Origin of the sequence: Paraburkholderia phytofirmans (assembly GCF_046028095.1) — a bacterium.
Lineage (GTDB): Bacteria > Pseudomonadota > Gammaproteobacteria > Burkholderiales > Burkholderiaceae > Paraburkholderia > Paraburkholderia phytofirmans_A.
Map to the genome: position 1 here is coordinate 57,112 of NZ_JAQQDJ010000009.1, position 57,671 is coordinate 114,782.

Annotated in this window: 52 protein-coding genes and 2 pseudogenes (2 of these 54 only partly in view); 15 read left to right on the forward strand and 39 right to left on the reverse strand. The window is 59.8% G+C overall.

Going from position 1 to position 57,671, the window contains the following annotated elements; genetic code table 11:
• Both PQR54_RS24060 and PQR54_RS24065 read left to right on the forward strand, forming a co-directional pair.
• Positions 1 to 71: the 3' portion of an enoyl-CoA hydratase/isomerase family protein gene (locus PQR54_RS24060; RefSeq protein ID WP_408250041.1), read on the forward strand. The gene continues 667 nt to the left of window position 1, outside the view; only the last 71 of its 738 coding nucleotides appear in the window; the start codon falls outside the window, past its left edge; the stop codon is at positions 69 to 71.
• A 158-nt stretch (positions 72 to 229) separates the two neighbouring features.
• On the forward strand, positions 230 to 1,252 hold the full coding sequence (locus PQR54_RS24065; RefSeq protein ID WP_408250043.1) for a zinc-dependent alcohol dehydrogenase family protein: 1,023 nt from the start codon (positions 230 to 232) through the stop codon (positions 1,250 to 1,252).
• Between the two features lie 89 nt (positions 1,253 to 1,341).
• Here PQR54_RS24065 and PQR54_RS24070 read toward each other — a convergent pair whose 3' ends face one another.
• From PQR54_RS24070 to PQR54_RS24100, 7 genes are all read right to left on the reverse strand, one after another.
• Positions 1,342 to 2,859 (reverse strand): MmgE/PrpD family protein, encoded by a 1,518-nt coding sequence (locus PQR54_RS24070; RefSeq protein WP_408250045.1) that lies wholly within the window; start codon positions 2,857 to 2,859, stop codon positions 1,342 to 1,344.
• A complete protein-coding gene (locus tag PQR54_RS24075) occupies positions 2,766 to 3,557 on the reverse strand; it encodes an alpha/beta fold hydrolase (RefSeq protein WP_408250047.1) in 792 nt (263 codons plus the stop codon). Before PQR54_RS24075 ends, PQR54_RS24070 begins: the two co-directional genes overlap by 94 nt.
• Positions 3,558 to 3,667: 110 nt before the next feature.
• Positions 3,668 to 4,447 carry an SDR family oxidoreductase gene (locus PQR54_RS24080; RefSeq protein ID WP_408250049.1) on the reverse strand — a complete coding sequence of 260 codons (780 nt, stop codon included), beginning with the start codon at positions 4,445 to 4,447 and terminating at the stop codon, positions 3,668 to 3,670.
• 3 nt (positions 4,448 to 4,450) lie between these two features.
• Complete coding sequence (locus PQR54_RS24085; RefSeq protein ID WP_408250051.1) at positions 4,451 to 5,518, reverse strand: acyl-CoA dehydrogenase family protein; 1,068 nt, start codon at positions 5,516 to 5,518, stop codon at positions 4,451 to 4,453.
• Complete coding sequence (locus PQR54_RS24090; RefSeq protein WP_408250052.1) at positions 5,515 to 6,672, reverse strand: acyl-CoA dehydrogenase family protein; 1,158 nt, start codon at positions 6,670 to 6,672, stop codon at positions 5,515 to 5,517. The genes PQR54_RS24085 and PQR54_RS24090 overlap by 4 nt, the downstream gene beginning before the upstream one ends.
• A gap of 11 nt (positions 6,673 to 6,683) precedes the next feature.
• Complete coding sequence (locus PQR54_RS24095) at positions 6,684 to 7,697, reverse strand: acyl-CoA dehydrogenase family protein (RefSeq protein WP_408250054.1); 1,014 nt, start codon at positions 7,695 to 7,697, stop codon at positions 6,684 to 6,686.
• 2 nt (positions 7,698 to 7,699) lie between these two features.
• On the reverse strand, positions 7,700 to 8,845 hold the full coding sequence (locus tag PQR54_RS24100; protein ID WP_408250056.1) for an acyl-CoA dehydrogenase family protein: 1,146 nt from the start codon (positions 8,843 to 8,845) through the stop codon (positions 7,700 to 7,702).
• Between the two features lie 184 nt (positions 8,846 to 9,029).
• Between PQR54_RS24100 and PQR54_RS24105 the strand changes: the two genes are divergently transcribed.
• Positions 9,030 to 9,782, forward strand: coding sequence for a 2-oxo acid dehydrogenase subunit E2 (locus PQR54_RS24105; RefSeq protein WP_408250058.1), 753 nt, complete (start codon positions 9,030 to 9,032; stop codon positions 9,780 to 9,782).
• A gap of 102 nt (positions 9,783 to 9,884) precedes the next feature.
• Here PQR54_RS24105 and PQR54_RS24110 read toward each other — a convergent pair whose 3' ends face one another.
• The 11 genes from PQR54_RS24110 to PQR54_RS24160 all read right to left on the reverse strand — a co-directional run bounded on the left by PQR54_RS24110 (position 9,885) and on the right by PQR54_RS24160 (position 21,072).
• The gene (locus PQR54_RS24110) at positions 9,885 to 11,192 is read right to left on the reverse strand and encodes an MFS transporter (protein ID WP_408250060.1); all 1,308 of its coding nucleotides are present in this window, start codon (positions 11,190 to 11,192) and stop codon (positions 9,885 to 9,887) included.
• A gap of 82 nt (positions 11,193 to 11,274) precedes the next feature.
• Positions 11,275 to 12,240: a LysR family transcriptional regulator gene (locus tag PQR54_RS24115; protein WP_408250062.1), complete on the reverse strand. Its 966-nt coding sequence runs from the start codon at positions 12,238 to 12,240 to the stop codon at positions 11,275 to 11,277.
• Between the two features lie 151 nt (positions 12,241 to 12,391).
• On the reverse strand, positions 12,392 to 13,807 hold the full coding sequence (locus PQR54_RS24120; RefSeq protein ID WP_408250064.1) for a M20 family metallopeptidase: 1,416 nt from the start codon (positions 13,805 to 13,807) through the stop codon (positions 12,392 to 12,394).
• A gap of 44 nt (positions 13,808 to 13,851) precedes the next feature.
• A complete protein-coding gene (locus tag PQR54_RS24125) occupies positions 13,852 to 15,057 on the reverse strand; it encodes a porin (RefSeq protein WP_408250066.1) in 1,206 nt (401 codons plus the stop codon).
• Between the two features lie 358 nt (positions 15,058 to 15,415).
• Positions 15,416 to 16,057 carry a TetR family transcriptional regulator gene (locus tag PQR54_RS24130; protein WP_408250068.1) on the reverse strand — a complete coding sequence of 214 codons (642 nt, stop codon included), beginning with the start codon at positions 16,055 to 16,057 and terminating at the stop codon, positions 15,416 to 15,418.
• Between the two features lie 83 nt (positions 16,058 to 16,140).
• A complete protein-coding gene (locus PQR54_RS24135; RefSeq protein WP_408250070.1) occupies positions 16,141 to 16,461 on the reverse strand; it encodes a 2Fe-2S iron-sulfur cluster-binding protein in 321 nt (106 codons plus the stop codon).
• Between the two features lie 216 nt (positions 16,462 to 16,677).
• Complete coding sequence (locus PQR54_RS24140; RefSeq protein ID WP_408250072.1) at positions 16,678 to 17,490, reverse strand: IS5 family transposase; 813 nt, start codon at positions 17,488 to 17,490, stop codon at positions 16,678 to 16,680.
• 99 nt (positions 17,491 to 17,589) lie between these two features.
• The gene (locus tag PQR54_RS24145) at positions 17,590 to 17,847 is read right to left on the reverse strand and encodes an FAS1-like dehydratase domain-containing protein (RefSeq protein ID WP_408250074.1); all 258 of its coding nucleotides are present in this window, start codon (positions 17,845 to 17,847) and stop codon (positions 17,590 to 17,592) included.
• A 127-nt stretch (positions 17,848 to 17,974) separates the two neighbouring features.
• Positions 17,975 to 18,727 carry an N-acyl homoserine lactonase family protein gene (locus PQR54_RS24150; protein WP_408250076.1) on the reverse strand — a complete coding sequence of 251 codons (753 nt, stop codon included), beginning with the start codon at positions 18,725 to 18,727 and terminating at the stop codon, positions 17,975 to 17,977.
• A 58-nt stretch (positions 18,728 to 18,785) separates the two neighbouring features.
• Positions 18,786 to 20,021, reverse strand: coding sequence for a cytochrome P450 (locus tag PQR54_RS24155; protein ID WP_408250078.1), 1,236 nt, complete (start codon positions 20,019 to 20,021; stop codon positions 18,786 to 18,788).
• A gap of 94 nt (positions 20,022 to 20,115) precedes the next feature.
• Positions 20,116 to 21,072, reverse strand: coding sequence for a LysR family transcriptional regulator (locus PQR54_RS24160; RefSeq protein WP_408250080.1), 957 nt, complete (start codon positions 21,070 to 21,072; stop codon positions 20,116 to 20,118).
• Positions 21,073 to 21,300: 228 nt separating this feature from the next.
• On the opposite strand from PQR54_RS24160, the gene PQR54_RS24165 reads away from it, so the two are divergent.
• The 7 genes from PQR54_RS24165 (at position 21,301) to PQR54_RS24195 (ending at position 27,999) form a co-directional block, all read left to right on the forward strand.
• A complete protein-coding gene (locus tag PQR54_RS24165; RefSeq protein WP_408250082.1) occupies positions 21,301 to 22,797 on the forward strand; it encodes an aldehyde dehydrogenase in 1,497 nt (498 codons plus the stop codon).
• Positions 22,798 to 22,869: 72 nt separating this feature from the next.
• A complete protein-coding gene (gene leuC, locus PQR54_RS24170) occupies positions 22,870 to 24,264 on the forward strand; it encodes a 3-isopropylmalate dehydratase large subunit (RefSeq protein ID WP_408250528.1) in 1,395 nt (464 codons plus the stop codon).
• 7 nt (positions 24,265 to 24,271) lie between these two features.
• Entirely contained in the window at positions 24,272 to 24,892 is a 621-nt protein-coding gene (gene leuD, locus PQR54_RS24175; RefSeq protein WP_408250084.1) for a 3-isopropylmalate dehydratase small subunit, read from the forward strand.
• 1 nt (position 24,893) lies between these two features.
• Complete coding sequence (locus PQR54_RS24180) at positions 24,894 to 25,412, forward strand: lipocalin-like domain-containing protein (RefSeq protein ID WP_408250086.1); 519 nt, start codon at positions 24,894 to 24,896, stop codon at positions 25,410 to 25,412.
• Positions 25,409 to 26,188: a class II aldolase/adducin family protein gene (locus tag PQR54_RS24185; RefSeq protein ID WP_408250088.1), complete on the forward strand. Its 780-nt coding sequence runs from the start codon at positions 25,409 to 25,411 to the stop codon at positions 26,186 to 26,188. Before PQR54_RS24180 ends, PQR54_RS24185 begins: the two co-directional genes overlap by 4 nt.
• Before the next feature lie 48 nt (positions 26,189 to 26,236).
• A complete protein-coding gene (locus PQR54_RS24190) occupies positions 26,237 to 27,538 on the forward strand; it encodes an aromatic ring-hydroxylating oxygenase subunit alpha (protein WP_408250090.1) in 1,302 nt (433 codons plus the stop codon).
• On the forward strand, positions 27,526 to 27,999 hold the full coding sequence (locus PQR54_RS24195) for an aromatic-ring-hydroxylating dioxygenase subunit beta (RefSeq protein WP_408250092.1): 474 nt from the start codon (positions 27,526 to 27,528) through the stop codon (positions 27,997 to 27,999). Before PQR54_RS24190 ends, PQR54_RS24195 begins: the two co-directional genes overlap by 13 nt.
• Before the next feature lie 63 nt (positions 28,000 to 28,062).
• Here PQR54_RS24195 and PQR54_RS24200 read toward each other — a convergent pair whose 3' ends face one another.
• The 13 genes and pseudogenes from PQR54_RS24200 to PQR54_RS24255 all read right to left on the reverse strand — a co-directional run bounded on the left by PQR54_RS24200 (position 28,063) and on the right by PQR54_RS24255 (position 42,685).
• Positions 28,063 to 28,728: a TetR/AcrR family transcriptional regulator gene (locus PQR54_RS24200; protein ID WP_408250094.1), complete on the reverse strand. Its 666-nt coding sequence runs from the start codon at positions 28,726 to 28,728 to the stop codon at positions 28,063 to 28,065.
• Between the two features lie 123 nt (positions 28,729 to 28,851).
• Complete coding sequence (locus PQR54_RS24205; RefSeq protein WP_408250096.1) at positions 28,852 to 29,715, reverse strand: cytochrome P450; 864 nt, start codon at positions 29,713 to 29,715, stop codon at positions 28,852 to 28,854.
• Positions 29,716 to 30,100: 385 nt separating this feature from the next.
• A complete protein-coding gene (locus tag PQR54_RS24210; protein WP_408250098.1) occupies positions 30,101 to 31,321 on the reverse strand; it encodes a CaiB/BaiF CoA transferase family protein in 1,221 nt (406 codons plus the stop codon).
• Positions 31,318 to 32,400, reverse strand: coding sequence for a CoA transferase (locus PQR54_RS24215; protein WP_408250100.1), 1,083 nt, complete (start codon positions 32,398 to 32,400; stop codon positions 31,318 to 31,320). The genes PQR54_RS24210 and PQR54_RS24215 overlap by 4 nt, the downstream gene beginning before the upstream one ends.
• A 507-nt stretch (positions 32,401 to 32,907) precedes the next feature.
• Positions 32,908 to 33,582 (reverse strand): SDR family oxidoreductase, encoded by a 675-nt coding sequence (locus PQR54_RS24220; RefSeq protein ID WP_408250102.1) that lies wholly within the window; start codon positions 33,580 to 33,582, stop codon positions 32,908 to 32,910.
• Between the two features lie 167 nt (positions 33,583 to 33,749).
• A complete protein-coding gene (locus tag PQR54_RS24225) occupies positions 33,750 to 34,781 on the reverse strand; it encodes a TauD/TfdA family dioxygenase (RefSeq protein ID WP_408250104.1) in 1,032 nt (343 codons plus the stop codon).
• A 149-nt stretch (positions 34,782 to 34,930) separates the two neighbouring features.
• The gene (locus PQR54_RS24230; RefSeq protein WP_408250106.1) at positions 34,931 to 36,670 is read right to left on the reverse strand and encodes an N-acyl-D-amino-acid deacylase family protein; all 1,740 of its coding nucleotides are present in this window, start codon (positions 36,668 to 36,670) and stop codon (positions 34,931 to 34,933) included.
• A 195-nt stretch (positions 36,671 to 36,865) separates the two neighbouring features.
• Positions 36,866 to 37,030 (reverse strand): annotated as a pseudogene (locus tag PQR54_RS24235) (GMC oxidoreductase); the annotation flags it as partial.
• A gap of 80 nt (positions 37,031 to 37,110) precedes the next feature.
• Positions 37,111 to 37,188 (reverse strand): annotated as a pseudogene (locus tag PQR54_RS38930) (hypothetical protein); the annotation flags it as partial.
• A 98-nt stretch (positions 37,189 to 37,286) separates the two neighbouring features.
• On the reverse strand, positions 37,287 to 38,321 hold the full coding sequence (locus tag PQR54_RS24240) for a hypothetical protein (RefSeq protein WP_408250108.1): 1,035 nt from the start codon (positions 38,319 to 38,321) through the stop codon (positions 37,287 to 37,289).
• Complete coding sequence (locus PQR54_RS24245; protein ID WP_408250110.1) at positions 38,318 to 40,270, reverse strand: cytochrome P450; 1,953 nt, start codon at positions 40,268 to 40,270, stop codon at positions 38,318 to 38,320. Before PQR54_RS24245 ends, PQR54_RS24240 begins: the two co-directional genes overlap by 4 nt.
• A gap of 11 nt (positions 40,271 to 40,281) precedes the next feature.
• The gene (locus PQR54_RS24250; RefSeq protein ID WP_408250112.1) at positions 40,282 to 41,412 is read right to left on the reverse strand and encodes an alpha/beta fold hydrolase; all 1,131 of its coding nucleotides are present in this window, start codon (positions 41,410 to 41,412) and stop codon (positions 40,282 to 40,284) included.
• A gap of 289 nt (positions 41,413 to 41,701) precedes the next feature.
• Positions 41,702 to 42,685, reverse strand: coding sequence for an aldo/keto reductase (locus PQR54_RS24255; RefSeq protein ID WP_408250114.1), 984 nt, complete (start codon positions 42,683 to 42,685; stop codon positions 41,702 to 41,704).
• A 249-nt stretch (positions 42,686 to 42,934) separates the two neighbouring features.
• Here PQR54_RS24255 and PQR54_RS24260 point away from each other — a divergent pair, with 249 nt between their 5' ends.
• Positions 42,935 to 43,777 (forward strand): SDR family oxidoreductase, encoded by an 843-nt coding sequence (locus PQR54_RS24260; RefSeq protein ID WP_408250116.1) that lies wholly within the window; start codon positions 42,935 to 42,937, stop codon positions 43,775 to 43,777.
• Between the two features lie 100 nt (positions 43,778 to 43,877).
• Here the strand turns inward: PQR54_RS24260 and PQR54_RS24265 are convergent, their stop codons facing one another.
• The 5 genes from PQR54_RS24265 to PQR54_RS24285 form a co-directional block, all read right to left on the reverse strand.
• Positions 43,878 to 44,792 carry an alpha/beta hydrolase family protein gene (locus PQR54_RS24265; protein ID WP_408250118.1) on the reverse strand — a complete coding sequence of 305 codons (915 nt, stop codon included), beginning with the start codon at positions 44,790 to 44,792 and terminating at the stop codon, positions 43,878 to 43,880.
• A 128-nt stretch (positions 44,793 to 44,920) separates the two neighbouring features.
• Positions 44,921 to 46,423 carry a class I adenylate-forming enzyme family protein gene (locus tag PQR54_RS24270; RefSeq protein ID WP_408250120.1) on the reverse strand — a complete coding sequence of 501 codons (1,503 nt, stop codon included), beginning with the start codon at positions 46,421 to 46,423 and terminating at the stop codon, positions 44,921 to 44,923.
• Positions 46,424 to 46,432: 9 nt separating this feature from the next.
• Entirely contained in the window at positions 46,433 to 47,212 is a 780-nt protein-coding gene (locus PQR54_RS24275) for an enoyl-CoA hydratase/isomerase family protein (protein ID WP_408250122.1), read from the reverse strand.
• Positions 47,213 to 47,276: 64 nt separating this feature from the next.
• Positions 47,277 to 48,170: an enoyl-CoA hydratase/isomerase family protein gene (locus PQR54_RS24280; protein ID WP_408250124.1), complete on the reverse strand. Its 894-nt coding sequence runs from the start codon at positions 48,168 to 48,170 to the stop codon at positions 47,277 to 47,279.
• A 7-nt stretch (positions 48,171 to 48,177) separates the two neighbouring features.
• Entirely contained in the window at positions 48,178 to 49,371 is a 1,194-nt protein-coding gene (locus PQR54_RS24285; RefSeq protein WP_408250126.1) for an aromatic ring-hydroxylating dioxygenase subunit alpha, read from the reverse strand.
• A 346-nt stretch (positions 49,372 to 49,717) separates the two neighbouring features.
• Between PQR54_RS24285 and PQR54_RS24290 the strand changes: the two genes are divergently transcribed.
• Genes PQR54_RS24290 through PQR54_RS24305 form a run of 4 tightly spaced genes read left to right on the forward strand, consistent with a single transcriptional unit; the run spans position 49,718 to position 54,443 of the window.
• Complete coding sequence (locus PQR54_RS24290; RefSeq protein WP_408250128.1) at positions 49,718 to 51,739, forward strand: alpha-ketoacid dehydrogenase subunit alpha/beta; 2,022 nt, start codon at positions 49,718 to 49,720, stop codon at positions 51,737 to 51,739.
• The gene (locus tag PQR54_RS24295; protein ID WP_408250130.1) at positions 51,739 to 51,966 is read left to right on the forward strand and encodes a lipoyl domain-containing protein; all 228 of its coding nucleotides are present in this window, start codon (positions 51,739 to 51,741) and stop codon (positions 51,964 to 51,966) included. Before PQR54_RS24290 ends, PQR54_RS24295 begins: the two co-directional genes overlap by 1 nt.
• 23 nt (positions 51,967 to 51,989) lie before the next feature.
• On the forward strand, positions 51,990 to 53,222 hold the full coding sequence (locus PQR54_RS24300) for a cytochrome P450 (RefSeq protein WP_408250132.1): 1,233 nt from the start codon (positions 51,990 to 51,992) through the stop codon (positions 53,220 to 53,222).
• A gap of 9 nt (positions 53,223 to 53,231) precedes the next feature.
• Positions 53,232 to 54,443, forward strand: a complete 1,212-nt coding sequence (locus tag PQR54_RS24305; RefSeq protein WP_408250134.1) for a CaiB/BaiF CoA transferase family protein — start codon at positions 53,232 to 53,234, stop codon at positions 54,441 to 54,443.
• Between the two features lie 63 nt (positions 54,444 to 54,506).
• Here PQR54_RS24305 and PQR54_RS24310 read toward each other — a convergent pair whose 3' ends face one another.
• The 3 genes from PQR54_RS24310 to PQR54_RS24320 all read right to left on the reverse strand — a co-directional run.
• Positions 54,507 to 55,286, reverse strand: a complete 780-nt coding sequence (locus PQR54_RS24310) for a FadR/GntR family transcriptional regulator (RefSeq protein ID WP_408250136.1) — start codon at positions 55,284 to 55,286, stop codon at positions 54,507 to 54,509.
• 220 nt (positions 55,287 to 55,506) lie between these two features.
• Positions 55,507 to 56,739, reverse strand: a complete 1,233-nt coding sequence (locus tag PQR54_RS24315; RefSeq protein ID WP_408250138.1) for an NAD(P)/FAD-dependent oxidoreductase — start codon at positions 56,737 to 56,739, stop codon at positions 55,507 to 55,509.
• Positions 56,740 to 57,038: 299 nt separating this feature from the next.
• Positions 57,039 to 57,671, reverse strand: partial view of an efflux RND transporter permease subunit gene (locus PQR54_RS24320; protein WP_408250140.1) — the 3' portion only. The gene runs 1,842 nt beyond the window's last position; the window shows 633 of its 2,475 coding nt (coding positions 1,843–2,475); its start codon lies off the right edge, out of view; the stop codon is at positions 57,039 to 57,041.

Genomic DNA, 57,671 nt, shown 5'->3' on the forward strand with positions numbered 1-57,671 from the left:
TCGCCTATCAGGTTGGATTCATCACCGATCCAGGCTTTGCCGCTCGCGCCAACGCATTGATCAACCGCTAGTACAACGAGACAACGGGTCACGGGCTTGTCGAGCCTGAGGCCCGCCCGCGCCGTACTTTGCGCCATTTCCCGCTTTTTCCGGACCAATCCGGAAGAACGGCTTGCCACGCTTCAAGAGGCAAGTTCACTTGACCGACATAAAATAAGGGTTACGAAGAATGCGTGGAATCGTTTTCCTAGGAGAGCGGGAACTGGCGCTGGAAGATTTTGCGGACCCCGAACCGGCTCCCGGCGAAGTGATCATCGAGGTCAAGGCATCGGGAATGTGCGGCACGGATCTTCACGCTTACCGCCGACCGAAACCGCCGGTTGCCACGCGCGTGATCGGCGGACACGAACCGGCCGGCATAGTCGCCGCGTTGGGTGCCGGTGTTGATCCCAGGCTTGTAAAAACAGGTAGCCGCGTGATGGTGCATCACTATGCCGGATGTACTACCTGCGAACACTGCCGCACCGGTTGGACCCAGTTGTGCCGCTCGGACGCAATGCGACTCTTTGGTGGTAATGCGCACGGCGCACACGCGGGATATCTGAAGGTCCCGGCCTATACCCTCGTGCCGCTGGACGACTCGCTGAGTTTCGCCGCCGGCGCCGCGATCTCGTGTGGCACCGGGACAGCGTGGGGCGCGCTGCAACGGATGGACTTGCCTGGCAGGCACACGATCGCCATTTTCGGGCAGGGACCGGTCGGTCTGTCGGCGACGCTGCTGGCAGCGGCTCAAGGTGCCCGGGTGATCGCGCTGGACATATCTCCCGCCCGGCTCGCGCGAGCCCGAGAATTCGGCGCAGCCGAGACGATCAACCCAGCCGACTGCGATGCCGTAGCCGCTATCCGGCAACTCACAGCCGGCAAGGGCGCTGACCGCGCACTGGAAACTTCTGGCACCGCACAGGGGGGCAGCAACGCCATGAACTGTTTGCGCACCTGGGGCACCGCTTGCTTTGTCGGAATCGGCGCAGACGTTACGCTGCGCGTGCGAGATCTGTTGAAATCGCAGGTCACCGTCATGACTTCGGTCAGCATGTCGATCAATGCGCAGAAGGAGTGCGCGGATTTCATCGTGCAACGCGGACTTGAAGTGGATCGGCTGTTTACCCATCAGTGGAAACTCGACGATGCGGTCGAGGCCTACCACCATTTCGACAAGCAAACCGATGGCAAAGCGGTCTTTCTGATGTAGAGACCACGGGGCGGCTCGCGCGCTGAGTGCATGAGCCGGCCGCGTTCCGCAATTGAAGACGCTTTGCCCGGCGGAACCCCGCAGTCCGACTAGCCAGAAGTCGCACGCTCGTCCGACCGCCGCGAGACAGCAAGGTGCATTAATTCCCCGGCGTCCTCCAGCTGTTCCAGTCCAACGATTCGATCATGCAATAGGACCGCCCGCGTCGGTCCAAGCACACTCGCGACAAGACTGAAGAACTTCGCGGAGATCCGCGTTTGCAATGTCGGCGATCCCAGCTGCGAGCGCGTGTCGAAAGCTGCTGTTTCAATCGTGCCGTCAAGCAGCTCGACGACCAGTTCGGAGCACGACTGTGCCATCGCGTCGCTGAATTGCACTTCGACTTTGTCGCGAACGACAACGAGGTCGACGCGGCTGGCGGTCTCCCCGGTATAAAGCGAGATTGCCGTGGTATCGAGCCCGAGCAGCGCGGCCGCGATCATCGCGCGATAGCTGAATTTGAGTTCGAGCCCATCGCAGGGTTGCTCGATATTGCAGATTCGCTCGAACTTCGGATTCACGCGTGCGACGAGCTTGCGGATCGCATTCGGCTCGACTCCGCGATCACGCAACTGGCGCGCGGCCTCGATGACTCCGTGAGTGCCGCCGCATGCGGCGTGGAACTTGAAGACGTTAGCAAGAATATGAAAGCCGTGCACCGGCGCCTGCGAAGCGCTCTGCAGGTCAGGCGCAGTGCCATGCGAGTGTGTGAATCCGTACGGTGTTTCGAGCATATCGGAGCGACCGGTAAAGCCACGCGCCGCGAGGCGCGCAGCCAGCAGCCCGTTCGCGGCCGCGCGGCCTGCATGCAGGGGCTTGCACATCGTGCCGAAGTTAGCTATGAGACCTGCCGCCTGTGTTGCAGCGATGCCCAGCGCAACGGCGGTGATTTGAGGACTCAACTGCAGCAGATTCGCACAGGCGGCCGCGGCGCTCAGGGCACCCACCGTCCCGGTGGGATGAAACCCCTGCGCATAGTGATCGGGGGTAACCAGCAGCCCCACGCGTGCAGCGAGCTCGTAACCGGCGACAAACGCCGCCAGCGTCGATCTGCCGTCGCGCCGGCAGAACTCCGCCAGCGGCAAAAGCGCCGACGCGATGACTACCGACGGATGACCGCCCATCGCGGCGGACCCATCGTCGTAGTCCAACGCATGCGATGCGGTGCCCCCGATCAACGCGGCATCAAGCAGATTCAGCCGGCTGGCGCAACCAGGCACTGACGAATCGCCCGCGGCGCCGCGTTCCAGTGCCTCGTCCAGCATGATGCCGACCGTCGGCTCGGCCGCCCCCGCGATGGCCACCGCGAACCAGTCCAGAATGCAAAGCTTCACCATCGCGACGACGTCGTCCGGCAATGTGTCGAATCGCAATTTACTCGAGGTGGTCGCGAGAGCGATGGTGACCGAAGACACTTCGTCGTTCATATCGGATTCCGCTAGGACCAGTCGAATCAAATGGCCTTCTGAGACCTTCAGGCCAAGGAGCGCAATGCGGCAATCAGTGCCAACGGCTGATCCGCCATGATGTGATGTTGAGACTCCAGTATTTCGACCAACCCATCGCATTGGGGAACCAGACCGGCCACCCGCGCCATTTGCTCACGCGTCGCGACCGAACTATGCTCACCATAGACAAGCGAGGTGGGAACGCCGAGTTGCGCTAGCAACCTGCTGCTATCCACTTCGCTACGCGGAGCCGTAAGGTTGCGCTCATCGAATTTCCAGCCCCAGCCGTTGCCCTTGAGACGGAGAGAGTTGCGGCCGAGATGCTGGAATACGAAAGGCAGCGCGTCTTGACCCGGAAGAAGACGGTAAAAGGAAAGCGCCGTGTCGAGGCTGTCGTATATGCGGTCTTCTCCGCGCGGCACATACGGCTTTCCGCGCGTCGAGTAGTCCGAAAAGTGCAAATAGCTATCGATCACGATCAATTTTTCAAAGTTCTCTGGCGAACGGCAGCATGCGTCGACCGCGCGCGCACCGCCGAAACTGTGACCGATCAGCGTCACCGCGCCGCCCCCCAGCGCATTCGCCACCTGCACGATTTCGTCGACCCAGACGTCCTGGCTGTAGCTGGAGCGATGACCGCTCTCGCCCATGCCCGAGAGGTCTATTGCAAACACGCGATATCGTTCGGTCAGGTATGGAGCGATGAAGTCCCACCAGTGCGAATGCGCAAGAAAGCCATGCACCAGCAGCAGAGGCGGTTTGCCAGCTTCTCCCGCATTCCACGACGCATAGTGAATCCGTGCGTCGTGAACGGTCACGTAATGCGATTGGCGCGTGTGCGCGATCGCTCGCGTGAACCATGAGGGTTCGTTGTTCGTGCCCGTCTGCTTGTCGAGGTTTGCCATGTTCGATCCCGTTCAGCTGTGTATTACCGCTGCGCTGGCGTGAGATAGTTGCCGCTCGCATTACCGAGCTTCATCCCGCCGTCGCAGTCGAGGATCGTTCCGGTGATGTAGCCGGCGTTCTCCGAACTCAGGAAAATCGCTGCCTCGGCGATATCGGAGGTCGTGCCAAGCCGCCGCAGTGCGATGCCATCGGCCCAGTTTGCCTTGTGCTCATCCGTCGGCGCCATCCGTTCGACACCCTCGGTTCCGGCAATCGGTCCCGGCGAAATGCCATTGACGCGCACGCCCGCGGGCCCCCACTCCATGGCCAGAACCTTGATCACCATATTCACACCGGCCTTTGCCGCGCACACGTGCACTTGCATCGGCAACGGCTGGACCGCCTGCGGCGCGGTAATCGCAATGAACGACGCACCGGGTTTCGTCGCGACGGCGAAGCCAGCCTTGAACACGTTGTAAGTGCCAAGCAGATCGATATCCACGACCGTTTTGAATCCGTTTGCGGAAATCCCCACGGCCGGCGCCATGAAATTGCCCGCGGCACCCGCGATCACGACATCGGGAGCGCCGATCGTTTCCACTGCGGACGCAAACAGCGCTTCCACCGCCGCGTAATCGCGCACGTCGGCACTACCCGCGATCACCTGCGCGCCGGTTTCTTCCTGCAATTGCGCGGCAGCGACCTGCGCTTTGCCACCGTCACGCCCGAAGACCAGCACCTTCGCGCCTTGCGCGGCGAAACCGCGCGCGATACCGAGATTGATGCCGCTCGTCCCGCCCGAGATGAAGACAGTCTTTTTCATACATCACCATTCACAGAGTTGTGCAAGCCGGGCACGATGCTGGCGAGGCATGCCCAGATAGGCTTGATCGAAGAGTGCCCGTTTGAGCCACACATGCGCACTGAATTCCCACGTGTAGCCGATGCCGCCGTGCGCCTCGATCATGCGCCGCGCAACGCGTGGGAACAGTTCGGTTATGTGGCCTTTCGCGAGCGCCGCCGCTTGCGACGCAACCGCCGGCTCGGTGTCGAATGCATGGGCCGCATACCAGTAAAGCCCTTGGGTCGGTGCAACCATGACCGCCATATCGGCCAATTGATGCTTAACGGCCTGGAATGCACCGATCGGGCGATCGAACTGGACGCGCAGCTTCGCGTAGTCCACCGCCATCTCCACGCAATGGCTCGCGCCGCCAAACGCATCGGCGGCCAGCAAAATCGAGCCGGCATCGATCAGACGATGCGCCGCAGCTTCCGGCAGCATGCTGCACGGAGTGTTGGAGAAATCCAGCTGATGAAGCGGACGCCCGGCATCGGTCGATGCGATCAACTTCGACGTCATGCCCGTCGCGGACTTTTCCACCAGCGCGAGTCGTCCACCTTTCAGCCCGACGATCACGAGGTCGGCACCTTGCGCGTGCATCACGAATTGCTTGGCGCCGGAAAGCTCGGATTCACCCGTCAACTCCCATAGCTCCGGGGACCAGACTCCTCCTCGCTCGCCGAACGCAACGGTGGCGCGCAGTTCACCATTCGCTAGGCCGGACAACCAGCGAGCCTTCTGCTCGTCGCTGCCCGCGAGCACAAGGGCTAGCGTGGCCAATGCGTGGTCGAGGAACGGCCCAGGGGCCGCAAAGCGCCCGAGCGCCTCCGACACGACCGCCAGTTCTAGAAGGCCAAGGCCCATCCCACCATAGGCTTCCGGCACGACGATACCGCCAATGCCGAGCCCCATCAGCCCCTGCCAGATACCGAGGTCGGCCTCACCCGTGTCATGCGGATGAAGGGCGCGCGACGGCGGACATTCGGCGGCAAGGTATTCCGTCACGGCGCGCTGAAACGCCTGCTGCTGTTCATCGAGATCGAACCTCATGCCTTTTCACCCTCTCGCGGCAATCCGAGCCCGCGCTCCGCAATGATGTTTCTTTGGATGTTCGACGTACCGCCAGCAATCGCGGCCGCGAGCGAATTCATATACTGATTGACCCACCGCTCGTTGCCGGGCTTCTCATTGCCGATGGGCGAGATCAGCGACTCGTCGCCGATGATGGCATTCGACAGTTCGGCAACGGCGGCAGCGAAGTTAGACTGAACCAGCTTGTTCATCATCTGCAGAACGCCACCACCTTCGCCGTTCAACTCGCGGCTCAGCTGGATCATCGACGAGTACCGCTGCACCTCGAGTTCGGCCTTCAGTGCAGCCAGCCGATCACGCACCCATGGAACCTTGATCGCGCATTCGCCTTCGATCGTTGAGCGCTGCGCGAGCTTCAGCAGACTCTCGAACATCGCATCGGAACGGTCGATGCCGCCGAGCATGTTGCGCTCGTGTTTCAGCAACGACTTTGATATCTTCCAACCCTCGCCGCGTCGGCCGACGATCCAGTGCTCAGGGGTTGTCGCGTCGGTGAAAAACACTTCATTGAAGTCGATGCCACCGTTGATCTGTTTCATCGGGCGGATATCGATGCCCGGCTGATCCAGATCGATCAGCAGATACGATATACCCTCGTGCTTCGGCGCCGCAGGTTCGGTGCGAACCAGTGCGAACATATACCGACATTGTTTTGCGTACGAGGTCCAGACCTTCTGGCCGTTGATCACCCACTGACCGCTCCGAAGCTCCGCACGGGTCCGCAGACTCGCCAGATCGCTGCCCGCGCCCGGCTCGCTGAAGCCTTGCGCCCAACGATATTCCCCCGTCAACGTCTTCGGGACGAATTGTTCCTTTTGCCATTCCTCTCCGCATTCGAGCAGCGTCGGAACGAGCATCTGTACGCCGTTGCCTTTTACTTCCATCGGTGCTCTAGCGCGGGCGAATTCTTCGGTGATGATGCGCGCCTTCAGGATTTCCGAAGGCTGTTCGGAACCGCCGAACCGCTTCGGAATCCCTCTATACAGGTAGCCGGCAGCCACAGCTTTCTGTCGAAACTCGGCGGCATCCCCACCTTTGGTCCAGCAGCGCGCGAGAAAGTCCCGAACGACCACCCTGAACTGCTCGTGCTCAGCTCCGTAACGAAGATCCATTTAAACCTCAGTCAAGATGCGGTCTGATTGAACGGCGCGTCCAACTCCCGCGCCCAACGCGGCAGCGGCATCCCCGTGTCGTAGTGCCAAAGCAACCGCAGATCGTCGCGGCGCGCGGGATCGAGTACTAGCCTGCCGAGTTGCGCCAACTGGGCGCCAACTTTGGGGCCTCGTTGCGCCCAGCTGCGCAAACGCCGGCTATACAGCTGGACGTCGTACTCCATCGCGAAGCCGTTTCCGCCGAATACCTGGTGAACGTTGGTTGCGACCGTTCGCGCGGCCTCGATCGACTTTGCCCGTGCCATCCACGCAAACGTCTGCGCCGGCGCACCATCGCCACCTGTTTCGGCGGACGCGGAAAACGCACTCTTGCGGACCAGAAGCTCCGCGGCATCCAACTCGCCGGCAGCGCGCGCGAGACGATGCGCGACCCCCTGATATGCGCCAATCGGCTTGCCGAACTGCTCTCTGCCGCCCACGTATTCACATCCATACGCAAGCAGTGCCTGCCCGGCTCCAACCATCCGCGCAGCTTCAACGAGCGCCGCATAGCGCTCCAGGCGATCGGCGAGATCGGCTCCGCCGATGCATTCTGATACGCTTGAGTCGAGATGCTCGACCACAAAATCGCCTGCTGCCGTCTTGCGTGCAAGTCCTTCTAGTGGTTCCAGAAAAACCTCGCCGTTGCGCACGACAGCCACAGCTCGCGCCGCCGCCGGCGCGAGCCGGTTGGGACAGAACGCCACGTTCTGGCGTCCGGCGAGCGTGAGCACCGGCATCGTCTCGACAAACGCAACCGGCGCAAGGCAACGGCCAAGCTCATAAGCCACCCGCGCGAACAACTCAGGCGTACCGTCCAGCTCGAAAAGACCAAAGTGCTGCAGTTGACGAGTCAACCCGACATCGACGCCATCGGCCGTGCGTTCGGCTTCGCGCACCCGTTCAGGGGTGCACTCCGCGCTCAGCAAGCGGCGCAACGCGGTGCCGATCTCCTCTACGTCTTCACTCCATCGTTCGTCCAGCATGTCTAGTTGCTCCGTGGAAGACCAAGATGCCTGTTCGCAACGATATTGCGCTGAACCTCGCTGGTGCCCCCGATCACGGTAAGCACCGTCGCGACTCGCAACTGCTGCTCCATGTCACGCGCGAGAACGTCGTCACTCTCGCTAAAAAGCGTCTCGTGGCCCAACAACTCGCACGCCCATTCGATGAAACGCTGCGCGAGTTCCGAGCCATAAACCTTGCTCATCGGACCGATGCCGGAGGTATCCTCGCCGCGAGCCGCGGCAAGCCCGACACGCAAATAGAGCAGCCGGTCGGCTTCCAGCTCCATCACGAAGCGTCCCAACATTTCGAGATCGCTGTCATGCAAGGTTTCGCGCCGCGCCGACAGGCGGTGGATCAACCGCGCGCACAGCAGCCTCGTTTCGGTCCCGCCGAAACTCATCGCGCGCTCTTCATCAAGATTTCCGGTAATCACTTTCCAGCCCTCGTGTTCGGTGCCCACGAGGTTGCTGACGGGCACCCGAACGTCGTCGTAGAAGACCGCGTTGACGCGCCAGCCGCCCATCACCCAGACCGGTTGGATCGTTACCCCCGGCGACTTCAGATCGACGAGCAGCAGCGATAGCCCGCGATGCCGGGACTGGGTGGCATCCGTTCTGACAAGCAAGCTGCACCACTTCGAGATATGAGCGGAAGACGTCCACAGCTTCGCGCCATTAATCACGAAGTGATCGCCGTCGCGTACCGCTTTTGTCTTCAGTGAAAGCAGATCGCTTCCCGCACCCGGCTCCGAAAGACCCTGACAGTACGTCCAGCTACCGTCAACGACATGCGGCAGATGTGTGGCAATCTGCTCGTCCGAACCGTTGCGCAGCAGCATCCCGCCGCCGCGCAGGTTCGTCGTCAGACCGTAGCCGGGAAAACCCTGGCACTCCAACTCTTCCGCCATCAGAAACTGCTGGTCGACAGGCGCGCCGCGGCCATGAGGTTCCGGCCACGTCAGCCCGACAAGGCCGGCATCGGCAAGCTTTTTTTGAAACGACGGCGAGTAGCGCTCGATGTGCAGCGCGTCGATTTCTTCCCGCATCGCGCGCATCTCGTTCCATCCATACTCGTCGGCCAGCGATTGCAGCCGCTTCCGGTATTGAAGGTCCGATTCGTCAGGCAAAAAATTCATGGTTGACCGACCCTTGAAATGGATTCAACATAACTATATAAGTTAACTTCGTTGACGCATAGTAGGGAATCACCACAATCTTTTCCGCTGGAGTCCGATCCGCGCCGAAGCAGCGCTGATTGCGACACCGGCGGCAGATTCACTAACCCAACATCGAGTTCTGGAGAACACCTGGATGACATCCATTTCCACCACCGCACAGAATCGCGACGTTTCAACTGCATCCCAGACGGATTCGAGCGGCGATCTGCCGTATACCGACATACCTCACACGATGACGCGCCGAACCATTGCGCGACGGCTTACGGATGCGAAACAGACCGTTCCTCATTTCTATCTGAAGGCTGCATGCCGGGTCGACGCGCTACTGAGCGCACGAGCGAAACTCAATTCGGATGCCGAAACCAAAGTGAGCGTCAATGACATCGTCGTCAAAGCCGTCGCGAATGCGTTGCTCAATGTGCCCGAAGGCAACGTAAGCTGGGGTGAGGACGCTCTACGCCGCTATACGGAGGTCGATGTCGCGGTAGCAGTCGCGACACCTCGGGGCTTGATCACACCGATCGTGCGCAACGTCGAGCGCAAGACGGTGCAGGATGTCGCTCGGGAAGTGCGCGATCTCGCCGAACGCGCGCGTCAGGGCCGCCTGAAAAAAGAGGAATACCAAGGGGGCAACGTGTCGGTTTCCAACCTCGGCATGTATGGCGTGGATGAGTTCAGTGCGATCGTCAATCCGCCGCAATCCATTATCTTTGCAGCCGGATCCGCAGTTCAGCAACCCGTGGTGGAAGACGGCAAACTCGCCGTCGGGACGTTAATGACCATTACCGCGTCCGTCGATCATCGGGCTATCGACGGCGCCATTGCGGCGCAAGTACTGGGCAGTCTGAAGCGGTTCCTTGAGAACCCGGCGTGGCTCTCCAACTAACCACAACGGTGGCGCCTGTCACTACGCCGCAAAAAGCCGTCGAGCTGTGGATTCATGATCGACGGCTGAAAGATCTTTCTAACGGACCGACTTTGATGGTGCTCATGCGCTCCGGTCGGGCGTCCGAAGAAGCGTGACCCACGTGACGGCGAGACATGCGAATACGTAATACGCGGCTGCGAAGGAATCGCCCGTTTTCAGGATCAACGTTGTGGCGACCAACTGCGCGGTACCTCCAAACAGCGTGACCGCGACCGCGTATGCGATCGAAAATCCACTGGCCCGAATCGACGCCGGAAACATCTCCATGATGAGGAGCGTGCTCGCTGTACCGCCCACTCCCGTCAGAGCAGCTATCGCTGCACAGACCGACACGACAAGGAACGTGTTGGACGTATGGACGAGAACCCAGAAAGAAGGGAAACAAACCAGCAGGTTAAGGCTCGTACAAATGAGCGCAAGCCACCGTGGTCTTTGGAGTCGGTCCGACAGACGCCCCCCGAGCACCGCTCCGACCCCAATCGCGAGCGACGACGTGATGGCCGCTGCGAATCCTGTCGCCGGCGGGTAATTCATCACGCGGCCCAGATAACTAGGCATGAAATAGACGACTACATACATCGTCACTGTCTGACTAAGCATGATCGCCACCGCCGTGAGAAGCTTCGCGCGATAGTGGCTCAGCAACATCCAGAGCGGATGATTTGCTTTGTGCCGGCTTTCGGGAACATGACTTTCCGGCAGACGCCGGCGAATATAGACCCCGACCGGAGCGATCAACAGGCCCAACACGAACGGTATCCGCCATCCCCAAGCCGACAGAGATTTCGGATCCATCGTGTGAATGAGCAGCAGCCCGCACAGCGCGCCAGCGATTGCCGCGAGACCTTGACTGAGCCCTTGCGAACTTATCATCGTGCCGCGTTGTTTCTCCGAAGCAATTTCCATCACATACGCCGTAGACGCGCCAATTTCACCGCCAGCGGCAAAGCCTTGCGTGAGCCGGCCGGCAAGAACGATCAACGGCGCTGCAACGCCTAGCGTCGCATACGTGGGACACAGCGCTATCGCCGCGGTGCCAACGGCCATCAACCAGATGCTCAGCGTCATCGCAGAGCGACGCCCCGCCCGATCTGCATACCCCCCGATCATCGCTGCACCGACGGGCCGAGCCAGAAATCCGGCGCCAAACGTGCCAACCGCAAATAGGAGCGACATCAGCGGGTTAGCATTCGGAAAGAACGAGGTGCCGATATAGGTCGCAAAAAAACTGAAAACTGTAAAGTCAAAGACTTCGAGCCCGTTTCCGAGCGCGCTTGCGATGATCAGCGTCGCAATCCCGGGAGTGGGACGCTCGACAGCGTCGTCCAGGCTTGCGGCAACAGCAGTATCTGAGAGACTTGTTTGCACGATTCGGGCGCCTCATGAAATGATGTATTGGTCCAAATCGTCACCAGCCAAAAACCGTTAGGCAAAGTACGTTTTCTTGGGGCTATGCGCTTTTGTTATGTGACGGCCCGCCGAAGAGGAAGCTGTCGGCCGGATCGAACCGACCGGGCGAACCTGTCAACCGGTTTCGAATCCATACGCTGAAATCCCGGGCAGGCCTCGACATCAGATCACGGTCGGCACACGCGAGCCGCACTGTCATGCGCGGCATGCGCTCCCGGACCGAGATGCGGCGCATGATTTGCTGCTCGAAAAGCGGTTGCAAAAACGGCAGCGCCATTTCGCTCCAGATGCCAACGGCACCGGTGCGCCGCGCCAGCCCCAGATAAAGTAACGGCGATGAACTGTAAATGATCCGTTCGGGTACCGGCAGGTTCGCTGAATCGAACAGCGCATTAATGAAGCTATTGCTGTCCAGTTCCAGGTCCAGAGTTAGCCATGGCAACTCGCGCAACTGACCGACCGAAAGGTGCGACGGCCCGTCATAAAGCTTACTAACGGTGAGGACCATCTCTGCTTCGTAGAGAAATTCTGCCTCGTACGGCAACGTTTCGGTTTCCCGAAAGTGCGTCACTATGCCGACATCGATCGAGCCGTTGCGAAGGCCCTCTTCGATTTGTTGCGTCCGCATCTCCATCACCTTGAGCTGCACGTTGGGTCGAGCGTTTGCAAATTCCGCAATCGTCTCGATCACTGCAGCGTCGGCTGTTGGCGCGGCCAACCCGATTGCCAGGCGCCCGTTGATCAGTCCGCGTATTTCGTCGGCCTCTTCCTGGATGCGAGCCACTTCGCGGTCGATTGCACGCACCCTTTTCAATATCCGGTCTGCGTAGTCGGTGAGCGTCGCGCCACGCGCAGTCCGAACGAGCAAAGGAATGCCAAGCTCGCTCTCGAACTCCCGGATCGATCTGCTGACCGCAGGCTGGGTCAGGCAAAGCCGGGTGGCGGCTTCCTGGATGCTGCCTGACAGCGCTACCGCCTGTAATGCCTGGAATTGCTTAAGTTTCATGTCGCGCGGAAGTCGTCCCGCAGGCACGGCACATGTGCAGCGATCTGCGGGATTACCTCGATGCCAAAAGCTCCAGAATAGCGTGACCAAATTTCCGGCGACAATTGATAGAGAGCCTGATTGCTCCTTCAGTCAAATTGTTTCATATTGATCAGCGGCGAACCGGTTGAACTCCGTCGGGAACCGGGCTGCTGTACTCATCCCCGTCCCGCCGAGCCACCAGTTCTGCGCGGGCCGCCTCGATGTGGGATGGATCGCGGAACAGATCGATCGCCGTCGCCGCGATGGTTTTCGCTGCGAGCAGCATCCCCTTGTGTGCTATCGAACTCTTGCCTTGTGACACCCACTGCCACGAATGAGGCGAACTGCCGAATGCGAAGCAGGCGGTCGCGCATTGAGCCGTTGGGGTGACCCAGCTCACGTCGCCGACATCCGTCGAACCATGCATCGTGATAGCCGATGCCGGATCGTACCGGTCCACGGCGTCGAACAGTGGTTTTGGATCGCGCCAGGCGGCCGTCAACATCCGGCCTGCCAACTCCCGCTCTTCCCTGTGCGTCGTCTGATGAATCGCATCGGCAAACGAATGCTCCGACAACTCATAATCTGGCGCGCCCAGACGCTGCAAATGCTTATACATCAGTTCGTTGAGGGGCGTGTTGAGCAGGATGTTCGAACAGGCGGAATCGAACCGGGTATCCACTGTGCAGCCGGTCATCATCGCCGCGCCCTTCGCAATTGCCTCAACCCGTTCGTATATTTCATCGACAACGCGGTTTCGAGGCGCGCGGATCGTATACAGAACTTCGGTGTTTGCTTGCACCACGTTCGGAGCAGTACCGCCAGCGTTGATGATCGCATAGTGAAGCCGCGCCTCCGGCACGATGTGCTCACGCAAAAAGTTGACGCCGACATTCATGAGTTCCAGCGCATCCAGCGCACTGCGACCCAGATGCGGCGACACGCCTGCGTGAGCGGCGACCCCTTTGAACCGGAAGTAAACCTGTTTTACGGCAAGCAGGTTGAGATTTATGACCTGATTGGCGATGCCCGGGTGCCACGTTAAAGCTGCGTCCACATCGTTGAAAAGACCATCTCGGACCATGAAGGTCTTGCCGTAGCCACCTTCTTCGGCCGGACAACCATAAAACCGTACGCGGCCCGGCATGCCACTGGTCTCCAAAAACGACTTCACAGCAACCGCAGCCAGGTGAGCGCTCGTACCCAACAAATGATGCCCACAGCCATGCCCGTTTCCGTTCGCAATTTCAGTTGATGTGCGACACACGAGCGCTCCGCTCTCCTGGCTGAGACCCGAGAGAGCATCAAACTCGCCGAGGATGCCAACTACCGGTCCTCCACTGCCGGCTTCCGCGACAAATGCAGTCGGCATTCCCGCGATACCACGCTTGATCTCAAAGCCAGCCTTTTCAAGATATTCGACGTGCGCCGCGGATGAATCGAATTCAGAGAATCCCAGCTCAGCATATCCCCAGATCCGGTCGGATAACTTGATGTAGTTATCGGCATTCGAATCGACGAACTTATCTGGATAGGCCACTTGCATTTTCCACTCCTCTTCAAAATTGATATCGGTTTCCGTTACTTCGCTCAGAAGTTCGTATACATCCCCACCGTGAAGCTCGTGACTGAAGCGCCATAGCCAACAAGCGTCGAGGCCGATGTGGAATCGTAGTTGTACGTTAGGTTTGAGCGTGGGCCGTTCTTTATCAGACCCGCTCGGGCGTAGAGCGCGGTGCGCTTGGAGAGAAAATGGTCGATCCCCAGCGTCGTACCGTACGCATAGTTCTGTTCGATCGTCGTATCGCGGTATGCAAGTGACGCGCGCAGCAGGTTGCCGCGCCACATCTTCTGTGCGCCCAGCAGATATAGATTGGCGATGCCATCGCCCGGATGGTTCGGGGCGGTCCGAAGATATGCGGCCTGTAACACCACCGGGCCGAAGTCGTGTAGCGCACTCGCAAGGAACGTGTCCGTGCGGATCGTAGCGGCGACAGCCGGCGTCCCTGTACAGCTTGCGACCACCGTGGGATCGCACCATGCTTGCGCGAACGCGAGACCGATCACCGAAGCATAGCCGGCGTAGCTGATAGCAGCGGTACGCGCGTTGACGGCCGGCCCAGGCGACTGGTCAGCCTTGAACGTGTAACTGACGTCGGCGGCGAGGCCGCGGATGCGAGGGGTCTGGTAACGAAGGGTATTGTGCAGCCTGCCCAGTCCATCCGCAGTGGCGCCCACCCCGAGATCCGCACCGCCCGCCATATATGTGAAGACCGCGTCATGAGCGTTGGCATAGAACGGATCGGCGCCCAGGCCGACCGAACCGAGCGACGTGTACTGCCGTCCCATCGACAGCTGCCCATAAACGGGATTCGTCACTCCGACGAATGAACCTCTGTTGAACAACGAAGAAGTATCCTGGACAGCGCCATTGTTCGCGTAGAAGCCGGACTCGAGTCTGAAGAACGCCGTCCACTGGGCGCCCAGATCCTCCTGCCCGTAGATACCGAACTTCGACGTCCAGACATTCCCGCTTTGCAGCCGCACGACCGACTTACCGCCAGCGTTGGTATAGTTCACCGCCATGTCGACGCTGCCGTATAGCGACACGAAGTTGTTGCCCGGCTGTATCCCGGTAGACGCGGGGCCGCCACCAATCGCAATGGGCTCGAACACCGCCAGATATTGGCTTCTGGTTGCGTTCTCGTTGAACGGAATGCTTAGGTCTTGCGCGCTGGCGGCGGCCGGCAGGCAACAATGAACCAGCATGACCAAGCCGATATGCCTTGGTTTCATAAAATTCTGGGTACCTGCGGTTGAGCGGTTTGAGATCGGTGTACTTGGGCGGAATCAGGCGCCCAAGTCCTCAGGCTTCACAACACTGTTTCCACGTGTCGATGCACAGCGTCACCGCTCAAAAACTCGTCCGCAAGAAACAAATACTTTGAGCCATGCGCATTTCTTATGGCGGCTGTGCTTTTTGCTCTTCGTTGAACGACGCGCGCACATTGGCAACGCGCAAGCCGAAAGCATGCGCTGGTGGATCAGGATAGGAATCACGGGTCCGCGACAGTGTCACGGCCTCACGCTCGCCGCGCGTTTGTCAGGAGAGCGGCTCGTCGTCGTCGAGTGCGGCTGCGCGTGTGCGTTGCAGCTATTGTGGCGATCCGTTCCGAATGGAACGGTCGAGAGGAGATAGAGCGTAAGCCACAACCCGCACGGCATTTTGCTCAGGGCTCTGTGGTGGCGATTTTCGCAAGCTTAGGAGAAAGTAACCCGTCAAACACGCGTGAATGTGAACCGCTGCCGAGTCGGGACAGTCGTCGACGTGAATTTCACCTGCGATGGTTGCGCGCTCGAGCGCATACCGGATTCGCAATCTTGCGAGCTCACCTGCGTCGCGTACGGTGTCACCGAAAAGGAGGCATTCGGGCTCGGTTATCGAGGCCGAGTGTGCAATGCTGTACAAGCGTCGCTTGCGCCCGTCCAACAGCACATCGCGCATGCATGCGAAGAGACCTTGACGCAGCGCGTCGAGGCAGCACGGGACTGGACCCAGTTCCGGAATCGTGAATGGGTCGAGAGATATTGCGCTTCTATCGAAGATGGCGCTTAACAGCCGGTGCTTGTTGTCGAAATGTCCGTAGATGGCACCTCTCGTCATGCCCGACGCCGAGGCAATCCCATCGAGCGTCGTCCTCGCGATGCTCGCTCGAAAGAACTCGATCTCCGCGCAATCGAGAATCAGGTTACGTGTCGCGAGGGAGCGCTGCTGACGTTGCAATTTCGCCTCCATTTCCGCGCTAGATTTCTTCGCGTCCTTCACTTCAAAGAAGTGAGCATGACTGCGTGCGCGCCCCCTCGAACGCTATCCGACAGTCAGGTCTGACTCTCCGGGATGTGCACGACGATTCCGTCGAGTTGTTCCGTCAACGGGATCTGGCAGGTGAGCCGGCTGGTGGAGCGAACATCGATAGCGCACTCGATCATCACCGACTCGTCATCGCTCGGGCCCGCAATTCGACTGGCCCATTCGTCATCGACATAGGCGTGACAGGTCGCACACGTCAGACAACCGCCGCACTCCGCCTCGATACCGGTCACGCCATTGTCCAATGCCGCCTTCATCAGCGAAGTACCGACGGCAGCTTCCACGTCTCGTCGCGAACCATCGCGCAAAACAAAGGTAATACGTGGCATAGGTAAACTTCCTCCTCTAGTAAATCCGTGCTAGTTCAGGTCGATTGTAGCTAAATATCCAACATAGATTACTAGGTTATATACCTATACGAAAGTCCACTTTTGCGGTGACGCCACCGCTGCACGACCTGTCGCCGGCGGGAAGCCACCACGCGCTCTTGGTCGTGGCGGCCTGATGCACGGCTCGATGCGCGCGCGAATTGTGCCTAGAGCTTGTTAGGCACTTTGAAGTACTGGCACTGCGTGAACGAGCATGAGCATTGCGAAGACCACGAAATGAAGTCCTGCAAGGGTTTCGGGCAGCCGTTCATAATCACGTGCGAGACGGCGGAAACGGTTGAGCCAGCCAAAGCTGCGCTCGACCACCCACCGCCGGGGCAGCAGCACGAAGCCCTTTTTCGCTTCCTCCAGTTTGATTACCTGCAGTTCAATACCTTCATCAAGCGCGGCCTGCGCTGGCTCTTTGCCCGTGTATCCCTGATCGGCAAATGCCACTTTGACCGTGTGCCCAGTTACCTGCTGGATCTGACGCGCAAGCTCCGCTACCTGGGCGCGCTCCTGTTCGTTGGCCGGCGTCACATGTACCGCCAGCAACTGTCCCAAAGTGTCTACCGCAATGTGCACCTTGCTGCCACGCTTGCGCTTATAACCGTCATAGCCCGCACGCGGGCCGCTCTCGCAAGTCGACTGTATCGTGCGACCATCCAGGATGACGGCGCTGGGCTGTCCCTGCCGTCCCTGTGCCACGCGTATTATCGAGCGCAGATCACAGACCATGTTCTCAAAACAGCCTGCCTGTAACCAGCGTTGAGTCTGCTGATAAACCAGTTCCCAAGGTGGGAAATCATTGGGCAGCATCCTCCACGGCGCGCCGGCCCGAGCCATCCAGCGCAATGCATCAAACATGTCACGCAGTTCGTATTTGCGCTGCGGCGCGGTGACGTCCATCAGCGTCAGATAGGGTGCTGCGAAGCTCCATTCTTCGTCGGACACATCGGTCGGATACCCTTTGCGATCTGCTCTTTTCATCCCGCCAGGATACCAGGTCTCCTGCAAAGTGCCTAACACGCTCTAAGTGCCGCGATTTTCTAGCTAGCCACGACTAGCACATCGACAGCACACAAGCCATCACCGCCAATCATCAACAGATTGATACCGACCGCCTCCAGCGCCTCTCCCGCAGAGACCGCGAACGCTTTCAGGTGATATTTCACTACTCAGGTACATCGAGAAGGTCGGCGGGACTGGTAGTGACGGACGACCGGTCGCGCGCGCAGCAGCCATATAGGTATAGACACTATAAGTTTCGCCGATCGCTTTCGCGAAAAACAACAAGCGCCCCTTTTCAACCTCAACCGACTCATAGGAAGTTACGCTGTCGAGCATGTCGCTGTCAGACGCAGCTCCACTCCGTTTTATGTCTCGCTAGAGCTCCATCGCCGCCTTCGATCCGATCCCTGTGCCACGCCGCGCGAAGACGAACGGATTGCCGTGTCAGAACATTACGTAACATTCACTCGAGTGCAGAAGCCTGTGGGATGTCCTTCCAAAACTCTCCATCGTGACCATAAAAAACCCGTGTCCCACGCCGCTTCATATTCGCCAGCAACTCGAGCACGCGAAGGCTTTGTTCCTTGTCATGGACGTGTGCAGGTAAGCGCAATTCGTCGAGCGAGCGCTTCAGATAGCAGCAATCGCCAGCCAGCACGACATCCCCTTTCGGAAGCTTCACACGTACACATTGATGGCCGGCAGTGTGGCCGTAGGTTGGAAAAATGACGACCGAGCCATCGCCGTACAAATCATATTCGCCATCGATCTCCAGCGTATCGTGGCCGGTATCGAAATCAACAGAGTCGTAGTTCGGGGTACCGGCAAGAGAGCGCGCGGATTCAATTTCTCGCCGCTGTATGATCACCTTGGCGTTGGGAATGGATGCGTTGCCGCCACAGTGGTCCGCATGCAGGTGGGAATTGATGATCCAGCGCACCTCCTTGGGATCGATCAGCATCGCGCGCAGACGGGCGCCGATATCGTCGCTGTCGCCGAACTCGAATCCCGTTTCGGTTTGTGCCAGGCGTTTGCCGACCGTGAGCCGATACCGCGCGCCAAGGCCGGTATCGAACAGCGCAAGGCCCTTCGGATGTTCGATCAGGTAGGCCGGAATCGGCGAGCGCAGCACCTCGCTCTCGCCTCCCTCGATAAAAAACCGCACCGGCGCCTGGAACCAGCCGCAGGTGATTGCGTAAAGCTTCAACGGGAACATGGGTCGATCCGAAAGATGAGCAGGTCGGGCGAGATGCGCGCAAGAACCAGCTGGCCGCTTAGCGCACCACGCGCATCGGCACCTTGCGCAGCGCATTGATGAACACGCCGGGCGACGGAGTCGGACGGCCACTGCACTCGAGACGAAGTTTTCGTTTGTTCATTTCGTCCAACAGAATTTCAACCTCTAGGCGAGCGAGGTGGTTGCCGAGGCAGAAATGCGTTCCGCGACCAAAGGCCAGATGGTCACGGCGCTCCCGATCGGTCCGGAACATATGTGGATCGGCAAATGTCTCGGGATCCCGATTGCCCGCCGCGTACCACATCAGTACGAAATCGCCGGCTTTGATCTGTTTTCCTCGCAGATCGAGGTCGCGCGTGGCGGTGCGGCCCATATGCATCACCGGACACGTGTAGCGCAGGAATTCTTCGACCGCGGGGCCGAGTCCGGCGCGGTCGGTCGATTCGATCTGAGCTCTAACCCGTTCGTCATCCGACATCAACACGAGACTTTGCGCGATCAGCGTATGGGTCGTCTCATAGCCCGCCACAATCAACGAGCTGACCATTTCGCAATACTCGCGATCCGTGATGCCCTCACCGGCTCGCGACGCTTTGGTCAGCTCGGTCGCCATATCTGTGTCGGGTTCCTTACGCTTGCGTTCGCGCAACTCTAGTGCATAGGCTTCGCACTCCTTCACTGCGGCAATCGAACGCTCCACGCCGATCGCCGGGTCCATCCGCCCGAAAATATCGTTGGCCCATTTGACGATGAGCCAGCGGTCAGCTGGCGGAACACCCATTACGGTGGCGATCACCTGACCGGGCAGTTCCGATGCAATGGCGGGAATCGCGTCGAACTTGTCCTGAGCGCTTACATCGTCGACGATCTTCACGCACAGTTCGCGGATCCACCCTTCAAAGCGGGCGACCACCGCGGGAGAGAATGCCTTGGCCGCGAAGCCCCTCAATCGCGTATGCTGCGGGGGATCGCAGTACATGATGTTGTCGCGCTTGTACTTCGCGTGCTCGCGCAGATTCGGATAATGCATGCCCTCCGCACTGCTAAAGTCTTTCGGGTTGACGCTCACTTCGCGGATGTCGTCGTAGCGCGTGAGCGACCAGACGGTTCCACCCAACGAATTCGCTTCCTCGTGTACGGGGTCTTCTCTGCGCAACTTATCGAACAAACCGTGCGGCGGCCCGTCGGCGAAGGTTTTGTGATCGATCAAGCTGGGGACCGCGCGGGTCAAAGTCATGTCTCTCTCCAGGAATTCAAATTGTGTACGACGCACTCCAGCCGAGCGCGCGATGTGCCATCACTTCGACATACGCGACCATCGTAGACAACTTCGATAACTATGACAACAGAGAAAATTCGGCGATGACTCAGCTATCGCGTAAGGCGCCTTCCTTTGTCGAAGGCCCAACCCGCCCAAAGACGCCAGCCGCCTGGAGTTCATGCAATATTTTTGTCAATTCCGCATAAACCGTTTGCGCCGCAGGTGGAAGACTGCGCCGCCGGGAGGTCGCTATACATAGACGCCTGTTGATTTCCGGATCAGCGATCGGAATACCGCGCACCAAATGCTGGTATCCGTGCATCGCCGTTCGAGGTCCAATCACGAACAGCTCGCCCGACTCGATGAGCGACGGAGGCACTTGTCCCAACTCAGTCTCGAGGACCAGATTGACAGAAATTCCTTTCACGGCCGCCAGCTCTTCGAGCTTGCGCCCTACCCAACTTCGGGCTGCGGCGCCCAGCAATGGAAACTTCACCGCTTCCTCGAAAGCGATTGATGATTGAGCCAACGCCGGCACGTCTTTGCCTCCAAAGAAATAAAGCGGCTCGTCGAACAGATGAACCGCATTGATGCCTTCTTCATTGAAGCCGGTTGGCAACAACGCGCAATCGACGTCACCTGCCAGCAAACCTTCGACGATCTCGTGCACCGGTGCACTGACGACCCTCAGCCTCAGCTTGGGATGGCTAGCCTTGAGTCGCGAGTACAACTGAGGCACGACCACCCGGACGGACGAATGCGTCAGGGCCACGGTTGTCGGCGGTCCGGAGTAATCTCGCGCGAACTGACGCAATTCCTGTTCGGCGGACGCGATCTGGCCGAGGATAAGATTCGCGTGATTTAACAGACTTCGCCCTTCATCCGTCAGTTCGACGCCGCGCGCGCTGCGTACAAACAGCCTGACGCCGAGATAATCCTCAAGATTGCTGAGCGCGATGCTGAGCGCCGGCTGCGCGATATGAAGAACTTTCGCCGCACTCGAGATGCTGCCCACCTCGGCAACGCGTACGAAATATTTCAGGCTTCTCGGGTCGAGCGACATGGACACACCTACTGCGTTGGTTACGGAGGCCGCCCGTCGGCGTTGGTGTGGAGACTACACGGGCGGAACGCGTACGTACCGGGCGCCTGCATTGGCACGCCTGCGTCTGGATCGCTCAATTTGTTCTGTTATATAGGGATATATATCAAACGTATTTGACTAAGTGTACTTAGATATCTATATTTTTGACACTGTCATTTGCCATCTTGCTCGATGTTGAAAACCCCTATGGACACCACTCTGGCCAAAATTTCCGACCTTCGCGCCAACTGGCTGCGGGCACACGCCGATCGGGCTGAACAGCTATTCATCAACAATGAGTGGCGACACTCGGTGAGTGGCGCCACGTTTCGCTGCATGGACCCATTCTCTCTCGCGCACTGGGGACATATTGCAATGGCCGGTCCCGTCGACGTCGACGCCGCAGTAAGCGCTGCACGCGCGGCTTTCGACGGAGGCGCATGGCCCAGGACCGCTCCCGCGCGGCGCGCTGCGTTGCTCGCGCGTCTGGGCGAGTTAGTGGAATCCAGCATTGACGAGATAGCCCGCACGCTCGTGTTCGAAAACGGCAAGACATTCGAGGAAATGCGGCGCATGACGCAATCGTTCGCATCCGACTGCCGCTTCTTTGGCGCGATGGCCGAGACCGTCCATGGTTATACGGTGAGCAGCAATCTGCCTGGGTATGCGTCGTACACGGTGCGGGAACCGATCGGCGTCGTTGCCGCAATTACCCCCTGGAATACGCCGCTCGGGCTGCTTGGATGGAAACTGTTGCCGGCGCTCGCGGCTGGCAACACCGTCGTCATCAAGCCGTCGGAGGTCACACCGGTCTCGACCTTGATGTTGGGGGACCTTGTACTGGAAGCAGGGTTTCCCCCCGGAGTGGTCAACATTCTGACCGGAGATGGAACGACGGGGGCGGCCTTGGTTGCCCACCCGGGCGTCGACAAAATTGCGTTCACGGGTTCGACACGAACGGGTACGGCGATCGCGAAACTCGCGGCGGAACGCCACGCGCGAGTTTCTCTGGAACTGGGCGGCAAGTCGCCCAATATCGTGTTCGAGGACGCCGCACTTGAGAAGGCCGTCGCCGGCGTCATTGGGGGCATCTTCGGCGCGAGTGGCCAGAGCTGCAATGCCGGCTCACGTGTGCTCGTACAACGCGCCATATATGACGAGTTCACTGCAGCGCTCGTCGAGCGCACCCGGCAACTGCGCACCGGCGACCCGCTCGACCCGCAGACGCAGTTCGGTCCGCTCGCGTTCCGCGGCCAGTATCAAAAGGTGTGCGAGTACCTGAGCATCGCCGAAGCGGAAGGAGCCAGATTACTGCTAGGCGGCAAGGCCACCGACTCCGCCGGCCTATTCGTCGAGCCGACGATCCTGGGCGACGTCGACAACAGCTGGCGCATCGCGCGCGAAGAAATCTTCGGCCCGGTGGCGAGCCTGATCCCGTTTGACGACGAGGCCGAGGCGGTACGGATCGCCAATGACACTGTGTTCGGGCTGGCCGCGGGTCTGTGGACGGAGAATCTGCGGCGCGCGCATCGCCTCATTCCGCAGTTGCGAGCCGGGGTCGTCTGGGTCAACACCTATCGGATGGGCGGCCACGCAATCCCGTTCGGCGGCTACAAGCAGAGCGGCGTCGGACGTGAGATGGGCATCGACGCATTAAATGCGTACACCGAAGTCAAGAGCGTCTGGATCAACCACGGCGAATAGAGGTTTCATCAATCTTCCGTCTGCCGTGAACGGCTCGCGCATGCGGACCACCTGGAACAGTGCCCAATGCGCATGTCCCAAACGCTGTACGAAAAAATCTGGCGATCGCATGTGATCGAGCAACGGGGCGACGGGAGTTGCCTGCTGCTAATCGACCGTCACATCCTAAATGAAGGCACGAGCCCGCAGGCCTTCGCTGGCCTTCGTTCGAGCGGGCGGCAAGTGCGTAATCCTTTGAGTCACCTAGCAGTGGCCGATCACGTGATCTCGACCGCGCATCGCTCGGCGCCGCTTGAGGGCCGCGTCAAACTGATGGTCGAAGGTCTGGCGAATCGCTGCGCCGAATTCGGGATCCCTTACATCGAACATCTCGCGCGCGAACAGGGGATCTGCCATGTGGTCGTCCCCGAGCAAGGCTTTATCTTGCCGGGCCTGATCGCCGTGTGTGGCGACAGTCACACTTCGACGCTCGGCGCCTTCGGCGCGCTCGGTTTCGGAATTGGAACCTCCGAAGTCGAGCACGTGATGGCCACCGGCACTCTCGTCCAGCAGCCGTCGAAAACCATGCGCATCAGTATCAACGGTGCGCTCGGACATGGCGTCACGGCCAAAGACTGCATTCTTGCGGTGATCGGACAGATCGGCGCCGACGGTGCGACCGGCCACGTAATCGAATATACGGGCGCAGTTTGCCGCGAGTTCGATATGGAGCAACGGATGACCGTTAGCAACATGTCGATCGAAGCAGGCGCGCGCGCGGGCATGTTTGCCCCCGATGAAATCACCTTCGAGTACATCAAGGACCGCCCCCTCGCACCTGCCGCGCCGGCATGGGAGGTTGCTGTCGCGGCGTGGCAAGGGCTTGTGTCGGACCCGCTGGCTCGATTCGATCTTGATATCGAGATCGATGGTAATGCGATCGAACCGCAGGTGACCTGGGGCACCAGTCCCCAGGACGTCGTGGCGGTTACCGGCCGGATACCCGATCCCGTCGAGGCGGCGAGTACGGAGCGCGCGGCAGCTATGCAGCGTGCGCTGGAGTATCAGTCTCTTCGTCCCGGACAGCGTATGAGCGAAGTTCGCGTCGATCGCGTCTTTATCGGCTCATGTACCAACGCGCGACTTTCCGATCTTCGCGCTGCCGCACGCGTATTCCGAGGTCAGCGTCTTGCGAAAGGCGTCACCGGCCTGGTCGTGCCGGGCTCCGGGCTCGTCAAAACAGCGGCGGAAGCGGAGGGATTACACGAAGTGTTCCTCGATGCTGGGCTCGAATGGCGCGACGCGGGCTGCTCGATGTGCGGCGGTGGCGCCGACGCCGGCAGCGGACCCGTCCGCGTGGCGTCGACCTCCAACCGCAACTTCGAGAACCGGCAAGGACGAAGCGTGCGCACGCATCTGGTCAGTCCGGCGACTGCCGCGGCAAGCGCGATCGCCGGCCACGTCGCGGACGTGCGCGACTTCCTCTGAGTGAAATATGGAACCCTTTACCATTCTCGATTCCGTGGCCGCCCCCATGTGGCGCGCCAACATCGACACCGATACCATCTGGCCGGCACTTGGCGGCGGCTCCACCCTCAAGGGGCAGCAGGCACAGAAAGCATTCGCGACATTGCGTTTTGACGCGCAAGGTCAGGAGCGTGCTGATTTCGTGTTGAATCGGCATCCATACCGGCACGCGAAAATCCTGATTGCTGGAAGTAACTTCGGCTGCGGATCGTCGCGCGAAATGGCCGTGTGGGCGTTGGTCGATTGGGGTTTGCGCTGTGTGATCGCGCCGGGCTTTGGCGACATCTTTTACGGCAATGCCTGTGTCAATGGACTACTGCCGGTAACCCTGCCCTTCGATGTCGTCGAAAACCTCGCGGCTCTCGCCGATCGCGCTCCGGACGACCGGATCGTCGTGGATCTCGTCCAACAAGAGGTACGCGCTCCGGATGGCCAAAGCCACCACTTCCAGATTGGCGCTCACCACCGACACATGCTGTTGCACGGTCTCGACGACATCGCGTTCACGCTCGGCCGCCTCGACAGAATCGAAGCCTTCGAAAAGCGATACCACCAGCTGGCACCGTGGACACGGATAGACAGGAGATAACATGTCCGCACTTCCCTCACTGCGTCCCTCGGACGTTCATGGCGTCTGGAAACTCGTCAGCGTCCAGCAAAAGAACCTCGATACCGGCGAACTCGTGCCGGTGCATGGTCTCGAGCCTTCCGGCTACATTCACTACGATCCGTCCGGCCGCATGCTTGTCGTCATCACGAGCGACCCCTCGATGCGCCCCGACAAATCTACGATTCCGGCCATGTCTGAAGCCGAGCAAGCGCAATGCTTCCGTACCGTCGCAGCATACGGCGGCACGTTCTCAATCGATGGGGATCAGGTCCTTCACGAAGTGGACATCGCCTGGATTCCCGGCTGGTTTGGGCCGCAGGACCGCCGTGCCGAATGGCGCGGCAGTCAGCTGGTACTCCACACCGAGCCCGGCACGAATGCGATTTACGGCAAGCGCACCACGACCGAACTCGTTTGGGAAAAGGTCGGGGACCCCGTTAACCGGCCGCCCGAGCCAAACCTCGATAACCACACCACTGACCTTCCGGTGCAGATATGAAACCAGACTCGACTGCGCAGGTGCGCCCAACTCGCGTGTACGAAGAAGGCGAGCAAAAGACACTTTATTTCTCGCTCTCACCCGAGGCAGAAGTCGCAGTCCTTGCCCGCATGCTTTACCGCGAGGGATATAACGACCACAACTGGGGGCATATCTCGTACGTCCAGCCGGACGGCACGATCCTTCTCAATCCGTGGGAAGTGCCATGGGACGAGGTATGCGCGTCGGACATCCTGCGCATCGACGCGAGCGGCAAATTGCTGTCCGGCCGCTGGACCGTCACGCCCGCGATCAATCTGCATCTGGCCGCTCACCGGCTGCGTCCTGAAGTCAAAGTTGCCGTTCATCACCACAGCGAGTGGGGAACGGTGTGGGCGGCGCTCGGCGAAGTGCCGATGATCTACCATCAAGGCGGCGCCCAGGTCGGCGGCGAGCTTTCCCTTTACGACGAGTACGAAGCGAACGTCACGCACGCGGATATCGCCGAACGCAACGTGCTCGCAATGGGCGACAATAACGCGGTCATTCTGGCGAATCACGGTGTCTTCGTGGTCGCCGATTCAATCGCGCGAGCTCATCAACGGTGCATCACTCTCGAAGCGCGGTGCCGGATGGCGTGGCGATTGAAGGCGGTCGATTCCGACAAGGGCCGCCCCATGACGCAGCCTGCCATCGATGGTTTGGTCGCCTCCGCACTCGGCGGTACCTCCGGTCATCGTCTGTACCACGCGATGATCCGCCGGGAAGTGATCGCCGACGCACGTGTGCTGACATAAACATTCAGCGTGAGCGATATTTGGAATCGCAACAGACACGGAGATCTGATGAGCAATGCACTCGATGTCAGCTGGCTAATCCAGAAAGATCGGATTCACAGTGACGTGTATCTCGATGCCGATATCTTCGAGCGCGAGATCGACATTCTTTTTTCCCGGCATTGGATCTCTATCGGCCATGAGGGCGAAATCCCAGGTCATGGCGACTATCGTCAAAGGTTGATCGGCCGCCAGCCGGTCATCTTTTTACGCGACGATAGCGGTACGGTCCGCGTGCTGATGAACCGCTGCACGCATCGTGGCAACGCGGTATGTCAGAACGAGCGTGGCAATAGCAAAGGCTTTACCTGCTCTTATCACGGCTGGCGCTTCCGGCTAAACGGCGAACTCGCGACCGTCCCATTCCCCGATCGATACGGCGGCGACTTCGACAAGAGTGCTCTGCATTTGCGGCAGCCCGCGCAGGTCGCGTCCCATCGGGGATTCGTTTTTGCCACGCTGAACCCGGACGAGGTCCCGTTAACCGAGTGGCTGGGTCCGCGGGTATTGGCGGAACTGGACGATATCGCGGATCTGTCTCCCCTCGGTGAACTGCTGGTCAACGCCGGCGTTCATCGCCTGAAATTCAGAGCGAACTGGAAGCTGATGATCGAGAATGCGATCGACGGCTACCATGCGGGTTCAGTGCATCGTAGCTACAACGAGAGTATCGCGGCCCGGACCGGCGTGAATCTCGCGTCACTCGCGACTAGCTCAGCACCGGCGCGCATCGTCGATCTCGGCAACGGTCACTGCGCGTGGGACTCGCGGGCCTTACTCGCCGCAGGTGCCAAAAGTCTGCCGACAATGCAATCAAAGGGAGACGCGGCCCGCGCTTATGAAGCAGCGCTGATCGAACGCCATGGCAAGGACCGCGCTGCCCACCTGCTGTCCAAAAGCGGCTCGCACTTGTACATCTTCCCGAATTTCAGCTACGTCGGCTCGCATTTCCGGCTATTTCAACCGGTCTCCGCAAGCGAAACCCGGGTTCAGCTGTTTCCCATTCTGCTTAAGGGAGCGCCGCCAGATATCAATGCCCGGCGCCTGCGCATGCACGAGGGGTTTTATGGTCCAGCGGGTATTGGCGGTCAATCCGACGACATCGAAATATTCGAACGTAACCAACTCGGACTCGCGGCGCGCACAGATCCGTGGTCGATCATCTCGCGCGGCATCCACCTGGAGACCCGACACGACGATGGCACGGTGTCGGGGCAGATTACCGACGAGCTGTCTAATCGGACCTTGTGGAAGCGATGGCGCGACCTGATGACACAGCCCAGCGAGGAGAGCGCTCCATGCGCACGTTGAAGGATGAAGTCGAGGCGTTTCTTTTCGCGGAGGCAGATATCTGCGATAACCACCGCTACACCGACTGGCTCGGTTTGTGGGCCGAGGACAGTTGTTACTGGATTCCCTGCAACGACGACGACTCGGATCCTGCTACGCATGTCGCGATTGCATACGAAACGTACTCCGCACTCGAGGACCGGGTACATCGCCTATCGAGCGGGCACGTGCATTCGCAGTCGCCTCGGACCCGGTTGAACCGGATCGTCGGCAACGTGTGCGTGAACGAAACCGTCGACGGGCTGGTGGATGTGAATTCGGTAGTTCACATCATCGCGTTTCGTCGTGACGTGACTGAACTGCTCGGCGCACGGATCGTTCACCAATTGCGCCGGCATGGCGAGAGCTTTAGGATCGTCCGCAAAACGGTCTATCTCGCGAACAACGATGGCTATCAGACTAACCTGACCTTTCTGCTTTGAAGATGCCGAGGTCTCGAGGCGCGGCGCCGTCGCGCCTCGGAAAGCAACTATCGTATCGGACGCCTACCCTTCATCCAGGTCTGTTGCCAGTTCAGCGACATGGCAAAGACTGTACTCCAGCAATGCGAAAGAACGATCCAGTTCCTTTTGCGTCCGAGGCCGCAGCAGATGATCGAGGCAAATGCCCTGCATACCGGACAAATATGCATCGGCGATCGCTGTCGCCGCGGTCCGCGCGCGATCGCCCAAATCTCGAACGCCTGCAATCTTGTCCGCCAGACCTTTGAGCGATTGTTTTCGTCCTGAAACCACCATTTCCTTCAACGCGTCGTCTTCTTCGAACGTCAAACTCAGTCGTAGCCGCAGGCCGACTACATGGTCTTTGAAATGCGCCCTCGCGTGCTGCACGAGAATAGAAATGTTCGCTTCGACCGACGCTTCGGTATCCGTGATGCAGTCCTCCCGTACCCATTGACCGCGCGCCTCTATCACCGCCGCGAGCAGGTTCTGCTTGCTTCCGAAATGGTGGTAAAGGGAGGGCGCCGGCAGCCCTGCCTCCCGGACGATCTCGGCAACAGATGCGTTTGCATAGCCCTTCTGAAGAAACATTCGCGTTGCGACATCCAGCAGTGTCTGACGGGACACCTTGCCACGCGCGAGTTGCCGCCTCTCCTTGCTTTCAACCTGACCGTCTTGCAATTCTGACTCCCACACCAGGTAACCCGACAACCGGACTTTTCCGTCCGCTATTCTCAACAGCCACCAATGCGGACTTTCAGGTGGTGTCCGCGTCAAGTCGGTAACGGCGGCTACGATAGCACGAGCATTGACGCCGCCGCACTGAGGCTTTCGTCAAATGTCCCACTGCAACCACAACTCACTCACAGTGTTCACCATAGCCGATTGCTGCTGCGGCACGGTGCCTTCCTTGATGCGGAATTTCGGAATCCGCGGCAGCCATTCCTGCAGCCAGACCATCACCTCACGCTTGGCGAGATTCGAGCCGGGACAACGATGCGGTCCGTTGCCAAACGTGGCATGGGGAATTGGGGCCGGCCGGCAGAAATCGACGACCATCGGATTTTCCACCGTTTCGTCGTCGAGACCGACCAGTGCGGAAACACCCTGAATCTGGTCTCCAGCTTTCAATGTCACTCCGCAGAACTCTCGATCCTTTCGAAGGATCCGTGCGGTATTGGACACGCCGTGCCGACGGAACAACTCGTCGGTCGCGTGTGGGATCAGGTCGGGGTTGTCAACCAACTGCTTCACGTGCGCCGGATTGAGGGCGAGAAATTTCGCGCAGAATCCGAGCATGTTCTTGACCGTGTCGAGCCCCCCCGACAGCGCAAGCGTCGCCATCCCAACCGCCTTGCGCTCGTCGATTTTCACGCCGTTGATCTCGGCGTTGAGAATCATCGTCAGCAGGTCGTTTTGCGGATGCTGCTTGCGATGATTCATCTGGCGCTGAACGTATGCCATCAGTGCCAGCCGCGCATGATGGACCGCATCGGGGTCCGGGGATTGCGCGATGACGTCTGCGTGAGGCAGCAACTCGTGTCTGTCCTCGAGCGGTAGATTCATCATCGTCAGGAACACAACGATCGGCAACACCTTGCTGTACTCCGTCACGAATTCGCATTCGCCGCGCGAGCGAAAGCCTTCGATGATTTCAATCGTAACCTGACGCACCATCCCTTCGACCTCGGCGATCACCTTCGGCGAAAACGCCGGCGAGATCAACAATCGATAGGCACCATGGTCGGGCGGCTCGACGTCGATCGGCGGCGCGGGAAACGGACGTGGTTTGTTCGGCACTAGCGCTCCCGCCATACCGAAATGCTCATGGTCGTTCTGCAGTTCCAGAATGTCCTTTGCGCGGGTGCACATCCACAAGCCGCCATTGCGAGGCGTCCAGAAAATCCTCGGGCAGTTTTCCTGCACCCACTTCCAGCTTTCATGGACGTCTTCGCGGTTTCCCGGTAGATCGAACAGATCGATGTCGACGACCAGTTCAGGCGGTACATGGGCCGGTCGCTCGGCCAGAGGCAGTGATTTAACAGCAGTCAATTCGATTCCCCAATTAAAAGTGTGCCGCAGCTCAAATAACGCCGTTGGCTTTTAATTCTGCGATCTGTCCTTCGCCAAGACCGAGCAGACCACCGTAGACCTCCTGATTCGATGCACCCAGTGCCTCTCCGGCCCAACGAACCTCGCCCGGTTGATTGACGAAGCGTGGGACCACGCCCTGCATCTTGAGCGGCGTGCCTGCGTAATCTTCGACGTCGAGAATGTTGCCGCGTGCCTCGACGTGAGGATCCGAAAGCAGATCCAGCGTCGAGTAGATCGGTGAGAACGCCAGATCGGCCTTCGAGAACATCTCGACCAGATCCGCATAGTTGCGCCCGGCAATCCATGCGCGAATGATCGGGTCCGGCGCGCGCATGTTCTTCTGCGGTACTTCATTGCTGAATTCCGGCCGGTCGATTTCAGGAATAATCATTTTGAGCCGGTCCCATTGCGCGGGCTGGATCGGCATCATGTTGATCAGCCTGCGATCAGCCGTTTCGTAGGCGACGCCTTGCGGCAACCCGCGCGGTGGTTGGCCGGCGACTGGCATGGAGCCTACGCGTTCATTGACCTGCCCGGTTCTCGAGTACTTGATGAAATTTGAACCAGAGATCCGCATGATGGGTTCGTAAAGGCCTAGCTCTACCCATTCCCCCTTGCCGGCCCCGCCAACGCAGTCCCGCCGGCGGATCGCCTCCAGCGCACCGAATGCAGCGAAGGTCGCGGTAAGGTAATCCGCAATTGGCAATCCGGGTAGCACCGGCGGGCGGTCCGGGAAGCCGGTCTGATACCACAGGCCGCCAAACGCGGCGCCCACATGGTCATAACCGGGACGCGGACTATTCGGTCCGGTCTGGCCAAAACCCGACACGCTCACATACACGAGGCGCGGGTTGCACCGGGACAGCGTCGCGTAGTCCAAGCCCCAGTTGGCCACGACACCGGGCTTGAAGTTCTCGATAAAGACGTCTGCCCATTCGACCAGCTTCAGGATAAGCGCCTGCCCTTCCGGTTTGCGCATGTCGAGGGTGATGGAGCGCTTATTGCGCCCTTCGACCGGCCAATAAATGTCCTGTTCGCGCATCCGGTCGCCGTGACCATCCGGGCGCTCGACTTTGATCACGTCCGCGCCGAAATCGCCAAGCAGCGTCGATGCGAACGGACCCGCGAGCATCATGCCGATGTCGAGCACTTTCAGACGGGGAACGCCGTCCGTCAGATCGGGGCGGACGCGTGGTTCATGCTTGATCATTGATTCCACTCTCCTTTGGCGTTTTCGAGGGCCATCCAGCCTCCATTGCGCACCAGTGCGCCCTGGGCGTCGATTTGCGGTACCACCTTCAGCAAGCGCGTCGGCATCCCCATGATTGGCGAAGCGCAGGCGAGCGGCCCCTTGCCGTCGAAGCCATAAAGCATTCCGAGCGAATTGAGGCCCGGATCCTTCACTGCTTCGTCAACCGTCTGGACAAGGCCGACGGGCACGCCGAGACGGTTAAGCAGCGGAACGATATCGGCGGCATCGCGCTGGGCAATGGCCGCGGCAATCGCGTCCATCGTCTCGCGGCCGCGCCCTGAGACGCCCTTGATTCCCAACGCCTCCAGCAACTCGCGCAGGCCCTCCGCAGGGGTCAGCGTCAGGTAGCGGCCGTCGCGAGTGCGGTAACTACCCCGCCACGTGTTGTTCTCGGCGAATGCCCGGTTTTCGTGCGCGATCGCGTTGACGTATTGCGGATACATCCATGCAACACCAGCAGCCGCGAGCGGCACGTCGACACGAACCGGGCCATGCTCGGGAACACCCAACCAGGACAAAGCACCGATGACGGCGTACATCGACGCGGCATAGTCGAAGGTCGGGTAAGCAAAGTTATAGATCGCCTTGCCGTCCGCGCTGCGGCTGTAGTGCAGGGAACCTGTAATCGCCTGAATTTCAGGGTCGTGCGCTCTTGCCATCCTGTACGGACCATCGCTGCCGAAACCCGTCAACGACACATAGATAATCCGCGGATTGAGCGCCGAAATCTGCTCGAAGCCGACGCCAAGGCGGTCACAGACGCCTGGCCGGAACCCTTCGATGACGATATCCGCGTCGCGAGCCAATGCGTGGCAGGTCGCGAGGTCGTCGGCATCTTTCAGGTCCAACGCGACACTGCCTTTGCCACGGTTGTAGGCCTCGAAATAGGCCGGCATCACATCCCGCTCGCGATCGCCTGCTGGAGGTGCCTCCACCTTCAGCACTGTTGCGCCCAGGTCTGCGAAGATCTGACTGGCGAATGGGCCCGGGGTGAAAATCGATAAGTCGAGTATTCGAAGCCGACTCAACGGCGGCATTGTTCTCTTCTCCTGAATCCATCGTCCGGACTGCTCAACCCCTAAATGGGGCGTTCCGAATCACTATATGTAGCGATCACTATAATCTTGAAGATTCGAGCGAGAGGAGTCAACTCACGGTTTGCCCACACATCAATGCTTGCCCGGTCTCGGCGCTAGCACATGGGAACGAAGCAGATGCACCACCAGCACAGGAAGAGTGCGAGATGAACTTCACAAATGTCCTAAAGCGAGGGCGATCACAACGAGAGATCGATGCGGCCGTCGAAACGCCGTGATCGAAGCATTGCCGTGCAGTGCCTGTCGGACGGACAGGGGTCAACGGCGGCGAACTCACAGAAGTGGGAGTAGAACCAGCGATGGTCCGAGGATGCTATATGGCGCCGAGAGGCGCGAGCTTTCAGTCCCGGTTCAGGAAGGGGAATGCATCGAGGTGTTTAATCACGGCTTTCGGAAGCAGGGGCACGATATGCGTACGGCGACAGCAAGTGCCCCCACAGCCAGGTACTACATGCGCCCGGCAACGGGCAGCAGCGCGCCAGTGATGCTGCGTGCGTCGTCGGACAGCAGGAACGCGATCACCGCTGCCAGTTCGCGCGGCGCGACCCACCGGGAAGTGTCCGCCTTCGGCATGCTTTCCCGATTGCCCGGTGTGTCGATAACGCTCGGCAACACGGCGTTGACCGTGATTTGTTCGCCCTTCAATTCTTCCGCGAGCGCTTCGGTCAACCGTGCGACGCCCGATTTTGAGGAGGCGTACGCACCAGCGCCGCGGCCGGCTTTTTGGGCCGACATCGATCCAACGTTGACGATGCAGGCACCGACACCATGCTCCCTCAACGCCGGCAGCGCCGCTTGCGAAGCAATGACCGCCGTGCGCACGTTCATGCCGTATAAGCGGTCCCATGTCTCGATGTTTCCCGAGTCCACCAGTTCCCAGGCAAAGCCGCCCGCAATATTCACGAGCGAGTCCAGCCCACCCAACTGCTGCACGGCCGCGGACACCGCTCGCGTTGCGCTTTCCGGATCACCGAGGTCGACATCGCCGAGCGCGACGGAGCACTGGGACGCGAGCGCTCCTGTAACACTGCTTGCCTTGTCCAAACCGGCCACCTTCGCACCGCGCTCGCGCAATAGTTCGCAAACCGCCCTTCCCAGCACGCCAAACGCGCCGGTCACCACGACTCTGCGGCCATTCAAAGAAACATCAGTCAAATCGTCCTCTCCAGATCTGAACAGTTGAAATTGCAGCGTGCCTGTGCTCGGCCGCCAACCCGTTATTGCAGCGCTGTTCGCCCACCTTGCCGCTTCAACGGATCAGCGCGTGTGTGCGTTAAACTCGGAGTGCCTCAGGCCGGCGCACTCTGCTTCGCCCAAACCCCCTGGCAGCCCGAGCGATTGTGCACAACCGTCATATCGTTCGGCTTGGGTCGCTGAGGCCTTCCCCCGAGCCACATGCGCAACAGCAATCTTGTTTCATTGGGACTACTGCCGTCCTCGAATGCGGTTCGGCTATGCAGCAGTTCCATGTTGTTGATGAACACCGCCTCGCCAGGCTCCAGCATTTGTCGCACGCCCAGCTCTGGCCTCAGGACGACCTGAGCGAGATAGCTCAATGCCTCACGGTCGCGGCTCGTCAGAATCTCAGCGAAATGCTTCTCCTGATGTGCAAGCATCGCATTGCCGCCGAAGTACACGCTTCGCAACCCGTCACGCTCGCCAAATACGGGCACGCGATATGGCGTCACCGGACTGTCGCCTTCCGCCTGCTCGTTGTTTCTGTGCTGCGGATATCCGCGTCTCAGAAGGTCGAACAGGTCGGGACGCTCACGCTGTACCAGATCCCAAACCGCCAGACTACTGACGAACACGTTTTCGCCTCCGCGTTTTGCCTTGTTGACACAAAGCAGCGACAACATATCGATCCGGTCGCTATGAAGAGGCGCCACGCCTGAGGATCCATATACACGGCCGCCGACCGTCCCGGGCGTCACCGTGACCTTGCCGAGCAAATCGCCACGCGTGTTTTGCGACACGCCAACGCCGAAATGCGAACCGATACCCCAGTACATTCGCCAGACATCCTCGAGCGGACGTTGCCTGACTGGAAATCCACCCAGAATCGCCAGTCCCTGCCCGTATTTCAATTCCCGTACCCGGCTCTCGAGTACATCATGCAGTTCGGGATGATCGAAATCGTCCCGGGTTATCGCTGCAACGTCGATTCCCTTCGCCTTCGTCCTGTCCACCAGCGCAAGCAGCAGTTCAAGCTCTTCCTTTTCGAAGTGGTGAACCGCTTTCGATGTATCGAAGCTCGCGGCGGTCCAGCCTGTTTTGGCAACAGACGGCCATCCGTCGGCAAATTGATAGCTCGATGTCATTAGGCTTTCCTGCAATTAGAAGATGGATTCCGGTCGACATGTCAGCGCATCGGGTTACGCTTCATTGCTACTTTCAGGGCCACGGTCTCCAGTGCGCCGCACCGGACGTCATAGCCACGCACACGTCGGGGAGCTTCGTCCGGCACAACTCAAGGAGCGGATTGCACGCCACGGACAAGACGGCCAGGCAATTCAGCTGTTTCTTCGTCATTACGTCTGACGATCTTGCCGCTCACCACGGTGGCGACGTAGCCGGTCGCGCCCTGGACCATGCGCCGGCCATCAGCCGGGAGATCGACGACCAGTCGCGGCGAATGCAATGTCAGACGATCGTGATCGATCACGTTCAGGTCCGCCTTGTAGCCGGGCGCGAGCACGCCTCGATCGTGGAGGCCAACCGCCCTCGCGCCGTCACGAGTCAACTTGCGGACCACCTCTGGGACACTCATTTTTTCTCCCCTCGTGCGATCGCGCGCCCAATAGGTAAGCATGTACGTCGGCGCGCTCGCATCGCAAATAAACGTGCTATGCGCACCGCCATCGCCGAGGCCTGGCACACTGCTGGGAACGCGCATCATCTCGAGTGCGGCGTTCAGGTTGCCGTCGGCAAAATTACCTGCGGCATATAGAACCTGCCCCGTGCCCTCGTTCTCCATCAACCAATCGTAGATAACGGCTTCAGACGCCACGCCTTGCGCTTTCGCGTACGCAGCCACACTGGTAGCCGGGTCCGGTTCGTATTGAAGCGGCTCCGCGAACCGGAACATCCGGGAGTAACTGTCTCCGCTACTGCGCGCGGACATCTTGACCGTCGTCGCTTCGGCGATCAGGCGTGCCCGAAGTTCGGGATTGCGCATCCGTTCCACACGTTCGCGCAACGGAATTTTTGCCAATGGCTCGAAACCCGGACAGCGCGCGAACGGATGAAGCGTCGCATCCAGCGTGATGATCGCGCCGGTCGGGCGGCCCAAAACCTGGGGGTGAATTTCCGCGCCGTCATCGTTAGCCCTGGCGGTGAGGGCCAGCAGCTCGCGCCATCCTGCGGGAGTCCGGTTCGATTGCTTTAGCGAGTACATAGCCGGCAAACCGCTTTCGCGAGCCACCCGGATAAACATGCTCAGCTCATCGACCGCTCCTGGGAACTCATTGAATTCGATGGCCATCTGCAACGTTCCGCCGCGGGTTGAACGCAGGCCTCGCGCGATGCCAAGCAGTTCGTCCTCTGTGGCACGCAAAGACGGAATGCTGCTGCCATCTTTCGCACGCTGCTCTGTCAGACGGGACGATGCGAAGCCCAATGCGCCGGCTCCACTAGCTTCGCTCGCGAGCGTCGCCATCTGCGCGATTTCTTCGGCGCCAGCGCTTTCTCCGCGAATACCGCGCTCGCCCATCACATACGCGCGCAACATCGAATGCGGCAGCAACGTGCCTACGTCCATGTCGTATTGGCGCTGCGAGAGAAAGTCCAGATACTCTGGGAATGTTTCCCATGCCCATGGCAATCCTGCCTTGAGTACCTTGAATGGGATATCTTCGACCCCTTCCATCAGCCGGAGCAGCGCATCGTGGTCGGCGGGTCGCGCGGGCGCAAACCCAACCCCACAATTGCCCATGATCGCGGTGGTGATACCGTGACCGGAGCATGGCTTGAGCCGCTGCTCCCAGGTAACGTGACCATCCAGATGCGTATGCAGATCGATGAAGCCCGGTGTTACCAGACAGCCTCGCGCGTCGATCTCTTCGGCGCCGCTCCCGAGGTTCTTCCCGATTGCAGTGATTTTCCCCTGCGTAACGGCAACATCCGCCTCGAATGACGCTGTCCCGTTGCCGTCGACTACCGTGCCGCCACGGACCACCAGATCAAAAGCTGAAGTCTTCATCGCTTCCATTCCCTTATCACGATCCTGCAAATTCGAGCCGTGACCACCTGCACGGCTCCGTCGATTCATATGGGAGCAATATAGTTAGCTAAGTTGACCTCGTCCAATACGATTGGAATATGCGGTCATATCTGCAAGGCTATCCGACGGCAAAGCAGAGCGTTGCTCGTTGACGCAAACGGCGAACGCTGACGGCACTTGTCGTCAGGTGCCGGACTTGCGGAGCGCCAATTCAGCGCCCTTGATTCCGATCATGATGCAAGGCCCGTTGGTATTGCCGGAGGTGATATGCGGCATGACCGACGCATCGGCGACCCGCAGACTTTCAATGCCGCGAGCCAGCACCGTGTCATCTACGACGGCAGAAACGATTTTGGCTGACCCGATGTGTACTGAAAATGCTCAGCCTGATAAGCCATTAATGTGACGGGGCCGCCACCGGCGATATGCTAACGCTCCCGGCAAAAGCACTGCGCCCTCGATGTTGCTGCTCCGTCGAGCTGGAAGCGAACCTTCTTGCAATGGCAACCGCCTTCAGTCTCAAGTCTCTACCGCCTGAAGAACAACGGACTTTTTGCCGGAAACTGGAAAATCCAGCGGCAAGTATGGGCCGGGGCCAATATCCTTAGCCCCTACCCCTGACAGTACCGAGCGCGGTCAGGATGGCGTTCACCTCCATAACATGCTCCGCGGTCTTAACGAGCTTGTCGATATTTCCCGGTTGCTCAGAAAGGAAAGAAGACGGCGCCCAGGCTCCGTCCTGGTGCTGGTTGCCGATGAACCACTCGCCCATCGCGTGGACATGCCGCAGCCAGCCGCCCTCCGGGTCGGCCACCAACATCGTAGCCGCGCCCCAGCCGAACTTGCAGACCTGAACCGAGCCAGGATCCTGAAACTGCTCCGCACAACCATCGACATTGAACTGAAGCAGGCGGGTCGCCAGGCGTAACGGTTCCTGCTGCTTTCTGCGTTGCGCGTAGCTGGACAGAAAGACCGCCGCCATGCCCGGCGTATAGAACGATTGGCGCGGTTTCGAGAAATCGGTTAGAGCCAGCCATGCCAACTGCCCGGCAGGTTCAGTAACCAGCGCAGGCCCGCGACGAAACGAATAGAAGCACTGCTCCGCGCCGATCGGCTGTTGTGCGATGAGGTCGACAACCCAGCGATATGCGAGATCCGCGACGTCATCCTGTCCGGTGATCACCGCAGCGAGCCCGACCTGCGCCGTGGACAACAGGTCGTAAACATCCGTTGCGCGATCGGCAACCGGCCCGATCGGCAGACCGCCGGTCGCCGGATCCTGCATTCGCCTAAGCGCATCCATCGCGGCAAGAGAGGTGCCGAACCGCTCTGTCAGCCATGCGCCGATCGCGAAGTGCGCCAACGGATAGGCGCCAAATCGCCCGCTGCCGAATGCCGGGCCGGGTGCGAATCCGCCATCGTGCGCGAGTTGGCTGCTCTCCGCCCACGCAATCACGCGGGCGGCCGCTTCGCCTTCCCCCGCCACTGCCAATGCCCACGGCACCCTTCCCCAGCCATTACGCTCCTTTGCGCCGACCGGTTCGCCGTCTGCAGCAATGTGGGCGAGCAGCCACTGCACGCCTTTGTCCCGACTGACACGAACTCGCGAGATCGCTGCATCCAGTTCGTTGTTCGTCATTGGCCGGCCCTTGCAGTGAATTTAATGGGCATACGCAACACCCCCGCGGTATTCGCAAACGACGGGTAATACTCGAGCTGATCGTGGTCGATCGCATAGTCCGGCATATGCGTGAGCACCGCGCGGATCATCTGACGAACTTCGACTCTTGCCAGCGGCGCACCGAGGCATTTGTGATGGCCACCGCCGAAGCTGAAGTGGGCTTTCGCATTCGCCCGCTCGGGCCGCACTTCCGTGGGACACTCGAAGACATTCGGATCGCGGTTCGCCGCCGCCCACGAGAAGAGGATGCGCTCGCCCTTGCGCAACTGCTGTCCGTGCATCTCCACGTCACGTCCCACAGTGCGCGCCGTGCCATGGTTTGGCGGATACACACGCAGGATTTCCTCGATGAACTGGTCGATGAATTGATCGTCGGACAACAGCCGCTCGCGGATGTCATGCCGGTTCTCGAGCCACAGCAGCGCGGAGAGCGTGGTCGACATCACGGTGCCAAAGCCACCGAAAATGGCAGCGGACATCATTCCGACCTGGACTTCCAGCTCGAGAGGCTCACCCATGGCCGTTTTAGTCGCCAGCGCGCTCGCGATATCCTTGCGGGGGCACTCCTTGCGCTCTGCCAGCACCTCGCGCATTTTCGACTGCACGAACTTGATGGCTTCGATCGGGTAGTCTGGATGGTCAGTCGGCAGCAACGACGCCTGGTGTGCCGACATCATGAAGGTGCGCCACAGTTCCGGATCGATACCCACGACTTCCATCGTCGTCTTTGCCGCCACCCGCATCGCAAAGTCGGCCGCGAGATCCAGTTCTCCTCTGTCGACCACGTCGGCGATCGCTTCATCAATATGCTTCTGTGCGACCTGGGAAAACCGGCGCACCGCTTGCGGGGCGAAATATGGCGCCTCGATCATGCGTCTCGCCTGATGAATCGGCGGGTCACTTTCCGACAATGAAAGCGTATACGGCAACTCGGGAATCAGAATGCCCTTCGCCCACGGCTTCTCCGGCAAGTTATGCGAAGACGAGAAGGTCTCGTAGTCGTTGACTGCCGCGCTCAAATCCGCATGGCTGCTTAGAACCCAGTAGCCCCCATGCGCATCGGTCCACGCGAGCGGGCACTTTTCTGCCCGGTCCAGCGCGGATTCCGCCCAAGTCTGCTTATATTCCGGGCTATGGTGATCGAAGGCGAACGTACACTTCGCTTGCCCCGCAGAGCCTGCATTCTGTGCGGTTTCACGCGCACCCGAGTGAACTTCGTTTGCGATGAAGACCGCCATCGCATCGCGGTCCACGAAGTTCGACTCATCTTGCGCAAGAACCAGACCGCTCTCGCTGCGCATCCACGACAACGCCTGTCCAAGCCCCTCCTCGTCCCTGAACCACAACTCGGTCACACAGTCATACGCCGGCTCGGGCTGCCCCGGAAACGACCGAAGATAGTTGCGTACATAGCGAACTAGGTTCGGGATGCCCTTTCTGGCGATCGGCACGTGTACGGACTCGTAGTGTGAGCGGAACTCTTCCCGACTCAAATCCGGCCTGCGCTTCATCAGCAAAATCAGCTTCTGTACCTCGCTATTCGCGCTCTGACTCGAACTCGCTTCGGCCTGTTCGACGCCAGTATCCACCTCGTCCGCCAGATAAGTGCGCATCGTTTCGCGCGCCATGAAATTCGCCTCGTCGCGCGCAAGCACCTGCCCTTCTTCACTGCGAGCCCAATCCAACGATTCACGCAGGCCGGTTTCGTCCTTGAACCAGAACTCGGTGATGCAATCAAATGGCGGCAGCGGCCTTCCGGGAAACGCTTTCAGGTAGTTCCGTGCGTAAGAAGCGAGATGCGGCAGGCTGCGCTTCGCAAGCGGCGCGTGTACCGCCTCGTAATGAGCGCGGAATTCATCATGGGTCGAGCCGGCCTTGCGTTCCACCAGCAAAATCAGTTTAGGCATTGCGTTGTTCCTCAGCGGCTTATAGACACGATTTCGTCGAGAATTGGAATGATCGCTTCGCAAAAGCGTACAGGGTCGTCAGATGGCGCAAAATGTCCGAGCTCCGGTAGTTCGCGAAACACGACGCCGGGAATATGCTCGGCAACGGCCATTCCGCCGTGTGCAGGAAACAGCATGCTGCCGTCGTATTCACCGGTGACAACGTAGACCGGGTTCTTCGAAGTGTCGATCAGATGGCCATCCACACGCAGGTCGTGCAGATTCATGAAGTAATCGTTATCGCCCGCGTAGACTCCCGGCACATTCGAGCGATAAACCCAGTACACCTCCTGCGCTGACGACTCCGGCGCGGTGGGCGAAGTTGCCGCCAGGATCCTGGAAGCAAAGTAGTCGGTCGTGGTCAGCGGGTGTCGATGGATGTCGTTGTCGTACGGCCCACGCGAAACGATTTCGTACCAGCCGTTTACAGCCACGAAAGCGCGGAACCGTTCGGCATGGTTCGCCGCGAGATCGAGCGCGAGTTGTCCGCCCACCGAGGTGCCAAGATAGATGGGGCGCGCGAGTCCAAGCGTGTCGCAGATCGCCACGCTCCAATTCATCAAATCGTTTTTGCTCGGCCGATACGGCGCTGCCCACCACCGCTCACCCGTTGGCGGCAACGAGCGGCCGTGATACGGCAAGTCCCAAGCGACCATGCGAAAGCGCCGCTGCAACTCCGGATTCGCCAGCATGTGCCGGTATTGCCGGCTGTCCGCCCCCGCCGTGTGCTGAAGCACCAACGTGATGGGCCCAGAGCCGGCCTCTTCATAATAGACGCGCGCCTCTTGGTCGCCGCACCGAACGAACGCATAGCGCCCGACCGCATTATCGGTGTCGCGGTACGGTTCTGGATTGCTAGAGAAACGGGCGGTCTTGCCCGCTACCGTCTCCCGCAATACCACGAACAGGCGCTGTATTGCCCCCTGATACGGAGCGACCAGCTCATGGAACGCGCCCTCGGCGACGGCTCCGTATTTTCCGCCAGCACTCAGTGACTCGAAGCCGCGTTCCGGGGTCCGGACCAACGCTTTCTGCCAGAACGTACACGGCGCTTTGATCACGATTTGCGCGTCGCCGTGGGCGGGTTCGAGCGTGCTCGGCACGCCGTCCTCGACGTGCAGATCGAATGCATTCTGCTCGAAATCCAGCCGGATGACTGCCGTCAGCTTGCGGAGTTTATAGAGCAATTCGCGATCCTCGCGAATTGCGTGAAGCAATGCGTCGCGATCGATCGCCAGATCGCCGATCTTCGTTTCCGCGTTCATTAAATTGTCTCCTGACCTGCGACGAAGAAACTGCCGGGTGACAGTTTCTTCCTAGTTTTATTGTTCGATCGGGTCCCGCACGAATTACACGCCGCACCTGCAGCGCCGCTGCGTGAACGCCGAACTATCATGAAAAACCGAGCACCGGATGGGGCTCGTAAGTTTCTTCGAGAAGTTTGACTTCGTCTTCAGTCAGCACCAGATCCAGTGCCGCGATCGCTTCGTCCAGCTGCTCGAGTTTGGTCGCCCCGATGATCGGGGACGTCACGCCAGGCCGGGTAGCGACCCATGCGAGTGCGATCTGCATCGGAGCCACACCACGCGCCGCAGCGACTTCGGCAAGCCGCGCCTGCACCGCGAAATCGTCCTCGCGGAAATACAGGTCTTTTGCCCAGGTGTCGTTTTGCGCGCGCAACGTCTCGCCGCCGCCCTCCTTGCGACGATTGCCCGCGAGAAAGCCACGAGCAAGCGGCGACCACGGGATCACGCCAACTCCAGCCGCGCGGCAAAGCGGCAGCATTTCCCGCTCTTCCTCACGATAGACAAGGTTGTACTGCGGTTGCATCGAAATGAATCTGGCCAGCCCATTGCGCTCCTGAATGCCGAGCGCGGTGGCGAATTGCCACGCGTACATCGACGACGCGCCGATATATCGCACCTTCCCCGCCCTCACCAGGTCGTCCAGTGCCCGCGCGGTCTCCTCGAACGGGGTCTCGCTGTCCCAGCGGTGCATCTGGTACAGATCGATGTAGTCGGTCCCGAGCCGCTCAAGGCTCGCATCGACCGCCGCGATGATATGTTTGCGGGACGCGCCACGTTCATTAGGCCCCTTGCCTACCGGACCGAAGAACTTGGTCGCGATAACCACCTCCTCGCGCCGCGCGAACTCTCGGGTAGCCCGGCCAACGGCCCGCTCGCTCGCTCCTTCACCGTACACATTGGCGGTGTCAAAAAAATTGACTCCGGCTTCGATAGCCCGGCGGAAAAACGGCAGACTGGCCTCGTCATCGAGCGCCCAGCCAGCATGCATTTTCCCTTTTCCGTAGGTCATACATCCAAGGCAAATCTTCGAGACTTTGAGACCACTAGCGCCAAGCCTCCGATATTCCATCGTCCGTTCCTCCTGATCTATGCAATCGAAATTATTCCAATGACTTCATAGTAAACATAGTTATCTACGATATGCAGGTTGGGCGTTCGCGTCAACTACATTCGACGAGCACAAGTTTTTCTATACACTTTACGTCAACATAGATATCGTAGATATCTATGTTTGCTTTTCATCGAATTGTGCCCATTGCAACGCAAACCCCGAGAGATCATTGGGGTCGGCCTAACATCCATCAAAGAGGAATGAAACATGTATGAGGGACTGGTAGCTGTCGTGACAGGCGGTGGAAGCGGGATTGGACGCGCTTTGTGCGTGGAGCTAGCGGCACGCGGTGCAAAGGTTGCCGTTGTCGATCTCGATCATGCGACGGCCCAAGCCGTTGCTATCGAGGTGGGTGAATCCGCACGCGCGTATGCGTGCGACGTGGCCGAGCGTCGTCAGCTTGAAACGGTCAGCCGTGAAGTGGTTCGCGATTTCGGTCGCATCAATCTGGTGTTTGCGAACGCAGGGGTCGCGATTGGTGCAAAAGTGTTGGACACCGATCCTCGCGAGTTCCAGTGGCTCTTCGATGTCAACGTCGGCGGAGTATTCAATACGATGCAAATTTTCGTGCCACAACTGCTTGCCGAGGTCGGCAAAGGGAGCACCGCTCGATTCGTCGTAACGGGATCCGAAAATTCACTTGGTCTACCGCTGACCGCGCCACTCACCGCCTATACGGCCACCAAACATGCGGTTCTGGGGCTAGCCGATGGGCTGCGCCGTGACCTGGCCGACACCGGCGTAGGCGTCAGCATTTTCTGTCCCGGCATCGTAGCGACGAGAGTATGGGACGCTCGGCGTGCACGGCAAGATCGCTATGGAGGTTCGAGCAGCATGCCGGCCGAATTTGCCGCTCGGGCCGAGGAGGCGGTCAAGGCGCATGGGTTTGCGCCGGATCTGACCGCCCGGCTGGCGTTGGACGGTGTCGAGCGAGGCGAGTTTCTGATCGTAACCGACCCGCGCATTCGCGAGATCACCAACCCGCGGCATCAGGCAATTGATGCAGCGCTCGACATCTGCGAGACGGGCCTTGCCCGCCTATCTCAATAGGCTACGGAGAGGTGACGTCCCGTACGGCAGCGTGCGGGACATCACCGATGGGCGAAGCCAAAAGCTCGCGCCAGAACCTTCCAGAGTTCGAGCCGGCGACTCAGGCAAGCGCGAGGCCGCGAAGCCAATCCATCGCTCGCGTCGCAAGCTCGGCGCTATTGTCTTCCATCATCAACATGTGGCCATTTCCGTGTATCCCGCTTTCCGGCAGCAGGTCGACCGTGACACTGGGCCGAAGCGCCGCCACCTGACGGGCCTGTTCGACGTCAGCGAGCGACAGCGTACGCGCATGCGGCGGCAGGTTGTCTCCCCACATGATCTTCACCGGAATCTCGGGAAACTCTGGCGCGTCCAAGCCAGGACACGTCAGTGCCGGTTCGATCGCAAGAACTGCCGCAACCTTGGCCGGCCGTGCGCATGCGGCCATCCATCCAAGATGTCCGCCTTGCGAATGGGTAACGAGTACGACTGGCCCCACTTTGTCGATCAACTCGACTAAAGGGGGCAGCGCGCGCGGATCACTCAGGCCCGGCTGCCCGGCTGCGAACGCTGTGGGAACATAGAAGTCGGGCCAGAGTTGGGAAGTGTAGTGATCGAGATGCTCTATAGGAAAACGACCACCGCCGCGTTCAAATCGACGAGCCATTTGATCGCCACAGGTGAATGCGTGGGGAACGGGTTGCGGCTCCGTGCGGGTCGGATTCAGTCCGCCAAGATCCGGCGCTGAGCGACCTCGCCATGCCTGATCGATCGTGATCGTTTCAAAACCGCCGCGTACGAATAAGGTCTCCCAACCGTCACGGCCGTCCGGCGTCGTTTCCCAGGTCACGCCCGTGTGCATTCCGCCATGGACGAACACCACCGGAAGGGAAAACTCGCGCGCCGCCGGCACCATCCTCCGTACATACATCGCGCCTGTTCGCGCGTACTCGCGGCCGAACACGGTGGTTTCCATCTCGTGGTTCGTACCGCCCACGTAAAAGCTTTCCAATTTCGCTAGAACGAGGTCCTTCATCACCGCTCCTGTACGACTCAGTATGTTTTAGGGAGCTGCCTGCGAACTGAAAGCAGCGGCCGGTCCGGTTAGTCACGCTCCGCACTGCAGCGGCTCCCCGCGTGTGAGCCGGGTGCCCCTCACGAGGACTAAGTTTCCAATGCGTCCAGCATGGCCTTGACTTCCACCCGGCTTATCTTGTCGGATACCGTGCGCGGCAAGCGCGGCACCACGTGGATTCGGGCCGGCACTTCATAAGGCGTCAGGTGCTCCTTCGCGAACAATCTCAATGCGGAGGCGTCAATCTCTTCATCCGCTCGCGACGGCTCGACGACCGCCACTGGCACTTCGCCGAGGCGCTCGTCCCGTCTGCCGATCACGATCGCGTCGTTCACACCCGGATAGCGCCGGATCAGGTCCGCAACTTTTCCGGCCATGATCTTGAAACCGCCGCGAATGATCGCGTCGTCGGAGCGCCCGAGGACGTAGAGAAAGCCATCCTCATCAATGCGCGCGATGTCCGTCGTGCGAATCCATGACTTTCCGCCATCGATACGTTGCAGTCGCGCCTCGAGCACGCCGACCTCACCGCGCGCGACTTCCGCGCCCGAATCGGCCTCCACTACACGTATCTCAACGCCCTTGGACGTCCGTCCGACGCTGCCACGCTTGTCTTTGCCAAACTGGCGATAGTCGTCGAGCGTCCAACTCGTGACGACGCCCATGAATTCGGTAGCACCGTAGGTGGTAAGTACCGGAACACCGAATTTGCTTTCGAATGCATCCTGCAGTTCGACGGCAAGCGGTGCCGTCCCGGCCCGCACGGCGGTCACGCTGGAAAAGTCTTCCCGCGTCGCCGGGCTGTCCACCATCATCTTTATCGCGGTCGGCGGCAGTGGCACGAAACGCGGCCGGTAGCGCACCAGCATTTCCGTGAACCTGGCTGGATCGAACTTCTCAAACAGCACGATCGGCCGAACCTCGAATACCGCCATCAGCGTATTGAAGGTGCCGCTCGTATGAACAAGCGGACTGAACATTAACGTCGGCGAAGTCTTCGGCTCCAACTTTGGCTGTTCCACGGTCCCACGTGCGCTCCTGATACCGTCCCTCAACGACGCCTCGATAGTGTGCTCGGCGATAGGAATCCGCTTCGGGGCACCGGTCGTCCCGCTGGTCTGAATCTCGATTAACGTGCCTTCGCCGCGAGTGCGGAAGGGCCCGATGCCGCGCGGGGTGCGCTCCGTGTAGTCAATTTCTTCATTTTGCAGCGACAGTTCGAGTACTTGGGTGCCGGTCCGTCTCGCCGCAGCGAGAACTTCGGGTACGAGGTCGTCTGCAGTACCGAGCAGGCACGCAAGCCGCAGCTCCTCCACTTCCTTTGCGACCTGGTTTGCCGAGCGCACCGCATTGATCAGCAGCACAGGCTTTCCTGCTCCCAATGCCGCGATGAACGCAGCGACTGGCTCGGTCCGGTTACGGCCAAGCAGGCCAACGAGTTCTTCCGAATTCCCCGGCTTGTCGAGCAGCGATTCGAGCTCGGCAATCGACGCACCCAGGCCGCCCCACGTGATCTGTTCAGATCCGAAATCGATCGCGGTCCGACTGCCTCCCGCGACCGTCACCTCCTTGATATGACTGGCAATGCTCATGACACTCCCTCAACGCGTTTCGTAGGCCTTGCGCTTCCCGGTCTTGAGCATGTTCTCTACTTGCGCAATGCCCAGCTCGTTGCCGATCTGCGTATAGGAAAGACCACGTGTCATCGCCTGGGAACGCCCCACGTCGAGCGACTCCCAGATCGCGCGGACCGTGCCCTGAGTCGCGACAGAGGGCTTGCCGGCAATCACTGACGCGACGTAATGCGCGCGCTCCCACAGCTTGTCCGTCGCAACCAGTTCCGACACGAGGCCTATCTGATGCGCGCGCTGCGCGCTCATCCGCTCTTCGACGCCCATCAGTGACATCCTCAACACCTCGCCGATCGGCATGCGCCGGGACATGCTGATCGGTTCCAGCGCTGCGACGAGCCCGAAGTCGACATGCGGATCGAAGAAGCTCGCATCCTCCGCCGCGATCACGACGTCGGAGCCACCCACCAGATAAAATGCGCCGCCGGCGCACATACCGTTGATCGCACAGATCACCGGTTTCCAGACACGGTGGTGTTTCGGGTCCAGACTTTCACCCGGGTCGGGCTTATTCCACACGTTGTCCGGATATTTGAATCCCTGTACGCGATCGAGCCCCGTCGAGAACGCTCGTGCGCCGGTGGCCCGAACGACCACCGCATGCACTGCGTCGTCGTCGCGCACTACCTGCCAGAGCCGCCGGATTTCAGCGAGCATATCCGCGTTGATCGCATTGAGCTTTTCGTCACGGTTCAGAGTAATCGTCGCGACGTGATCATTGCCCAACTGGTATTGCACAAATTCCATCATGACTATTCTTCCCAGAACGCAAGCGCGCCATCGGCGCGCCGGTACATTTCGAGTCCAGAATCCCTCACTTGAAACCGAGGTCTTCCCACTTCCGGTTCACGTTGTTCATCGCCTCGCGTCCGCCGACCCGGTCACGCTCCCGCAGGAAATTTAGCTCGTCTTCGCGCCACACGACATTGGAAAACAACGGGTGCGCGACGGTGGCGAAGTTTAGGAAAGCGCCGAGGCCGAGTCCGTGGTAGAACTGCTGCAAGGCACGCTTGCCAAGCATCAGGTTGTCCGTACTGTGAGCTGCAACCGCGCGCGCGTAACGAAGCGCCTCTGCGTCGAGCTGGTCACGAGGCACTACTGAATTGGCGACACCCCACGATTTCAATTCCTCTGCCGTGAGCGTGCGACCGGTCAAAAGCGCTTCCATTCCCCGGTTAAGCCCGAGACGCAGCAAGGTCATTGGCAGTTGCGTTTCAAAGCCGGCGAAGCCGATCCGGCTTTGCCGTCGTGCGACGTACGCATCGTCCGAAAGCAACAACAGGTCGGCCGTCATCGCGAACGAGAAGCCCTGACCGAGCACTGCACCTTGCGCCGCGACGATAACGACCTTATCGCCCCAAATGGTCCCGTTAAGCGTAGTGTCAAGTAGCTGGCGAATGCCGCGCATGCGCTTCGATTGCCCGAGACGGCCACCCTTCTTCAGACCGAACGCTTCCACCGGCATTTTCTGCGTGTCCTCGCCGGCGCAGAAATCAGTGCCCGTTCCCGACAGGATGATGACTTTCACCATGTCGTCGTCCTGGGCCTTGCGGAACGCATCCGCCAACATCTCGTTCATCACGGGCGTCAGGATCGCGTTCTTCCGATGCGGCCGATTCATGATGATGCGCGCGATATGATCTTCGACGACCTCATAGAGGATGCACTGCGTGAGATCTTCGGCTTCGGTTTTCGTCGGATTTTCCATAGTATTTTTACTCCCCGCGTTGAGCGTCGACGAAGTCATCGATGCGTTGGTGATAGTGACGAATCCGGGACTCCTGGTAGCGCCCGAGCATCACGCCGCTACGCACAGTCGAGTGCAGCCCTTTCCAGACGCCGACAATATTTTCGTAGTCCTGATCGAAGATGGGTCCAAGCCGGCCGAGACCCGCGTGCGCCGCGAACGGTTGATCTTCCGGCAACCATTCCATCTTCGGCGCACGCGGCACAGCCTTCGACAGATCACGAGGCGCGAGCAGATAGACCTCCATAATGGAGCTGTCGTGACGGTCGCCGTTCGGCCTGAAGCGGTACACAATCGGCAAACCGAAGCCGTGCCACGGCAGGAAATTCGGAAACAGGAAATACTCGACCGCGTCGAGCATCTCGACGTCCGTCAGATGTTCGACCGGCCTGCCTAGTACTTTCGAAACGTCGGTGCGGCGCTGCGCGGCTAGCACACCACGATAAGTTTGCCCGGGCTCGAGCTGCAGAGATTCGCGTCCCGTCGATTTCGACACGTAGTCGGCGAATTCCTGTTCGGTCATATCCGCGGTAATACCGCCGGCCTGTGCAACCGATACCGTCGCGAGCCGGCTCACGTTCGGACCGTAGATGTCGTACTGCGTCTCCGCGTATTCGGAAACCGGCACCGACTGTGGATGCGTTGGCGACACATGGTAGGACTCCATGAAAGCCTCCATCGCCACTTTCCAATTTGCGGGCATTACTCTCGCGACGTGAATCGCAATACGACGCTCTTCAAGTGGCGCGGACTGGAAGTGGTCGCGCAGATTGCCGATGTACTGCTCGAAAGGCTCCGGGTTCGCAGCGGGGTTGATGAACACGAAGCCGCCCCAAGTCGCCACTGCAACTTCAGGAAGGCACATGTCGTGTTCACAGGTTTGCGGGAAATCCCAGTCTTCGGTGACCTTTCTGAGCGACCCATCCAGATTCCAGGTCCAACCGTGGAACCGGCAAGCGAACGCACCGGCGTGCCCGTCGCCATCCACCAGTTGCATGCCGCGATGAAGACATGCATTCGGATACGCCTTGATGGCATTTTCCGAAATCCGTACGACGATAAACGAGCGCGCTCCGATCTCGTATGTGGTGTAGTCCCCGGCCCCGGGAATCTCGGTCTCGTGGCAGGCCATCTGCCACACCGACGACCACATCTGCTTCATCTCGCGCTCGTGAAAGTCGCGCGAGATGTAACGGCTTATTGAGACGTCGTGAGTGCCCAGATCTTTTGGCGAAGGCGTCGCATACGCGTCAGAAGCACGGCGCACGTCCTTTGATAGCCATAGGGGAATTGTTGGGTGTTTCGCTTTGCTGCCGCTCGCCATGCGTGTCTCCTCGTTACCTTGGAACGTTGCAGCCGGGCGTTGATCTCCCGCCCGCTAAGGTTGTACTATAGTTCAACAAAGTTAAATACGTTATCTTAGTGTACCATCTAAACGAAACGGTGCGCAGTCGCTAAAAGGGCTGCGTTCTAATCAGTAATTACCCCAAGACATGGCGGAGATAGCGTTGGAAAATTCGAATTGGATAGCCGAGAACCATCAACTCGACTCGAGCGCTCTTAAGAGCATTTATCGCAAGGTTGCGTTGATCCGGGCATCAGAGCAGGCGATCGCCAAGCAACTTCGCGCCGGCAAGATTTCATTCAGCTTCTATCCGGTCACCGGCCAGGAACTCGCGCCCGCGGTGCTGTCGGAATGTCTTGGTAAAGACGATCAGATGGTGACCATCTACCGTGGACTGGCTGACGTGTTGGCACGCGGGCTGCCGCTGCGCGAGCTGCTGGCGGAATTCATCGGTCACCCGGCTGGTGTATCGGGGGGCCAAGGCGGCGGGATGGGTGTCGCGAAACCCGAACTTGGCCTGATGATGACGACGGGCATTGTCGGTTCGAGCGCGCCGGTCGGCGTCGGGCTCGCGCTAGCCAGTCAGTTGCAGAAAAGCGGAAAGGTCGTCAGCGTCAGCTTCGGCGACGGCGCGACCAGTATTGGCGCGGTGCATGAAGCCATGCTATTCGCTTCGCTGTGGAAGCTGCCGCTGGTTTTCGTTTGCCATAACAACTCGTGGGCCGAGTCGACACCGTTCTCCGAGTACTCGGTGCTCGAGCAACTGTCGAAGCGGGCCGACGCTTATTGCATGCCGGGCGTCACCGTGAACGGCCGCGACCCGCACGCACTGGCCGACGAGTTCAACCAGGCGATCGGGCGCGCACGCCGGGGCGAAGGTCCGACGTTCATCGAATCCGTCACTTATCGTCTCGGCGGCCACTACTTCGCCGACGCAGGCGCCTATATGAACCAGGCGGAGCTGACCGACGAGCGGACCCGCGACCCGGTTCCGGCGCTGCGCGCCCGGCTTCTTCAGGATGGCGTAGCAACCGCGGGCGAGCTCGACGATATCGATGCAGGCGTTGCCGCCGAGGTGTCGGGACACGTCGAGTTCGTGCTCGGCACGCCCCCTGCTCCGGTTCAGCATGCGGATGTCGTGCGCAACACGTATGCCCAGCCCGACTTCGCGCCGTTCTCCCGTCAGCGACCAGCCGCCGGTGCGGCGCCCACTGGTGCGATGCGCAAGGCGACGATGCGCGATGCGTTCAATGAAGCGCTCACGATTGCGATGGAACAGGACCCCGGGGTGATCATGCTCGGCGAGGACATCGCCGATCCCGCCGGTGGCGTCGTGGGGATCAGCCGTGGCTTGTCGACGCGCTTCGGCGACCGGGTGCGCTCGACGCCGATCGCCGAACAAGGGATCTTCGGCGCGTGCGTCGGCGCGGGTCTCGCCGGCCTCAAACCCGTCGGGGAACTGCTGATGATGGACTTTCTGCCGGTCGCGATGGATCAGCTGATCAATCACGCGGCCAAGGCTCGTTATATGAGCGGCGGCCAGACGTCGGTGCCGATGACGATGATGACGCTGGTAGGCGCGGGCAATGGTGCACAGCACTCGCAGAGCACGGAGGCGTGGCTCATGCATACGCCGGGACTGAAGGTCTGCTTCCCGAGCAACCCGGCGGACGCGAAGGGTCTGCTGCTGTCGTGCATCTTCGATCCCGATCCGTGCGTGCTGATCCACTCGATGCTGAACCTGTTCGGCCAGAACGAAATGCCCGAGGGCGAATACCGGATTCCGCTCGGTCTCGCCGCGGTTCGGCGCATCGGCACCGATGTCACGCTGATTTCGTATGGCCCCACCGTCAACGACGCGCTGAAGGCTGCCGACATTCTGGCGAGCAAGGGCGTCAGTGCCGAGGTCATCGACCTGCGCAGCCTCGTGCCGCTCGACGGCGAGACCCTGCTCGAATCGGTCAGCAAAACCGGCCGCGCTGTCATCGCGCATCGCGCGACCGAATTCATGGGCCCGGCCGCGGAAATCAGCGCAATTCTGCATCGCGAGCTGTTCGGCACGCTCAAGGCGCCCATCGCGCGCGTCGCCGGTGCTTATTCACCCGTTCCCAAACACGGTGGCATGCTCGCCCTGCACTACCAGGGTGCAGAGGCCATCGTCCAAGCAAGCATGGAGATGATGTAATGACAGAACTCAGAATCCCCGCAGCCGGCGACGCCGTTAGCGAGGTGCAACTCGTGGAATGGAGCGCGACGGACGGTGCGTCGGTGAGCGAAGGCGATGTGCTTTATTCGATTGAAAGCGAAAAGTCGATTCTCGATGTCGAGTCGCCCGCTTCCGGTGTGCTGCGTATCCTCGAGCAACCAGGAGCAACGCTTGTAGTTGGCCATCTCGTAGGCCGTATCGACTAAAGCAACTCCAGGAACTACAAAGCATGGATCTTCCAAACATCCCCCCCCTGACAGAGCGACCAGCACACGTACCGCCCGCACTGGTCTACGACGTCGACATTTTCAACCTCGAAGGCGCGAAGAATGGCGTCCACGAAGCATGGAAACGTCTTCAGCGTGAGGCACCGCCGATTTTCTGGACTCCACGCAACGGTGGTTACTGGATGATCACCCGCGCAAAGGATATTGAGGCAGTGCAGAAAGACCATGAGCACTTCTCGATGAAGCGCATGCTGATTCCGAACGTGCCGCGGCCGTTCCCCGCGCCTCCGCTCGATTTCGAACCGCCGCACCACGCACCGTGGCGCCTGCTCATCTCTCCGGCGTTCAGTCCGAAAGTCGTGTCGGAGGTCGAAGAGACCGTGCGCAAAGTGGCGATCAATCTGATCGAGGGGATGCGGCCACGCGGCGAGTGTGAATTCGTTTCCGAATTTACGAAGGTACTACCGATCGTGGTCTTCCTGACCATGATGCAGTTGCCGCCGCAAGACCGCGAGTTGCTGATGCCTCACGCGGACGCGATCGTGCGCTCGCCCAATCCGCAATCGATTCACGGGGCGCGCCTTGCACTGAAGGCCTATATCCAGAAGGTCATCGATGAGCGCAAGGCCAATCCGCGCGACGATCTGATCACAAAGATCATGAACGCGCGCATCGACGGAGAGCCGATCGGCGAGGAATATGTGGTCGGCATGTGCACGCTGCTTTTGAGCGGCGGCCTCGATACGGTCAAAAACCTGTTGGGCTTCGTGGCGATCTTCCTCGCGACCCACCCGGATCACGTTCGCCAATTGCGGGAAAACCCCGATTTGCTCCCGCACGCGGTGGAGGAATTGATCCGGCGGCACGGGGTCTCCAATACCGCGCGCCTGATCGTCAAGGACTACGAGTTCCTTGGCGTGCAGTTGAAGGCCGGCGAGCAGCTGCAAGGCGTGACCGCGCTCGTCGGACTGGACGACGAAACAGTCAGCAATCCGATGGAAGTCGACTTCAACCGTCCGGCGCCGATTCCGCACGCCGCTTTCGGCAACGGTCCGCATCGTTGCCCCGGCTCGATTCTGGCGAAACGTGAATTGCTGGTCTGGCTGCAGGAATGGCTGCCCCGCATTCCGGAGTTTCGTCTAAAGTCCGGCACGGTGCCGCATCAGGACGCCGGTATGGTTAACAATGTCTCAGAACTGTGGCTATCCTGGGACGTGCAACCGATTGTCGAATGAGAGGAGCCGATGTCAAAATCTCTTAACGGAATTCGCGTCCTTGATCTCGGCCGCATTGTTTCAGCTCCGTGGTGCGCGCAGACTCTCGGCGATCTGGGCGCGGACGTGATCAAGATCGAACGCCCCGGGCGGGGCGACGACCTTCGCACCTACGGACCGTCGTTCGCGCATGATGCCCAAGGCAATCCCACTCCCGAGTCCGGACACTACCTGTGTTCGAACCGGAACAAGCGCTCGGTAACGATCGACATCTCCAAGCCGGCAGGCCAGGAAATCATTCGCAGACTTGCGGCGAACTCGGATGTACTGATCGAAAACTACAAGGTGGGCGACCTCGCCCGCTACGGGATCGATTACGAAAGTCTGCGCGCGGTCAACCCAAACCTGATCTACTGCTCGATCACCGGCTTCGGCCAAGACGGGCCATACGCCAAACAGCCCGGCTATGACGCGGCGTTCCAAGGCATGAGCGGAATGATGGCAGTAACCGGGGAGCCGCAAGGTCAGCCCCAGCGCGTGGGCGTGTTCATCGTCGACGAGATGACCGGACTTTACGCCGCGATCGCAATCCTCGCAGCGTTGCGCCATCGGGACGCCGGCGGCGGCGGTCAATATATCGACCTGGCGCTGCTCGACGTTGCGGTTGCCGCAATGGCGCCGCGCACGATCGAGTGGACGCTCGAGGGTAAGGTTCCTGAACGGCTAGGTACACGCTCGCCCGGTTCCGCGCCAGCTCAGGTGTTTGCCTGCGCCGACGGCTTCCTCAACATCCAAGCCGGTGCGGAGCCTGATTACCGCAAGCTTTGCGATGTGCTGGAGTTGCCGGAGTTAAAGGAGGACGCCCGCTTTGCAATCCGCAAAGACCGGGTGACCCATCAGGAGATCCTGATCCCGCTTCTCGAGCAGCGAATCAGACAGTGGCCCGCGAAAGAGTTGCATCGCAAGCTGGTGGAGCGCGGTGTCGTCGCATCGCCGATTTACCAGGCATGCGACATGGTCGAGGACCCGCAGGTCAAACATCGCGAACTTCATCTCGAAGTTCCGCATCCGACGGTGGGCAAGGTTCCGTTGACGGCCAGTCCCATCCGGCTTTCGTCGACGCCGGTTGACGTCTATAACGCTCCCCCCACCATCGGACAACATACCGTGGAAGTTTTGTCTCGAGAACTCGGCTTCAGTGAGGAGCGGATAGCTGAGTTGCGAAACACCGGAATCGTCTGATCGGAACTTCGCTATCACCCTTTACGCTGCTGCAATATCGCCAAGGAGTTGCAGCAGCGCTTTTTACCGATGTTGGAGCTTTTGAGCACCGAAGCCCGACTTGGTCAAGTTAGCCACGGAGCGCTCCATATACTTGCGCCAAAACGCCTGGGCTTCTTCTGATTGACCATTACGCAGCAGGTCGACGAGTTGTTGGTGAGCCTGTAAAGCTTTGATCATGTTCGTGCGCATCATGTTTCGCGCATCCTCACCAGATTCAAGCAGCGTGTCTACGGACTTTTCTGAGAGCACTCGCAGCATATCCATGATGAACGTGAGGGCCCGATTTTCGGTCGCCCGAAGGAGCACCGTGCGATACTCGTTAATGTGTGTCAACGCAAGCTGAAAGTTACCCGCCTCTACCGCTGCGTGGCCTGCGACCACGTGCATTTCAAGCTCATCGAAAAGTTTCTTGTCTTTCTTTTTCCCTACCCGCAAGACCATCGTGGGTTCCAGAATCGCCCGAACCTCGTGCAGTTCACCCATGGTCGTGCCGCCGCTGGCCAGAACCATCGCACTGTACTCGGCTGCTCGCTCCACCGTCGGGCCCAAGACCGTGGCACCGGTACGCGCCCCACGGCCGAGACTAATAAGCGCCTCGACTTCAAGAATGCGCAGTGCTTCGCGAATGGTTGGGCGAGACACCTTGAAACGCTCCAGCAAATCGGACTCGAGCGGCAACTTGTCTCCGGGCTTGAGCTGCCCGGTAACAATCTGCGCACGTAAGCGGTCGGCAATGCCATGAGAGAGCTTCTGGACGCGGACATCGTCCTGATCGGTCGCGGAAGTTTGGCCAAAGTCCATTAGCAATTCACCCTTGTAGTAGATACCGGATATTGTACCAAGCCACACTATCAAAGCTTAACAAGATGACCTTTTTTCGTCGAGCCAGGAGGCGACGACGCATCCACAGCAGCAAACGCCATTCGCGCACGCCCAGAATCGGCAGAACCGTCGATCCAAAAGCCGCGGGCAGATTCAGGCAGCAATCGGCCCCTTTACCACTTTCGACTCGGTGTGCGACTTAAGCCGGCGCCGCTACCGCGAGTTGCGCCAGGTCTGCGCCCGGCAGAATTTCAGCGCTGGCCCGAATACCCTTCGCGACGAGTTTCTTGCCGTGCACGAAGTCACGCGGAGAGTTGATACAGTCGAGCGCGACGACTTTACCCCCGCGCAGATACACCACGCTGAATGCCCCCGCCTCCGGTGTTCCGCGTACCACTGTCTCGTCGTACCCGATATTCAGGCCCACGGTTTGCAGTCGCACGTCATACTGATTCGACCAGAACCACGGTACTGCCGAGTACGCAACTGGGGCGCCGGCAATTTTTGCGGCCACGACTCTCGCCTGGTCGTTCGCGTTCTGCACCGATTCCAGCCGAAGCCGCCGCCCGTCGGCAAACTCGTTCGCGTGGTTCGCGCAGTCTCCAATTGCGTATACGTCCGGCAGCGACGTCGCGCAGTACGGGTCGACGTCAACCCCGTTCGAACATTTCGCACCCGCCTGCCGCAACGGCTCGACCTCAGTGTCCAGTCCTACACCGACCACGACCAGATCCGCGTCGATTCGCTCCTCGTTGCCTAGCAAAACCGACGTAACCCTGCCCGCGTTACCCTCCAGCGCCACGACCTGAGTCGACGTCCGTATAACTACGCCGTGCTGTCGATGAAGTTGATCAAAATACGCCGACACCGCAGCTGACGTCACCCGGGCAAGTACTCGCTCCTGCGCCTCCAAAACGGTCACAGTCTTGCCCGCCTTGCGCAGAACCGCAGCCGTCTCGAGCCCGATGTATCCGCCGCCGATCACCACAATCCGGTCACACGCATTCAGCTCGTGCCTCAGGCTGTCGGTATGAGCACGCGTGCGCACTACATGCACACCGGCAAGCTCCGCGCCCGGGCAGTTGAGTTTCCTTGCTCGGCCTCCTGCCGCCCAAACCAAATGCTGATACCCGAAAACGTCGCCGGACTGGCAGCAGACGGCCTTTCGCTGCGCATCGACCGACACAACCCGCTGGTTGAGCACCATCTCCACGTTCTGGTCTTCCCAGAACGATGCAGGACGTAAAAGCAGCTTGTCAGCGCCGATCGAACCGTCCAAATAGGCTTTGGACAGAGGTGGCCGCTCGTAAGGAAGATCAGGCTCGTCACCGATGACACCGATCGAGCCCTGGAAGCCGTCCTGTCTCAAGCTCAGGGCCACGTGTGCTCCAGCCTGCCCGGCCCCAACGACAACCACGTCAAATTTGCGCATAGTCTTGGTTCACCAAAAGCCATCTATTTGTGTCGAGCACGCTCATCCGCGAACCGAGTTCGCGAGCCAATCGACCAAAAACTCAATCCCGTCGCTTCCCACGAGAAACTGATCCGGGGAGAATCCTCGTGGATTCCGCCCGTCTGTAGCCTCCCGACCTGCAAAGTTCAGGATTGAATTGCGTTCCTGTTCGCCGGTCGTACAGTTCCGACTGGAAACCCTCGACGCGCCGCCAGAACAAAAAGCAACGAACTTCCGCAATTTCCTCATTCCCTGCCTCCTCGCCCTAAATACCGCCATCAACCCGGTTGCTCGTTCAGGACTGCTCCTTCGTCAGTCGCGCCATCGACTTCGTTAGACATTGGAGCTGCAACCGAAACCTCCGTCCCTTTCGGCGCGACGTTGCGCAACAGGAAATACGAAAGGGCCGGGATCAACACCAGCGCTCCGACCATGTTCCAGATAAACATGAACGTAAGGAGAATACCCATGTCGGCCTGAAACTTGATCGCCGAAAACGCCCAGGTACCCACCCCCGCGGCAAGCGTCAAGGCAACAAGTGCCACGACCTTACCGGTGAATTCGACTGCACGTCTATAGGCCTCGGCGAGTGTGGCACCACGTCTTTGCAACGCGAGTTGAATGCTCAACAAATACAACGCATAGTCAACGCCAACTCCAACACCCAACGCGATCACTGGCAAGGTTGCTACTTTCACTCCGATTCCGAGCGCAACCATCAGCGCTTCGCACAACACCGAAGTGAGGACGAGAGGAAGCACGGCGACGATCACCCCACGGACGCTTCTAAACGTAATGAAGCAAAGAATCACGACCGCGCTATACAGCAGCGCCAGCATTTGCCTGTTCGAGCTTTCGACCACGATATTCGTGACCGCTTCGATTCCCGCTGAACCTGCGGCAAGCAGGAA

Excerpts from the sequence above, each read along its gene's own strand:
- PQR54_RS24245 (WP_408250110.1), bottom strand. The coding sequence starts at position 40,270 with ATGCCTAAACTGATTTTGCTGGTGGAACGCAAGGCCGGCTCGACCCAT.
- PQR54_RS24140 (WP_408250072.1), bottom strand. The coding sequence starts at position 17,490 with ATGAAAAGAGCAGATCGCAAAGGGTATCCGACCGATGTGTCCGACGAA.
- PQR54_RS24120 (WP_408250064.1), bottom strand. The coding sequence starts at position 13,807 with ATGCAAGTGGCCTATCCAGATAAGTTCGTCGATTCGAATGCCGATAAC.
- PQR54_RS24150 (WP_408250076.1), bottom strand. The coding sequence starts at position 18,727 with ATGTTCCCGTTGAAGCTTTACGCAATCACCTGCGGCTGGTTCCAGGCG.
- PQR54_RS24280 (WP_408250124.1), bottom strand. The coding sequence starts at position 48,170 with ATGGAAAATCCGACGAAAACCGAAGCCGAAGATCTCACGCAGTGCATC.
- PQR54_RS24190 (WP_408250090.1), top strand. The coding sequence starts at position 26,237 with ATGAGCAATGCACTCGATGTCAGCTGGCTAATCCAGAAAGATCGGATT.
- PQR54_RS24105 (WP_408250058.1), top strand. The coding sequence starts at position 9,030 with ATGACATCCATTTCCACCACCGCACAGAATCGCGACGTTTCAACTGCA.
- PQR54_RS24315 (WP_408250138.1), bottom strand. The coding sequence starts at position 56,739 with ATGCGCAAATTTGACGTGGTTGTCGTTGGGGCCGGGCAGGCTGGAGCA.
- PQR54_RS24090 (WP_408250052.1), bottom strand. The coding sequence starts at position 6,672 with ATGGATCTTCGTTACGGAGCTGAGCACGAGCAGTTCAGGGTGGTCGTT.
- PQR54_RS24135 (WP_408250070.1), bottom strand. The coding sequence starts at position 16,461 with ATGCCACGTATTACCTTTGTTTTGCGCGATGGTTCGCGACGAGACGTG.
- PQR54_RS24230 (WP_408250106.1), bottom strand. The coding sequence starts at position 36,670 with ATGGAAGCGATGAAGACTTCAGCTTTTGATCTGGTGGTCCGTGGCGGC.
- PQR54_RS24125 (WP_408250066.1), bottom strand. The coding sequence starts at position 15,057 with ATGAAACCAAGGCATATCGGCTTGGTCATGCTGGTTCATTGTTGCCTG.
- PQR54_RS24160 (WP_408250080.1), bottom strand. The coding sequence starts at position 21,072 with ATGTCGCTCGACCCGAGAAGCCTGAAATATTTCGTACGCGTTGCCGAG.
- PQR54_RS24070 (WP_408250045.1), bottom strand. The coding sequence starts at position 2,859 with ATGCGATGGGTTGGTCGAAATACTGGAGTCTCAACATCACATCATGGC.
- PQR54_RS24215 (WP_408250100.1), bottom strand. The coding sequence starts at position 32,400 with ATGCCGCCGTTGAGTCGGCTTCGAATACTCGACTTATCGATTTTCACC.
- PQR54_RS24065 (WP_408250043.1), top strand. The coding sequence starts at position 230 with ATGCGTGGAATCGTTTTCCTAGGAGAGCGGGAACTGGCGCTGGAAGAT.
- PQR54_RS24185 (WP_408250088.1), top strand. The coding sequence starts at position 25,409 with ATGAAACCAGACTCGACTGCGCAGGTGCGCCCAACTCGCGTGTACGAA.
- PQR54_RS24285 (WP_408250126.1), bottom strand. The coding sequence starts at position 49,371 with ATGAAGCAGATGTGGTCGTCGGTGTGGCAGATGGCCTGCCACGAGACC.
- PQR54_RS24180 (WP_408250086.1), top strand. The coding sequence starts at position 24,894 with ATGTCCGCACTTCCCTCACTGCGTCCCTCGGACGTTCATGGCGTCTGG.
- PQR54_RS24225 (WP_408250104.1), bottom strand. The coding sequence starts at position 34,781 with ATGACATCGAGCTATCAATTTGCCGACGGATGGCCGTCTGTTGCCAAA.
- PQR54_RS24260 (WP_408250116.1), top strand. The coding sequence starts at position 42,935 with ATGTATGAGGGACTGGTAGCTGTCGTGACAGGCGGTGGAAGCGGGATT.
- PQR54_RS24305 (WP_408250134.1), top strand. The coding sequence starts at position 53,232 with ATGTCAAAATCTCTTAACGGAATTCGCGTCCTTGATCTCGGCCGCATT.
- PQR54_RS24080 (WP_408250049.1), bottom strand. The coding sequence starts at position 4,447 with ATGAAAAAGACTGTCTTCATCTCGGGCGGGACGAGCGGCATCAATCTC.
- leuD (WP_408250084.1), top strand. The coding sequence starts at position 24,272 with ATGGAACCCTTTACCATTCTCGATTCCGTGGCCGCCCCCATGTGGCGC.
- PQR54_RS24270 (WP_408250120.1), bottom strand. The coding sequence starts at position 46,423 with ATGAGCATTGCCAGTCATATCAAGGAGGTGACGGTCGCGGGAGGCAGT.
- PQR54_RS24240 (WP_408250108.1), bottom strand. The coding sequence starts at position 38,321 with ATGACGAACAACGAACTGGATGCAGCGATCTCGCGAGTTCGTGTCAGT.
- PQR54_RS24300 (WP_408250132.1), top strand. The coding sequence starts at position 51,990 with ATGGATCTTCCAAACATCCCCCCCCTGACAGAGCGACCAGCACACGTA.
- leuC (WP_408250528.1), top strand. The coding sequence starts at position 22,870 with ATGTCCCAAACGCTGTACGAAAAAATCTGGCGATCGCATGTGATCGAG.
- PQR54_RS24095 (WP_408250054.1), bottom strand. The coding sequence starts at position 7,697 with ATGCTGGACGAACGATGGAGTGAAGACGTAGAGGAGATCGGCACCGCG.
- PQR54_RS24210 (WP_408250098.1), bottom strand. The coding sequence starts at position 31,321 with ATGATCAAGCATGAACCACGCGTCCGCCCCGATCTGACGGACGGCGTT.
- PQR54_RS24195 (WP_408250092.1), top strand. The coding sequence starts at position 27,526 with ATGCGCACGTTGAAGGATGAAGTCGAGGCGTTTCTTTTCGCGGAGGCA.
- PQR54_RS24265 (WP_408250118.1), bottom strand. The coding sequence starts at position 44,792 with ATGAAGGACCTCGTTCTAGCGAAATTGGAAAGCTTTTACGTGGGCGGT.
- PQR54_RS24310 (WP_408250136.1), bottom strand. The coding sequence starts at position 55,286 with ATGGACTTTGGCCAAACTTCCGCGACCGATCAGGACGATGTCCGCGTC.
- PQR54_RS24255 (WP_408250114.1), bottom strand. The coding sequence starts at position 42,685 with ATGGAATATCGGAGGCTTGGCGCTAGTGGTCTCAAAGTCTCGAAGATT.
- PQR54_RS24145 (WP_408250074.1), bottom strand. The coding sequence starts at position 17,847 with ATGCTCGACAGCGTAACTTCCTATGAGTCGGTTGAGGTTGAAAAGGGG.
- PQR54_RS24115 (WP_408250062.1), bottom strand. The coding sequence starts at position 12,240 with ATGAAACTTAAGCAATTCCAGGCATTACAGGCGGTAGCGCTGTCAGGC.
- PQR54_RS24275 (WP_408250122.1), bottom strand. The coding sequence starts at position 47,212 with ATGATGGAATTTGTGCAATACCAGTTGGGCAATGATCACGTCGCGACG.
- PQR54_RS24165 (WP_408250082.1), top strand. The coding sequence starts at position 21,301 with ATGGACACCACTCTGGCCAAAATTTCCGACCTTCGCGCCAACTGGCTG.
- PQR54_RS24085 (WP_408250051.1), bottom strand. The coding sequence starts at position 5,518 with ATGAGGTTCGATCTCGATGAACAGCAGCAGGCGTTTCAGCGCGCCGTG.
- PQR54_RS24130 (WP_408250068.1), bottom strand. The coding sequence starts at position 16,057 with ATGGAGGCGAAATTGCAACGTCAGCAGCGCTCCCTCGCGACACGTAAC.
- PQR54_RS24295 (WP_408250130.1), top strand. The coding sequence starts at position 51,739 with ATGACAGAACTCAGAATCCCCGCAGCCGGCGACGCCGTTAGCGAGGTG.